Genomic DNA, 57,671 nt, shown 5'->3' with positions numbered 1-57,671 from the left:
GACATCCGCGCGCGTGCCGCTGGCCGCGCGGCCGACCCTTTGGCGGCCGACTATCCGCGCGTGGAGGATGGTGCCGAGGGGGTGCGCTTTATCGAAAAGGTGGTGGAGTCCGCTGCGAGCGAGCGCAAGTGGACCGCATTGGCCTACTCGGCTGGCCCGAATGGTTGAATCAGATTGGCCCGCAGCGCTTGTCAGGAAAGCGCAGACAGCTATTTATCTGTGAGCGGTTGACGGGCCGTCTGCAGCCGTTGGTCAGTTGCCTGCCAGCTGAAACCGCTGGTCAAAGTTCATCTTGCCCAGCACACGCAGTGCCGCCGTGCGGGTGGCGTTGTCTACCTTGCTGATGTCCAGGCTGTAGCGCTTGGCGGTGGACACCACGTCCACGCTTTTGGGGCCCCACTGCACCGCGACCAGCAGGGCGGGGCGCTGGCCCGCTTCGGCACCCACCGACACACCGCGCTGCTCGGGCCGCAGCATGAATTCCAGCCGGGGGGTGCGTACCAGGGTGAGGCGGTGGGCGCCCTGTGGGCCCAGCGCGAATGAGACGACCCAGTCGTCTTCGTCTTCCACCGTCAGAAATGGGACATGCTGCGGAGCGGCCATGGTGAGGGTGCTGTGGGTTGACGGGCGGGCGGATGGGCCGCCGTGGTGCGCAGCCCGGGTGCGGGCGGCCGCCAGTATGCCGTTGCAAAAGCTGTGCCGAGGTCGGGAGAACCCGAGGTTGGGCGCATCCAACGCGCTGGTGGCGTTGTCAGGCTGGTGCAAGCTGGTGTGGGACGGGCTGGCGTTGCGCTGGCTCAGGCTGTCTTGAACGGGCTGCGTTCGTGCAGTTCGCTCAGGTACTCAGCCACCCCGGCGCCTTCGCGCTGCAGGAACCGCTCCACCGCGTCGGCAAAAGCCGGGTGCGCCAGCCAGTGGGCGCTGGTGGCCTGCACGGGCAGCAGGGCGCGGGCCATCTTGTGCTCGCCCTGGGCGCCGCCCTCAAAGCGGATCACGCCGTGCTCGATGCACCACTGCAGTGGCTGGTAGTAGCAGGCTTCGAAGTGCAGGCAGTCCACGCGCTCCAGCGCGCCCCAATACCGGCCGTATGCAACTAATTCTTGGTTTTTTTGGCTGCCAGCGCTGGATGGTAAAGCGCTGACAGCTATCAAACTGCTAGCAATTGGCTGGCCGTCGCGCTCGGCCACAAACAGCAGCCAGGCCTCGGGCATGTGGGCCGCCATGCGGGCGAAGAAGTCCCGCGTGAGGTAGGGCGGGTTGCCGTGTTCAAGGTAGGTGCGTTCGTAGCAACGGTAGAAAAAATCCCAGTCGGCTGAGCTGATGTCCGCGCCGCGCGACCAACGGAAGCTGACCCCGGCATCCGCCACGCGGCGGCGCTCCTGGCGGATCTTCTTGCGTTTGTCCTGGGCGAGGCTGGCGAGGAAGTGATCGAAGTCTTTGAAGGGTTGGCCCGAGCCGCCGCCGGGCAAGGTGCTGTCGGGGGAGGGGGCATCAGACGCAGCGGGGAGCGTGGGGGCAACGTTCTCGCCGCCGCCGGGCCGCCCCAAGGCGGTGAGGGCCCCCTCGGGGGGCAGCGAACCACGCGCAGCGGGGAGCGTGGGGGCCACATTCTTCCAATGAAATTGCACGGTGTGCCGCAGCATCAGGTCTTGCTGCGCACTGGTGAGCACGTCGTCGTCGCTGGCAAACAGGATGTGCACGGACGACACGTTTTCGTCCTCGCACCACTGGCACACGGCCTGCACCAGCAGAGCGCGTGCAGCATCGTCACGGGCCAAAAGGCGGCTGCCCGGCACGGGGGTGAAGGGCACGGCGATCACGGCCTTGGGGTAGTAGGGCACGCCGTGCTGTTCGTAGGCGCTGGCCCAGGCCCAGTCGAACACGTACTCGCCGTAGGAGTGGTTCTTGAGGTACAGCGGGCAGGCGGCAATCAGGGTGTCGCCCTCCCACAGGGTCATGAAGCGCGGCGCCCAGCCGGTGCGTGGGGTGGCGCTGTCGCTTGTCTCCAGGGCGGCCAGGTATTCGTGGCGCATGAAGGGCGTGGGGTGGCTTTGCTGGGCCAGCAGGGTGTTCCAGGCCGCAGCATCCACGTCCAGCGCAGTGGCAAGTACGCGGGCGATAATGGCAGATTCAGCCATGCACGCCCCGGTTTTGTTTTGCAAGCTGCGGGCCCGTGTGGGCGGTGTTCAACCTGGCCGCAGGGGCCGATTCCAGTTCCATGACGCTCTCCATTTGCACTGCGCAGCTCAACTTTGTCGTGGGCGACATGCCCGGCAACGCCCAAAAGATCATTGCGGCGGCCCGCGAGGCGTATGCCCAGGGCGCCCGCTTGTTGCTGACGCCTGAGCTGGCGATTTGCGGCTATGCGGCCGAAGACCTGTTTCTGCGCCCCGCCTTCATTGCGGCCTGTGATGATGCCGTGAAAACCGTGGCCCGCGAGACTGCGGGGTTGAAAGGCCTGGCCATTGTGCTGGGCCACCCGCAGGCCGTGGCGCCCGACGCTCCGGCGTTCAGCGCTTGCTTCAATGCCGCCAGCGTGCTGCGCGATGGGCAGATCGAGCAGACCTATGCCAAGCGCGAGCTGCCCAACTACCAGGTGTTTGACGAGCGCCGCTACTTTGTGGCGGGCGACAAGCCTTGCATCTTCGAGGTGGAAGGCGTGCGCGTGGGGGTGCTGGTGTGCGAAGACGCGTGGTTTGCCACCCCTGCACGCGATGCTGCCGCAGCGGGGGCACAAATGCTGGCGGTGATCAATGCATCGCCTTTCCACCTGGGCAAGAGCGCCGAGCGCGAAGCCACCATGCGCGAGCGTGTGGCCGAGACGGGTTTGCCGCTGGTGTACGCGCACCTGGTCGGCGGGCAGGATGAGGTGGTGTTTGAAGGCCGCTCGTTCGCGCTCAATGCCGATGGCTTGGTGGCCTGCCGGGGGCCGGGTTTTGAAGAAAAACTGGTGTTTGCGCAGGTCCATCAAGTGCAATCAGCTATCAAAATTGAAGCAGAGGTGACCCCGGAGAAAAGCCTGGAGGCCGACCTGTGGGATGCCCTGGTGCTGGGCGTGCGCGACTATGTGGGCAAGAACGGCTTTCCGGGCGCGCTGCTCGGGCTGTCGGGGGGCATCGATTCGGCCCTGGTGCTGGCGGTGGCCGTGGATGCGCTGGGGGCCGACAAGGTGCGCACGGTGATGATGCCTTCGCCCTACACGGCCGACATCAGCTGGATCGACGCACGCGACATGGCCGCGCGCCTGGGCGTGCGCTACGACGAGATCTCCATCAAGCCGCAGTTCGAGGCCTTCAAGGCCGCACTGGCCAGCGATTTTGCAGGGCTGCCCGAAGACACGACCGAAGAAAACCTGCAGGCGCGCATCCGGGGCACGCTGCTCATGGCGCTGTCCAACAAGTTCGGCTCCATCGTGCTCACCACGGGTAACAAGAGCGAGATGTCCACGGGCTACTGCACGCTGTACGGTGACATGGCAGGGGGCTTCGCAGTGATCAAGGACGTGGCCAAGACCCGCGTGTTCGACCTGGCCCGCTGGCGCAACGCCAACGACCCGTATGGCACGGGCGCCAGTCCGATCCCAGAGCGCATCATCACGCGCCCGCCCAGCGCCGAGCTGCGGCCCGACCAGAAAGACCAGGACAGCCTGCCGCCCTACGAGGTGCTGGACGCCATCGTGGCGCGCTACATGGAGAACGACGAGCCCATCGAGTCCATCATCGCCAGCGGCTTTGAACGTGCCGATGTGGAGCGTGTCACGCGCCTCATCAAGCTCAACGAGTACAAGCGCCGCCAGGCGCCGGTAGGGATTCGCGTCACGCGCCGCAGCTTTGGCAAGGACTGGCGTTACCCTATCACCAGCAAATTCAGGGCGTGACGCTTCGGCGCTGCGCTTTCAGACCCCTTTTTTTACATCCTCCAGGAGACCCGCCATGAAAATGATCACCGCCGTCATCAAGCCCTTCAAGCTCGAAGAAGTCCGCGAAGCCCTGGCCGAGTGTGGCGTGACCGGTCTCACCGTGACCGAGGTGAAGGGTTTTGGCCGTCAGAAGGGCCACACCGAGCTGTACCGTGGCGCCGAGTACGTGGTGGACTTCCTGCCCAAGGTCAAGGTCGAGGTTGTCGTGAAAACCGAGGACGTGGACCGCTGCGTGGACGCCATCGTGAATGTGGCCCGCACCGGCAAGATTGGCGACGGCAAGATTTTTGTGACGGCCGTGGAGCGTGTGGTGCGTATCCGTACTGGGGATCTGGACGACGCGGCTGTGTAAGGCTCCCCCCGGAGTCGCTTCGCGCCTTCCCCCTGAGGGTGACGCCACCAGTGGCCTGGCAAAGCCATTTCCACGGTGGCACTGGCCTTGTTGCGCCAGTCTTTGAAGGCCGTTAGATCACCGAGCGCAGCGGGACGTGCGCTTGGTCGGGGCCGGCGTCTTGCACCAGCGTGCGCAGCAGTGCCTCGGCATCGGTAGAGGCGTGCAGCAGGCCCATCTGCCATTCGCCCATGAAGCCGCTGGCCACGCTGGTCTGCAGAAAGCCCAGCAGGCCGTCGTAGTAGCCGGCCACATTGAGCAGGCCCAGGGGCTTGTCGTGGTAGCCCAACTGGCGCCAAGTCCACACTTCAAACAGTTCTTCAAAAGTGCCGATGCCGCCGGGCAGGGCCAAAAAGGCATCGCTGCGCTCGGCCATCATGGCCTTGCGTTCGTGCATGGTCTGCACGATGTGCAGCTCGTCGCATTGGCGGTTGGCCAGCTCTTTATCGACCAGCGCCTGGGGAATCACGCCCACCACGCGCCCGCCCGCAAGCCGCGTGGCTTCGGCCACCGTACCCATGAGGCCGCTGCGGCCGCCGCCATACACCAGCCGGCCGCCGTGCTGGCCAATCCATTGGCCCACCGCTTTGGCAGCGTCGGCAAAGGCCGCGTTCTCGCCAGGTCGCGAGCCGCAATACACACACACGGAAAAAGTCGGTTCAGCCATGGAAAATCCTCTGAAAAACCGCTGCACCCCAGATGCCCGCGCACAGCAGCAAGGCCAGCAGCACGGCAGCGCTGCCCATGTCCTTGGCGCGTTTGGAAAGGTCGTGCCACTCGGGGCCGATGCGGTCGATGGCGGTTTCGATGCCGGTGTTGAGCAGCTCCACGATCATCACGATCACCACCGAGCCTGCCAGCAGCGCGGTTTCTACCCAGCTTTGCCCCAGCCAGAGAGACGCGGGCAGCAGCACCATGGCGGCAATGGCTTCCTGGCGGAATGCCTTTTCGTTCCAGCCTGCGCGAAGGCCTTCGATGGAGTAACCCGCAGCGTGCCAGATGCGGTTCAAGCCCGTGCGGGCCTTCTGAGGGTTGGCGGGCGCGGAGGACTCGGGTGGGGACAGGGGCATAGGGATATTGTGTCGCAGCCGCATGACAGCGGGCGTTGCAGCCCGCGCGCGGGTGCTACTTTTTCGGAAGCTCGAAGTGCACCAGGCGCGTGCCTGCCAGGGCGTCGTGCCAGAACTGCCGCTCGGGATGAAAGCGGCTCAGGATGGCCCAGATGGCAACCCAGCCGAACAGCAGCACCAGCACTTCAATGGCCGAGACCCCCAACAGATAGGCTGCCAAGGGCGGCAGGAACCACACCCAGCTCAGCAGGTAGCGCAGCAGCGCACGCGCCTGGGTGATGGGTTGCCCGGCGGTGTCCACCACACGGATGAGCCAGGTCTTTTGAGCCAGGGTCTGGCCTTTGGCCCAGAACCAGGTGAAGTAAATGCCAAACACCACAAACAGAAAGGCCTGCAGGGCGTGCCGGTTGTCCAGGGCGTGGCGGGTTTGGCTCAGGGTGCCGAACAGGTAGCCTGCAATGAAGACCACCCCGAACATGAGCATGCCCTCATACAGCCAGCAGGCCATGCGGCGCCACAAATTGGGCGTGGGGCCGAGGGCGGCGGAAGAGGTCTTTGCAGAGAGGGATGCCTGCGGTGCTGGGGCGGGAGGGGTGGCGGTCATTCCAGAAGGCGAAAGCAAGGCGGAGAGTGTCGACCAGCGACGGGACTACTGAGGATACAGGCCAGAGTTGTCGGGAGTGACCATGGGCGCTGTTGTCGCAGGTGTTTCTGCAGAACCTGCGCCCAGAGGGGGGAGTGCTGCTGGTACTGCCACCGGAATCGAGACGGGGGCCGTCTCGACCACGTTGGAGGCCGGATTTTGCGTGGGCACGCCGGTCGCCGGGGGCGCCGTGGGGGTGACCGGTGCCGCCACACGGGGGGCGCTGTGGTCGAGCACGGGCGGAATCTTCGGTGCGTTGGGGCGGCTGGGGTTGGCCTGCGTGGCCGCCGGAACCTGGGCCAGCTTTTTGGGCGACACGGGGCGCAAGGCCGTGGCGGCGCCCTTGGGCTTGGGGGCGGCACGCGCAGCCAGCGCACGTTTTTCCTCGTCGGACAGCGCCTGGTAGGCCTCCCACTGGGCGCGTTTGTCGTCGCGGGCAAGCCGGTTGGTGACTGCATAGTTCAGCCGGGCCTGGTTGCGCTGCTGTGCGCTCAGGCTGGCCCAGTCCGTCATGCGGTCATGAAATTTGGCCTGTTCTTCTTCAGGAAGCGCCGAAAAATTGGCGGCCAGCGCAAGCCAGCGGCGCTTTTGCGTTTCGCTGATGAGCGCCCAGCGCTCTGCCAGTGGGTACAGCGCCAGTTTCTGGGGCGTGGTCAGGGTTTCCCAGCCCGGGCCGGTCTCGACCTGTGGCACTGCCATGGCGCCAGGCCGGGTGGACGTGCGGGCATTGTTGGGGCTGGCAACCGCAGCTTCAGCCCCCGCAGGCAGCAGGGTGCCGGGTGCCATGCGCATCTGTACCAGCACCTGGCCACCCACCGCTGCGAGCACGCCCAAGAGCGCCAAAGCCAGCACGAAGGCTGGCAGGGCAGGGGAAGCGTCGGGTGAACTTGGGTGCATGCAGTACGCGGTCGGGGGCGGGGCTCAGTTCGACGGGGCAGAGGTTTTGAGGAATTGTACGAAGCCAGGGTCAGCGTAGGCTGCTGGCGGCAAATCGTCGGTCAAAAGGGCTGCATCGACTTCGGCCAGGTCATTGGCGCTGCTTTCGTCCTGGGCAATGTTGATGACCACCAGCCCCACCACCAGTGCCATCAGCGGAACGGCAGACACCAGTGCATTCCACCAGCCGCCACCCTCGTTGCCGCCACGGCCCAGCGTGGCACTGCCACCCGCATGCACCACAACGGGTGCCGCCAGACGCACCGGCACGGTGTCTTTCTTGCGCTTGGCAAGGGCTTGCATGCGCGAGGCGCGCAGCCGTTCGGAAATGTCGTAAGGCAATTCGTCGGTGCCGCTGGACAAGCGCGCCGTGACGCGCAGTGCAAAGCGCTCTGCCGCAGCTTCTGCCTGTGTCGATGGGGTCTGTACAGTGTTCATGGCTCGATTCCTTTGGCCTTCAGTGCCTTGCTGAGGGTTTGTATCGCACGAAAACAGTGCGTTTTGACGCTGCCTTCGGAGCAGCCCATGGCGGCTGCCGTTTCTGCTACATCCATTTCTTCCCAGTAACGCATCAGGAACGCTTCCCGTTGACGTGGGGGCAGCTCGGCAATCTCGGCTTCGATCCCGTGAAAGATCTGCGCCCGCCGGGTCAGATCCTCAGCGCTCTCTGCCCGTTCCCCATTTTCTGGTCCTGAATACGCTTCAAGCAGATCAAAATCCATGCCATCTTCGCCGGGACCTTCAAAGTCGCTCATGCTCGAAAACAGTGCATTGCGGGTTTTCTGGCGGCGAAACCAGTCCAGCGTGCAGTTGGAAAGTATGCGCTGGTAGAGCATGGGCAGCTCAGCCGCTGGCTTGTCACCATAGTGCTCTGCCAGCTTGAGCATGCTGTCCTGCACGATGTCGAGCGCCGCTTCCTCATTGCGAACGTGGTAGACCGAGCGCTTGAATGCGCGCTTTTCTACACTTTTGAGGAAGTCGGAGAGTTCTCGTTCGGTTGCCAAGACGGGTCAGCCCGGGAGGGGATCGGTGCCGGTGAGTTCACAAAAATGTGGCTATCCGGCACGTGAAGCCTTTGATTATCGCATCCGCCGGGGTTTTTTTCGGGGGATGGCAGTTTTACATGTGTTGCAGTGCGATAATCGCCACTGCAATTCAAAGGCAAACGGGTCACGGTCCGGCGCGGCAATCATCCCGCCCATGTCCTTGGCCTCAAGTTCCAAGCTGGCTTCACAAGAGCGCATGTTAGGAGCACCCAAGGTTTTTCGTCAGAGAAATTCACAAAGGTTGATCGATCATGGAAATCTCCAAGGCTGAAATCTCTTCAGCGGCCGCTGCTTCGCAGGGCAACACCTCCCCCGCTTCCGCTGCTCAGGACCTCATGGGTTCCGAGATCCTCATCAAGTCGCTTCAGGCTGAGAACGTCCAGTACATCTGGGGCTATCCCGGCGGTGCAGTTCTCTACATCTACGACGCGCTCTACAAACAAGACACCATCCAGCACGTGCTGGTGCGCCATGAGCAGGCTGCCGTACACGCTGCCGACGGCTACGCCCGCGCCACGGGTGAAGTGGGTGTTGCGCTGGTCACATCCGGTCCAGGTCTCACCAACGCAGTGACCGGTATCGCTACGGCGTACATGGACAGCATCCCGATGGTGATCATTTCCGGACAGGTGCCCACGCCCGCCATCGGGCTGGATGCCTTCCAGGAGTGCGACACGGTTGGTATTACCCGCCCCATCGTCAAACACAATTTCCTCGTCAAAGACCCGCGCGATCTGGCCATGACGATGAAGAAGGCCTTCCACATTGCCCGCACCGGCCGCCCCGGCCCCGTGGTGGTGGATGTGCCCAAGGACGTTTCCTTCAAGAAGGTGCCGTACAGCGGCTATCCACAAAGCGTGGAAATGCGCTCGTACAACCCTGTGCGCAAGGGCCATGGTGGTCAGATTCGCAAGGCGCTGCAACTCCTGCTGGCGGCCAAGCGTCCCTACATCTACACCGGCGGTGGCGTGCTGCTGGGCAATGCCACCAATGAGCTGCGCACGCTGGTGGACATGCTGGGCTACCCGGTCACCAACACGCTGATGGGCCTGGGTGCCTACCCCGCGTCGGACCGCAAGTTCCTGGGCATGCTGGGCATGCACGGCACCATCGAGGCCAACAACGCCATGCAGAACTGCGACGTGCTGCTGGCTGTGGGCGCGCGTTTTGATGACCGCGTGATCGGCAACCCCAAGCACTTTGCGCAGAACGACCGCAAGATCATCCACGTTGATATTGACCCGTCGAGCATTTCCAAGCGCGTGAAGGTCGATATCCCGATCGTCGGCGACGTCAAGGACGTGCTCACCGAGCTGATCTCCATGATCCGCGAGAGCAGCACGCGCCCTGACTCGGGTGCTCTGGCCGCTTGGTGGGACACCATTGAAGGCTGGCGCAAGCGCGACTGCCTCAAGTACAGCATGGGCAGCCCAGACGTCATCAAGCCCCAGTACGTGGTCGAAACGCTGTGGAACATGACCAAGGACGCGGACACCTACATCACGTCCGACGTGGGCCAGCACCAGATGTGGGCCGCGCAGTACTACCGCTTTGACGAGCCACGCCGCTGGATCAACTCTGGCGGCCTGGGCACCATGGGCGTGGGCATCCCGTACGCCATGGGCATCAAGCTGGCAAAGCCGCAGTCCGAGGTGTTCTGTATCACTGGCGAAGGCTCGGTGCAGATGAACATCCAGGAGCTGTCCACCTGCCTGCAGTACAACACGCCGATCAAGATCTGCTCGCTCAACAACCGCTACCTGGGCATGGTGCGGCAGTGGCAAGAGATCGAATACTCCGGCCGCTACAGCCACAGCTACATGGACGCGCTGCCCAACTTCGTGAAGCTGGCAGAGGCGTACGGCCATGTGGGCATGTTGATCGAGAGTCCCAAGGACGTAGAGCCCGCTCTGCGCGAAGCCCGCAAGCTCAAGGACCGCACCGTGTTCATGGACTTCCGCACCGACCCCACCGAGAACGTGTTCCCGATGGTCCAGGCCGGCAAGGGCATTACCGAGATGCTGCTGGGGTCGGAGGACCTTTAAGCCAAATCGGCCTCCAGCGCTTGTTCATCAAGCGCTACCTGCTATCGAATAGATAGCATTCACTTTTTTGACGAATCTATTGCCTGCCAAGCCCGTGCATTACCGTGCACGGGGGAGGGCAGCGAAAAGAGGAATCTGCACCTATGAAACACATCATTGCCGTTCTGCTGGAAAACGAACCCGGTGCGCTGTCGCGCGTTGTCGGCCTGTTTTCTGCCCGTGGTTACAACATCGAATCGCTCACCGTGGCGCCCACTGAGGATCCATCGCTCTCGCGCATGACGATCCAGACCACGGGCTCCGACGATGTGATCGAACAGATCACCAAGCATCTGAACCGCCTCATTGAGGTCGTGAAGGTGGTGGATCTCACCGAAGGTGCCTACACCGAGCGCGAGCTCATGATGGTGAAGGTGCGCGCGGTGGGCAAGGAGCGCGAGGAGATGAAGCGCATGGCCGACATCTTCCGTGGCCGCATCATCGACGTGACCGAGAAGAGCTACACGATTGAGCTGACCGGCGACCAGTCGAAGAACGACGCTTTTCTGCAGGCCATTGACCGCACCGCCATCTTGGAAACCGTACGTACGGGTGCCAGCGGCATCGGCCGCGGCGAGCGCATCTTGCGCGTGTAAGACAATTCACCCCGTTTTTCCCATTTCAACCCCCAACAACGCATTTCAACCGGAGCGACCCATGAAAGTTTTCTACGACAAAGACACCGACCTGAGCCTGATCAAAGGCAAGACCGTGGCCATCATCGGCTACGGCTCGCAGGGCCATGCCCACGCACAAAACCTGAACGACAGTGGCGTGAAGGTCGTGGTCGGCCTGCGCAAGGGCGGTGCATCGTGGGACAAGGTCGGCAAGGCTGGCCTGACGGTTCTGGAAGTCAACGACGCCGTCAAATCCGCTGACGTGGTCATGATCCTGCTGCCCGACGAAGACATCGCAGCCGTCTACAAGAACAACGTCGAACCCAACATCAAGCAAGGCGCCTCGCTGGCCTTTGCCCACGGCTTCAACGTGCACTACAACCAAGTCGTGCCCCGTGCTGACCTGGACGTGTGGATGGTGGCGCCCAAGGCCCCTGGCCACACCGTGCGCAACACCTACACCCAAGGCGGCGGCGTGCCCCACCTGGTGGCCGTGCACCAAGACAAGTCCGGCAAGGCCCGTGACTTGGCCCTGAGCTACGCAGCTGCCAACGGCGGCGGCAAAGCCGGCATCATCGAGACCAACTTCAAGGAAGAAACCGAGACCGACCTGTTCGGCGAACAAGCCGTGTTGTGCGGCGGTGCCGTCGAGCTGATCAAGATGGGTTACGAAACCCTGGTTGAAGCCGGCTACGCCCCTGAAATGGCCTACTTCGAATGCCTGCACGAGCTCAAGCTCATCGTGGACCTGATCTACGAAGGCGGCATTGCCAACATGAACTACTCGATCTCGAACAATGCCGAGTACGGTGAGTACGTGACCGGCCCTGAAGTGATCAACGAGCAGTCGCGCGCCGCCATGCGCAATGCCTTGAAGCGCATCCAGAACGGCGACTACGCCAAGATGTTCATCCAGGAAGGCCGTCTGAACTATCCATCGATGACAGCCCGTCGCCGCAACACGGCCGACCACAGCATCGAAAAGGTGGGCGGCCAACTGCGCGCCATGATGCCCTGGATCGCCAAGAACAAGCTGGTCGATCAGACCCGCAACTGATTCTCCATCGCTGGAGCATCACGAGGCCACTTCGGTGGCCTTTTTCGTTGGCGGTCGGTCCTGTTGGCAGGCGCTACACTGCGACCTTCGCCTTGATGGCGCGCGGCGATCTGTCTGTGAAGCGGGAGTTGCCGGATACTATAAATTTAATAGCTGCTCACGCAATATGGGCAAGCGCTGGAGGTCAATTTAATGCATGACGGCAATGAATCCACCGACAACCCCGGTGTGATGGTGCGCAAACGGCGCAAGGGCATCTACATCCTGCCCAACCTGTTCACGCTGGCGGCATTGTTTGGGGGCTTCTATTCGATCGTGATGGCTATGAATGGCCGTTTCGACATGGCGGCCGTGGGCGTTTTTTGTGCGATGGTGCTCGATAGCCTCGATGGTCGGGTAGCGCGCATGACCAATACCCAGAGTGCGTTTGGCGAGCAGATGGATTCGCTTTCCGACATGGTGTCCTTTGGGGCGGCGCCTGCCCTGATCGCCTATGAGTGGTCCCTCCAGGGGCTGGGCCGCTGGGGCTGGATTGCCGCATTTGTGTACTGTGCCTGTGCCGCGCTTCGCTTGGCGCGCTTCAATGTGAATACCGGCGTGGTGGACAAGCGCTATTTTCAGGGGCTGCCTTCGCCAGCCGCTGCAGCTTTGGTGGCGGGGTTCATCTGGCTGATGACCGAGCTGGGCGTGCATCCTGGTGAAGACCACTGGCTGACCTGGAGTCAGACGACCTGGATCATGTTCGCATTCACGCTGTACGCGGGGCTCACCATGGTGACCAATGTGCCGTTCTACAGCTTCAAGGATGTGCAGATGAAAAAGAGCGTGCCTTTTGCAGCCATCGTGCTGATCGCGCTGGGCATTGCCATCATCAACATCCACCCGCCCATCGTGCTGTTTGGCGTGTTCGTGTTCTACGGCCTGAGCGGTTACGGCGTGTACGCCTGGCGCAAGGCCAAAGGGCAGCACAGCAGCGTGATCAGCACCTCGACGGACGAACCGGACGAACGTGGACTGCACAAGTGACTGGAATGATGTCTGGCCAGTTGTGCTACATTGCACCGCATGAATTCGTTTGCACTGGCTCTACTGCTACCTCCCTACGGGCGGAGACAGTAGGCGCACGCGCACACTTTTTCCACAAAGGCCCGTATGCACCCGCAACGGGCCTTTTGTTTTGGGCACCAGATTTTTAGTGTTGCGGGCCAATCCCACCCCACCAGTACCAGGAGAAACAACATGGCTGACAAACTCATCATTTTCGACACCACCTTGCGCGATGGCGAGCAGTCCCCCGGCGCCTCGATGACCAAGGATGAGAAGCTGCGAATTGCCCGCCAGCTGGAGCGCCTGAAGGTGGACGTGATCGAGGCCGGTTTTGCGGCCAGCTCGAACGGCGATTTCGAGGCGGTGCAGGCGATAGCCAATGCCATCAGGGAGTCCACCATCTGCTCGCTGTCGCGCGCCAATGACCGCGACATTTCCCGCGCAGCAGAAGCGCTTGCAGGGGCGAACAGCGCGCGCATCCATACGTTCATTGCCACCAGCCCGCTGCACATGGAAAAGAAGCTGCGCATGACGCCAGAGCAAGTGCTTGAGCAGGCCAAGCAGTCGGTGCGTTTTGCGCGCAACCTGGTGGGAGATATTGAGTTCAGCCCCGAAGATGGCTACCGCAGCGACCCAGACTTCCTGTGCCGTGTGCTCGAAGCTGTGATCGCCGAGGGTGCCACGACCATCAATGTGCCCGACACCGTGGGCTATGCCATCCCCGAGCTGTACGGCAACTTCATCAAGACCCTGCGCGAGCGCATTCCCAATAGCGACAAGGCCATCTGGTCCGTGCACTGCCACAACGACCTCGGCATGGCCGTGGCCAATTCGCTGGCTGGTGTGAAGATTGGCGGCGCGCGCCAAGTGGAATGCACGATCAATGGTCTGGGTGAGCGCGCTGGCAACTGTTCGCTCGAAGAGGTGGTGATGGCGGTCAAGACCCGTCGCGACTATTTCAACCTCGATCTCAACATTGATACCCAGCACATCGTTGCGGCCAGCCGGATGGTCAGCCAGACCACGGGGTTCGTGGTGCAGCCGAACAAGGCCGTGGTGGGGGCCAATGCCTTTGCGCACGCCAGTGGCATCCATCAGGATGGCGTGCTCAAGGCGCGCGATACCTACGAAATCATGCGTGCCGAGGATGTGGGCTGGAGCGCCAACAAGATCGTGTTGGGCAAGCTCAGCGGCCGCAACGCCTTCAAGCAGCGCCTGCAGGAACTGGGTGTGAGCCTGGACAGTGAAACCGAAGTCAACACCGCTTTCACGCGCTTCAAGGAACTGGCCGATCGCAAGAGCGAGATTTTTGACGAGGACATCCTGGCGCTGGTGAGTGATGAGAGCGTGACCAGCGAAAGGGAACAATATGGCTTTGTCTCTCTGTTCCAGCAGAGCGAAACGGGTGAGCACCCCCGAGCACGCATCGTTTTTACGGTAGACGGCCAGGAGGTGCGGGGCGAGTCCGAAGGAAACGGCCCTGTGGATGCCTCGCTCAAGGCCATCGAATCGCATGTGAAGAGTGGTGCGGAGATGGTGCTGTACTCGGTGAACGCCATCAGCGGCTCGACAGAGAGCCAAGGCGAGGTCACCGTGCGCCTGCAGAACAGTGGCCGCGTGGTCAACGGCGTGGGAGCAGACCCCGATATCGTGGTCGCTTCGGCCAAGGCCTATCTGAGTGCGCTGAACAAGTTACAAAGTAAAGCTGACCGGGTGGCTGCACAGGGTTGAACGATCAATTTATAATTTCATTCACTTTCTTGGAAAGTCGCGCAAGGTATTGATCTTGCGCGACTTTTTTTGATTCTGTACACTGCTCAACACTTATTACCGTTTGGAGCACTTTGATGCACCATCGCCACCGCGCCGCAGTGACCCGTTTTTTCCAGCTTTTGGGCTTTGTCGTCGTCAGTACGGCGCTGGTTGTGCCGATTGCGCACTCAGGGGAGCGCTCCAAGGCGCCAGCCAAAAAGCAGCAAGTCAGTTCGGCCAATGCCAAGCGCGCTGCTCCGGCCCGCAAAGTCGCTACCAATACCCGGGCCGTGCGTGTCACTGCCAAGACCGCCAAGGCGCCGACCCGTGTGGCCTTTGTGCCTGCCAAGCAGTCGTTCGGGCAAATGGCGGGGCTGCATGAGGTGAGTGATCCGCTGGACCTGAAGTCCAGCGTCGCACTCGTCATCGACCAGGACACGCATGAAGTCCTGCTCAGCAAGAATGATCAGGCCGTGCTTCCCATTGCGTCCCTGACCAAGCTCATGACGGGCTTGCTGATTTCCCAGGCCAAGCTGCCGATGGATGAGCCCATTACCATCACCCAGGATGACGTTGATACCGAAAAAGGCAGCCGCTCGCGCCTGACGGTGGGCTCTACGTTGACCCGGGGCGAGATGCTGCACCTGGCGCTCATGTCCAGCGAGAACCGCGCAGCGCATGCGCTGGGTCGTACGTACCCTGGTGGCCTCGAAGCGTTTGTTGTGCAGATGAATGTCAAGGCCCGCCTGCTCGGCATGACCGATACCCGTTATGTTGAGCCAACCGGCCTTTCCAGCCGCAACCAGTCCAGCGCACGTGACTTGGCTACCCTGGTGAATGTGGCGCATGGTGATCCCCTGCTGCGCGAACTGTCCACGTCACCGGGATATGAGGTGGCAGTGGGCCCCAAAACATTGCAGTACAACAACACCAACGGGCTGGTAAAAAACCCCACCTGGGACATTGGCCTCCAGAAAACCGGCTACATCTCGGAAGCAGGGCGCTGCCTGGTGATGCAAACCCAGATCGCCGGGCGCAAGCTCATCATGGTGTTTCTGGATTCGGCGGGCAAATTCAGCCGCCTGGGTGATGCTGAGCGTGTGCGCCATTGGGTGGAGTCGATGCCGTCATTGACGGCGCCTTTGCAGGCCCGTGCAGGGTCCAATGGGTGAGGTAGTTAATCCTGTAGCTTGTACATCCTTCCCTCGCGCGCCAAGCATTTGGTGCTGGTAGCGTCGGCGGGATTTCGTGCCGACTGCCTTGTGCGCTGATTTGATGGATCCACCGGCCGACCGGGCATCACTGCCCGCGTCGGTTTTTTTTCAAGGATCAGGCCCGGCTGCGGCTGCGGCTGCGGCTGCGGTAGCTGTCGTGTCCCGAGGCTCAGCGAAGTCCCGGACGCAAACCCGCATCACCGGATGCCGACGCTTCCATGCTGGGTGTGTGACCCAGAGCCAGAGAAATCTCGTTGGCCGTGGCTTGGAGCTTGGGAAGCCATCCTTCGTCCAGTCGATCAGCGGGTGCTGATATGGACAGTCCGGCTACCAACTTGCCTTGGTCATCGTAGACGCCAGCGGCCATGCAGCGCACGCCCAGTTCCAGCTCTTCGTTGTCGCGGGCAATACCGTACTGGCGTGCTTTGGCGAGTTCGCGCTCCAGGATGGGCAATTGGGTGATGCTGTTGCGGGTGTGTCCGGCCAGACCGGTTCGGGTGGCATAGGCCCGCACGCGCTGGGGGTCGTCCAGGGCCAGAAAGAGCTTGCCTGTGGAGGTAAGGTGCAGAGGGGCCCGTCCGCCAATGGCGCGCACCACCTGCATGCCGGAGCGTTCACTGTAGGCACGTTCGACATACACAATCTCGTCGCCCTGGCGCATGCTCAGATTGACGGGCTGCTGGATCAGCTTGTGAAGATTGCGCATCGGGGTCAGGGCTGCATCGCGCACGCTCAGGCGCGCTTTTACGAGGTTGCCCAGTTCCAGCAGGCGCATGCCCAGTCGGTAGCTCCCCGACTCTGGGCGATCCACGAAACGGCCAATCGTGAGGTCGTTCAGGATGCGGTGCGTGGTGGACGGGTGCAGCCCTGTTTTCTCGCTGATTTCCTTGAGAGATATTGCCTCTTCGCGTGACGCCAGAACATCGATTAGCGTAAACATGCGCTCAAGCACCTGAACGCTGGGTTTGACGGGGATGCTGGGATCGTTTTTTTTCATGGACGGCGATGCAGTGACGGCCGCAGCATTTTATCTTGTGAAATGCGAGCCTGCATTCATGCGCTCTGATTCGCGCCCGGGCTGGCGCGATGCCACTGGCCATCGGTCCGGATCTCGTGGGGGTGAAAGCGCGCCTTGTAGTTCATCTTGGGGCTGGCCTCGATCCAGTAGCCCAGGTACACATGGGGCAACTCCAGGGAGCGTGCCTGGGCAATCTGCCACATCACGTTGTAGGTGCCGTAGCTGCAATGTGGCTCGGGTTCGTAGAAGGTATAGACCGCCGAAAGCCCGTCGTCGAGCACGTCCAGGATGGACACCATCTTGAGCGCGCCGGGCTCTCCTGTTGTGCCATCTGTTTCGCGGAACTCCACCAGGCGTGAATTCACCCGGCTTTGCAGCAGAAACTGCGTGTACTGGTCGATGCTGTCATGGTCCATGCCGCCGCCCGCATGGCGGCCGTTCTGGTAGCGCAGATACAGCTGATAGTGCTCGGGTACAAAACACAGGCGCAATACCCGTGCCTGCAGGTTGCCGTGTCGCACGGTAGCGCGCCGCTGGCTCCGATCCGGCTGAAACTCGTTCACCAGCACGCGCAAGGGAGTGCAGGCCTGGCAGCCATCGCAATAGGGGCGGTAAGTGAACATGCCACTGCGGCGAAACCCCTTGGCCACGAGATCGGAATACACATCGCTCTGGATCAGGTGGCTGGGCGTGGCGACCTGCGACCGTGCCTGCCTGTCCGGCAGATAACTGCAGGGGTAAGGGGCTGTCGCGTAGAACTGCAGGGTCTGCAGTGGAAGGTCATTGAGTTGCGTCATGCCGTGGGCGCCGTGGAGGGCAGCAGCTCGTTCCAGTATACGGGTTCAAACGACCACGAGAGGGCGGGCCGATCCAGTGCGTTTTGGATGTGAGACAGGAACTGGGCTCGCGAGATTTCGTGGGCTCCCAATGAGGCCAGGTGCCGGGTGTTCTGTTGGCAATCAATCATTGCCACACCCTGGCGGCGGCACAAGGCCACCAGGGCTGCAAGCGCGATTTTCGATGCATCGGTAGCGTGGGCGAACATCGATTCACCGAACACCGCCTGTCCCAGTGCGACGCAATACAGGCCGCCTGCCAGTTTTCCATCGATCCAGGTTTCAACGCTATGAGCATTGCCCGCTGCATGGAGGCGGGTGTAGGCTTCAACCATCTCGGGCACGATCCAGGTGCCAGCCTGCCCGTCGCGCTCCTTGGTAGCGCAGGCCGTGATCACTTCCAGGAAGTTGTGGTCTATGCGGATCTCGCAGGCTGTATTTGCTCGGAATGCCTGCAGGGTCCTGCGAAGCGAGCGATGGAGTCGGAAGTTCGCCACGGGCAAGACCATGCGTGGATCGGGAGCCCACCACAGGATGGGTTGCCCCGGGCCGTACCAGGGGAACGTGCCCTGGGTATACGCCGCTCGCAGATGCGCTACATCCAGCGTGCCACCGGCAGCCAGGAGTCCGGGGGCGGGGTCGTCGGGTCCCCATGCTTTCGCAGGGTCGGGTAGCGGATCTTCAAGCTCCAGCCAAGGCAGTTGCGGGGGCATGGGGTTGCAATACAAATAGGACTTGCGCAAATCGGGGTGCAACGGCCGCCTCACCTTGGGATGAGCCGCTTGGCTGGGCCAGTTTTGCGCAAGTCATGACAAAGAGCTGTATTGTCAGGCAGGCAGAGTGAGGGTGGATTTTCTTGAAGCGTGTGAATGAAAAAGCCCACCATGTATGAACATGGTGGGCTTTTTGGCTGGCTCCTCGACCTGGGCTCGAACCAGGGACCTACGGATTAACAGTCCGGCGCTCTACCGACTGAGCTATCGAGGAATGATCGGTATGTAAAAGGCCCCGCGTACACATGCAGGGCCTGCAAAATTCTTGGCTCCTCGACCTGGGCTCGAACCAGGGACCTACGGATTAACAGTCCGGCGCTCTACCGACTGAGCTATCGAGGAACAAGACTTAGATTATATACATAAAAATTGGGGCTCCGAAGATTTGACGGCGGGTTCTTGCGTGGTGTTGCGGTCGCGTGCCGAGGTGTGCGAATGACGGCCAACTTTCACTACTCCGGTGAGGGGAAGGGTGAGCTTCAGGGCTCGGGGCGGTGCCACAGCCAAGCTGCCACGCAAACCATGGAGGTGATGGCGATACCCACCACCCACGGCCGGGTGCCCGTGGCGAACAGCACGATGCCGCTCAGCGCCATCAGCAGTGTGGCACTCCACTTGGCCCGCCGGCTGACCTTGCCGCCCTGGGCCCAGTTGCGAAGCAGGGGGCCGAACAAGCGGTGGTTCCACAGCCAGCGGTAGAGCCGTGGCGAGCTGCGGGCTGCGGCCCAGGCCGCCATGAGGATGAACACCGTGGTCGGCAGTCCGGGAACGATCACACCGATGATGCCCATGACGAGGCACAGCACGGCAAATGCGAGCAGCAGCCAGCGCACGGGCCAGGGCAGGGTGCGCAGTGGCGGCGCGGCGTCTTCGTGGGACTCGGTGGGGGGCTGGGGCATGTCCGTTATTGTGAATGCCCCGGCGGCGGCGCCTGGGCGTGCGCACGCGCTATGCTGCCGCAGCAGCGCATGTGACGCTTTCTTCTCTTGACCTGAATGCACCTTCGATGACCATCCACACCATCCTGAAGATGGGCGATCCGCGCCTGCTGCGTGTTGCCCAGCCTGTCACTGAATTCGATACCGATGCGCTTCACCTTCTGGTGCGCGACATGTTCGAGACCATGCAGTCTGTCAATGGCGCGGGGCTTGCCGCGCCGCAGATCGGCGTGGATCTGCAGCTCGTGATTTTTGGATCTGGCGAGCGCAATCCACGCTACCCGGACCGGCCCGTGGTCCCTCCCACCGTCTTGCTCAACCCGGTCATCATGCCCCTTGGTGATGAGGAGGATGAGGACTGGGAAGGTTGCCTTTCGGTGCCAGGGTTGCGCGGCAAGGTGCCCCGCTGGTCGCGCATTCGCTATACCGGGTTTGATCCGTATGGCGACCCGATCGACCGCACGGTGGAAGGGTTTCATGCCCGGGTGGTGCAGCACGAATGCGACCACCTCATCGGCAAGCTCTACCCCATGCGGGTGCGCGATTTCACGCAGTTCGGCTGTACCGAAGTGCTGTTCCCGGACATCAGTGCCAACGAGGACGACTGATGCCTCCGCCTGACAGGCACACATCCGTCACCGGTGTACCCGCACCGGGATAGATCTTGCTGTGGGTGATGGCTTCGTACGCCTAGTTGCTGAAGCTGCTCAGGGTGAAAGATGTCAAAAAAAGGCCGCTAGCGCTTTCTGGTAAAGCGCTGGTAGCTATTAAAAAGAGAGCATTTTTTCGAGCATGGCTCACGCGGACAGTTCGCGCAGCAGCTCGGTCTCGATCTCGATCTGGCGGGCGTTGTTCTGCAGCTCGGGGCCCTGGATCAGGAAGGTGTCTTCCACCCGCTCCCCCAAGGTGCTGACCTTGGCCAGTTGCACGCTCAGGTGGTGCTGCGCCAGGATACGGGCCACCAGGTAGAGCAGGCCCGCCCGGTCGCTGGCCGAGATGGCAAGCAGCCAGCGCTGGGCCTTTTCGTCGGGGCGCAGCGTGACGCGCGGCGCCACCGGAAAACTCTTGACCCGGCGCGAGACCCGCTTGCGGGCGGGCTCGGGCAGCGGGCCACCGGCCTCGATCACACGCACCAGATCGCTTTCGACCATGTGCGTCAGCTCCCGGTAGTGCCCCGGCTGCGATGAGGCCACCACCTGGAAGGTGTCGAGGGCATAGCCGTTGTTCGCGGTGTGCACGCGGGCATCCAGGATGGAAAACCCCGCGCGGTCGAAATATCCGCAGATGCGCGCAAACAGATCGGCCTGGTCGGCCGCATACACCATCACCTGCAGCCCGTCGCCCGCTAGCGACTGGCGCGCGCGCACCACAGGCTTTGCCGTGCCGACATGGCGCGACAGATGGCGCGTGTGCCAGGCGATGTCGGCGGCCTCGTGCCGCATGAAATAGCTCACGTCCAGTGTGGCCCAGAGAGCCTTGTGTGCCTCGAAGGGCAGGGCGCTCAGGGCCAGCAGCACCAGCGCCTCGCGCTTGCGGGCCTCGATTTCGGCGGCAGCGTCGGGCGCCCGGCCGCCCAGGGTGCGCAGCGTGGCGCGGTACAGGTCTTCCAGCAGTTTGCCCTTCCACGCATTCCACACCTTGGGACTGGTGCCACGGATGTCGGCCACGGTGAGCAGATACAGCGCGGTGAGATAGCGTTCGTTGCCCACGCGCTGTGCGAACGCGGCGATCACGTCGGGATCGCTCAGGTCTTCCTTTTGGGCGATGCGGCTCATCGACAGGTGTTCGCTGACCAGGAATTCGACGAGTTTTGCGTCCTCGCGGGCGACGCCGTGCTGGCGGCAAAAGCGGCGCACTTCTACGGCACCGATCTGCGAGTGGTCGCCCCCACGGCCTTTGCCAATGTCATGGAAGAGTGCGGCGATGTACAGGATCCACGGCTTGTCCCAGCCGCCAGCCAGCTGCGAGCAAAAGGGGTACTCGTGCGCATGCTCGGCCATGAAGAAGCGCCGCACATTGCGCAACACCATCAGGATGTGCTGGTCCACCGTGTACACGTGGAACAGGTCGTGCTGCATCTGCCCGACGATGCCGCGAAACGCCCACAGGTAGCGGCCCAGCACCGAGGTCTGGTTCATCAGCCGCATGGCATGCGTAATGCCCGACGGCTGCTGCAGGATGCGCATGAAGTTGTCGCGGTTGACCGGGTCGCGGCGGAAAGCGCCATCCATCACGCCGCGTGCGTTGTACAGCGCACGCAAGGTGCGGGCTGACAGGTCTTTCAGGCCCACCGTGGTCTGGTAGAGCAAAAAGGTTTCGAGAATGGCGTGTGGGTCGCGCGTGTAAAGGTCATCGCTGGCCACCTCGATGAGTCCGGCCTTTTCGAAGAATCGCTCGTTGATGGGGCGCGGCTCGTGCGTCGAGGGATTCAGGCGCTCTTCGATGTTGAGCAGCAGGATCTGGCTGAGCTGCGATACCGCCTTGGCCGCCCAGTAGTAGCGCCGCATGAGGCTCTCGCTGGCGCGCATCGGCAGCCGCGATCCGTCGGGCGCCTGTGAGCGGTAGCCAAACGACTCGGCCACGGCGGTCTGCAGGTCAAACACCAACCGGTCTTCATGCCGCCCAGCGGCGGCATGCAGGCGCGCACGGATGAGGCACAGCACCGCCTCGTTGCGCTCGATCTGGCGCACCTCGAACGCGGTGGCCATGCCGCTGGCGGCCAGCTCTTTCCAGTTGCGGCCCAGCCCCGCGGCCTGGGAGACCCACAAGATCATCTGCAGGTCGCGCAGCCCCCCAGGAGACTCCTTGCAGTTGGGCTCCAGCGAATAGGGCGTGTTCTCGTACTTGTTGTGGCGCTGGCGCATCTCCAGTGTCTTGGCCACCAGAAACGCCTGGGGATTCATCTGCGCGCGGTACTGCCGCTGGAAGTCCTCAAACAGCGCTGCGTTACCGCACACGAGGCGTGATTCAAGGAGGGAGGTCTGCACGGTGACATCGCCCGCACTTTCGGCCAGGCATTCGGCCACCGTGCGCACGCTGGAGCCAATCTCCAGCCCCGCATCCCAGCAGCTGCCGATGAAACCTTCGAGCTGGGTGCGCAGTGCGCTGCCCGCCTCGGGCGCCGCACCATCGGGCATCAGCAGCAGTACATCCACATCCGAATAAGGAAAGAGCTGGTCGCGCCCGAAACCGCCCACCGCCACCAGGGCCATGTCGGCAGGCAGTTCGGCGCGCTGCCACAGCGTTTGCAGCAGGTTGCCTGCCAGGGTGGACAGCTTGCGCAGCAGCACCCGGATGCCGCGTGTCGAGGCCCCCGTCGCTTTCATGGCGGCCAGCAGCGCCGCTTTGTCGCTGCGGTAGGCGTCCCGCAGGACGTGCACTTCAGGCAGGGCATGGATTTTGGTCATGGTCGTCGAAGGTCGCGCTGAAGAAGGGCCATGCAAAAAGCCATGCAAGAGTTGTGCGAGCCGGCTGGCAGGGGCCGGCGAGCGGGTCAGGTCTTGGTCGCGGTCACAAACGCCGGGAGCGGCGGCGAGCCTGCCGACAGCGTCATGACTTCATAGCCTGTTTCGGTAACCAGCACCGTGTGCTCCCACTGGGCTGACAGGCTGTGGTCCTTGGTCACGATGGTCCAACCGTCGTTACCAAAGTCTTTTACCTCGCGGCGGCCAGCGTTGATCATGGGCTCGATGGTGAACACCATGCCGGGCACCAGTTCTTCGAGCGTGCCGGGGCGGCCGTAGTGCAGCACCTGAGGCTCTTCGTGGAATTTTTTGCCAATGCCATGGCCGCAGAACTCGCGCACGATGGAAAAGCCCTGGCCTTCGGCAAACTTCTGGATGGCGTGGCCGATGTCGCCCAGATGCGCGCCGGGCTTGACCTGCACGATGCCGTGCCACATGGCATCAAACGTGATGGCCGACAGCCGCTTGGCGGCGATCGAGCATTCGCCGATCAGGTACATGCGGCTGTTGTCGCCATACCAGCCGTCCTTGGTGATCACAGTCACGTCCACATTGACGATGTCACCCTTCTTCAAAGGCTTGTCGTTGGGGATGCCGTGGCACACCACATGGTTGACCGAGGTGCACAGCGAGGCCGGGTAGGGTGGATAACCCGGTGGCTGGTAGCCCACGGTGGCCGAGATGGTGCCCTGCTGGGCCATGCATTCGGCGCCCAGGCGGTCGATCTCTTTGGTGGTGATGCCGGGCTTGATGTGGGGGGCGATGTAGTCCAGTACTTCGGAGGCCAGACGGCAGGCCAGGCGCATGCCCTCGATGTCCTCAGCGCTTTTGATGGTGATGCTCATCCCCGGATTATCCCATTGGCCCCCGCGCCACGCAGGCGGTGCGGCCATGCCCGGTAAAATAGCGGGCTCCGGTCCTGGCTGCACGCTGGCGCCCGGAGCCACCCTCTACCCCTGACACCCCCCAACAGGCCGCTACCGTGACCTTGCACATGACCACGCTGGCGGGCGGCAACGCCCTCAGCTCCTTCCGCGCCCAGCAACTTCAACCCGCCCTGGAGGCGATCCACCCCAAGATCAGCGGCATTGCAGCGCGTTTTGTGCACCTGGTCGCTACCGACGCGGCCCCTACACCCACTGAGCAAGAACGTTTGGCCGCGCTGTTGACCTACGGCGACCCTTATGCGGGCCCCGAAGACGGCGCCGTGCTCATCGTCACGCCCCGACTGGGCACGCTCTCGCCCTGGGCCTCCAAGGCCACCGACATTGCCCGCAACTGCGGCATCGCCATCCGCCGGGTCGAGCGCATCACCGAGTACCGCATCAGCATCAAATCCGGTCTGCTGGGCAAAACCCCTGAGCTGACGGCCGAGCAGCTGGCCCAGGTGGCCTCATTGCTGCACGACCGCATGACCGAATCGGTAGTGGCCGACCGCAGTGCCGCCGCCGCGCTGTTCACCGAGCTGCAGCCCGCGCCCATGGAGCATGTGGATGTGCTGGCCGGCGGCCGCGCTGCCCTGGAGGCCGCCAACACCCGCTTTGGCCTGGCGCTGGCGGACGATGAAATCGACTACCTTGTGACTGCCTTTACGGGCCTCGCGCGCAACCCCACCGACGTGGAGCTGATGATGTTCGCGCAGGCCAACAGCGAACACTGCCGCCACAAGATCTTCAACGCGCAGTTCACCATCGACGGCGTGGCGCAGGACAAGAGCCTGTTCGGCATGATCCGCAACACGCACCAGCTGGCGCCCCAGCACACGGTGATCGCGTATTCGGACAACGCTTCGGTGATGGAAGGCCACCAGGTCGAGCGGTTTGTGGCAAAAATGGGATCTGGCGCTGATCCATCAAGCGCCAATAGCTATCAAAAGAGTAGCGTTACCCAGCATGTGCTGATGAAGGTGGAAACCCACAACCACCCCACGGCCATCTCGCCCTTCCCCGGCGCATCGACCGGCGCAGGCGGCGAGATACGTGATGAAGGCGCCACCGGCCGCGGCTCCAAGCCCAAGGCGGGCCTCACGGGCTTCACGGTGTCCAAGCTCTGGGGCAGCACCGTGGGCAAGCCCGAGCACATTGCCAGCCCGCTGCAGATCATGGTCGAAGGGCCCCTGGGCGGCGCCGCGTTCAACAACGAGTTTGGTCGCCCCAACCTGAACGGCTACTTCCGGGAATACGAGCAAGAAGTCGGCGGCGTGCAGCGCGGCTACCACAAGCCCATCATGATCGCGGGCGGTGTGGGCGTGATCGATGCCGAGCTGACGAAGAAGATTGAGTTTCCCGCCGGTTCGCTGCTGATCCAGCTGGGCGGCCCCGGCATGCGCATCGGTATGGGCGGCAGCGCCGCCAGCTCCATGGCCACGGGCACCAACGCGGCCGAGCTGGACTTTGACTCGGTGCAGCGCGGCAACCCCGAGATCGAGCGCCGCGCGCAAGAGGTCATCAACCACTGCTGGGCGCAGGGCGCGGCCAACCCGATCCTCGCCATCCACGACGTGGGTGCGGGTGGCTTGTCCAACGCCTTCCCCGAACTGACCAATGACGCAGGCCGGGGCGCGCGCTTTGACCTGCGTGCCGTGCAGCTCGAAGAGTCGGGCATGGCGCCCAAGGAAATCTGGAGCAACGAATCGCAAGAGCGCTACGTGCTAGCCATCGCGCCCGAGTCGCTGGAACAGTTCAAGGCCTTCTGCGAGCGCGAGCGCTGCCCGTTTGCCGTGATCGGCACGGCCACCGAAGAGCGCCAGCTGGTGCTGCACGACCCTGCTGCTACGGCCGACGACCAGAAGCTGCCCGTGGACATGCCCATGAACGTGCTGCTGGGCAAGCCGCCCAAGATGCACCGTGACGTGAAGACCGTGGTGCGTGAATTCGCGCCCATGGACCTGACCGGCGTGCCGCTGCAAAAAGCCGTGATCGACGTGCTGGCCCACCCCACGGTAGCCTCCAAGCGCTTCCTCATCACCATCGGAGACCGCACCGTGGGTGGCCTCAGCCACCGCGACCAGATGGTCGGCCCCTGGCAGGTGCCCGTGGCCGATTGCGCTGTGACGCTTGCCGATTACAAGGGCTTTGCGGGCGAAGCGATGAGCATGGGCGAGCGCACGCCGCTGGCCGCCATCAACGCGCCGGCTTCAGGCCGCATGGCGGTGGCCGAAGCCATCACCAACCTGCTGGCCGCCCCCATCGAGCTGCCGCGCGTGAAGCTGTCGGCCAACTGGATGGCCGCGTGTGGCGAGCCCGGCGAAGACGCCGCGCTGTACGAAACCGTGAAGGCCGTGGGCATGGAGCTGTGCCCTGCGCTGGGCATCAGCATCCCCGTGGGCAAGGACAGCCTGTCCATGCGCACGCAGTGGAGCGAAGGTTCTGAGAAGAAGAAAGTTACCTCGCCCGTCAGCCTGATCGTGAGCGCATTTGCCTCGCTTGCCGACGTGCGCGGCACGCTCACGCCCCAGCTCAACGCCACCGAGACCGACACCACGCTGGTGCTGATCGACCTGGGCAAGGGCCAGAACCGCATGGGCGGCAGCATCCTGGGCCAGACGCTAGAGCAGAGCGGCGATGTGGTGCCCGATGTGGATGATCCGAAAGACTTGGTGAACCTCGTCAACGCCGTGAACGCACTGCGCGCCAAGGACCAGATCCTGGCGTACCACGACCGCAGCGACGGCGGCCTGCTGGCGGCCGCCGCCGAAATGGCGTTTGCGGGCCATGTGGGCGTGGCGCTGAACGTGGATTTGCTGGTCACTGAAGGCGACGGCATCAGCGACAGCCGCATGGACACGGGCGATGCCAAGAACTGGGCAGGCCAGGTGGGGGCTCGCCGTGAAGAGCTCACGCTGAAAGCCCTGTTCAACGAGGAACTGGGTGTGTTGCTGCAGGTGCGCACGGCCGAGCGCAACGACGTGGTGCAGACCCTGCGCGAGCATGGCCTGTCCAAGTTCAGCCACTTCGTCGGCAAAACGCGTCCTGCATCGTCCGAGATCGACGCAGGCAAGGGCGAGCTGCAGGTCTGGCGCGATGCCAAGGCCGTATTCAGTGCGCCGCTGGCCGACCTGCACCAGGTGTGGGACGCTGTGAGCTGGAAGATTTGCCAGCAGCGCGACAACCCCGCCAATGCCGATGCCGAACACGCCGCAGCGGGCGAGCCCACCGACCCCGGCATGCACGTGCACCTCACGTTCGACGCCACTGACAACGTGGCTGCGCCATACCTGAACCTCGCCAAACCCAAGGTCGCCATCCTGCGCGAGCAGGGTGTGAACTCGCACATCGAGATGGCCTACACGTTCACGGAAGCAGGCTTTGAGGCCTACGACGTGCACATGACCGACCTGCAGACTGGCCGCGTCAAGCTCGAAGACTTCAAGGGTGTGGTTGCCTGCGGCGGCTTCAGCTATGGCGACACGCTGGGTGCGGGCATTGGCTGGGCTCGGTCCATCACCTTCAACCCTGTGCTGGCGGCGCAGTTCCAGGGCTTCTTCGGTCGCACCGACACGTTCGGCCTGGGCGTGTGCAACGGCTGCCAGATGTTTGCCGAGCTGGCCGACATCATCCCCGGCGCACAAGACTGGCCGCGCTTCACCACCAACCAGAGCGAGCGTTTCGAAGCCCGCCTGTCGCTGGTGGAAGTGCTCGAATCACCCAGCCTGTTCCTGCAGGGCATGGCCGGCAGCCGACTGCCGATTGCTGTGGCGCATGGCGAGGGTTATGCCAACTTCAAGTACCGGGGCAACGCCGACAAGGCCATTGCCGCCATGCGCTACGTGGACAACCACGGGCGCGGGACGGAGCAGTACCCCTTCAACCCCAATGGCAGCGCAGGCGGCCTGACGGCGGTGACCACGGCCGACGGCCGCTTCACGGCCATGATGCCGCACCCCGAGCGCGTGTTCCGCAACGTGCAGATGAGCTGGACGAGTGAAGACAAGGCGCAGTACAGCGGCTGGATGCGCATTTGGCGCAACGCGCGCAAGTGGGTAGGCTGACCCAGCGCTGATCATCTGCACCGCTGCGGCGGTTGTTGCCAAAAGGCTGGCCCTTCATGGGGTCGGCCTTTTTTCGTGGAGCCAACCATTGAGAAATGTGTGCGGCGCGGGTGAAAGGCGGCAAGCCAAGGGCTGCTCCGCAACGAGGGCCTGGCCCCCTCGGGTGAGGGTGCTCCCGGCGGCTCAGGGGCTTATCCCATCTTGCGCTGGTAGATCAGCAGGCGGCCCTTGTAGGCCGGGCGGTCTTCCAGGGCCGGGTGGTCCAGGTGCTCTTCCACCACTTCAAACCGGTGCACTGCCATCTGCTTGTGGAAGGCAGAGCGGTTGCCCCGGTTCGGGTCCACGATCCAGATCTGCGCGCCCTGGCCAGCGTGGCGGTCCAGAAAACTGGCCAGCGAGGCGCGGGCGTCGCGTTCATACAGCACATCGCTGCCCATGATGAGGTCGAACTGACCTTGTACCGCGCCGGTTCCCGCGGCGGCGTCCGCGCCCCACTGGCCCGTGCGGTATTTGAGGGGCGGCAGGCCGTTGAGCCGCAGGTTTTCCAGCAGAAACGTTGGTGCCAGCGGGTGGCAGTCGCTGGCGGTCACATCCATGCCGCGCCGGTGGCACACCAGGCTTGCCAGGCCCAGGCCACAGCCAATCTCCAGCACGCGCTCGCCGGTCAGCAAAGGGCGGCTGGCCATGCGTTGTGCCAACTGTGCCCCCGATGGCCAAAGCAGGCCGAACAGGGGCCACGCGGCCGACGATATGCCAAGCGCCTCGGCGGCTCCCAGTGGATCAGAGAACTGTTGCCTGTCGAGCAATGATCGAATGATCAGGTCGGCTGCGCCAGTGATGGCGATGTCTTCGTGTTTGGTGAGGTAGCCGGGCATGGCTTGGGCATGAAGCCCGAATGAGAGCACATGCTCCAGGACCCCAGAGGTGATAGGTGAGGGCGCGAGTATGCGCTTTGTGCGGGGGCGGCATTCGCGCCATCCATCGCTGTGCGGAGCAAGGGGCGGCCCACCAGTGGGAAACAGGTCGTGCAAGGGCCGCCCAGATCGAGGGGTCTGTGCCGCGCGGCGCCGTTGGCCTTGGCGTTGCTATAGTCCGGCGCACGCATGGCGGCATGCCCGCCGATTTTGTACAGACTTATTTCAAGGATTCCCCATGGCCACTGGCAGCCTGCTTGCCCTGTTGGACGATATCGCCACCATCCTCGACGACGTGGCCCTCATGACCAAGGTGGCGGCCAAGAAGAGCGCTGCCATGGCCGATGACGTGTCGGTCATGACCAAGGTGGCCGCCCAGAAGACGGCGGGTGTGCTGGGGGATGACCTGGCACTCAATGCCCAGCAGGTCACCGGGGTGCGGGCCGAGCGCGAAATCCCTGTGGTCTGGGCCGTGGCCAAGGGCTCGATGATCAACAAGGTCATCCTGGTGCCTGCCGCGCTGCTGATCAGCGCGTTTGCGCCCTGGGCGGTCACGCCTTTGTTGATGGTGGGGGGCGCATTTTTGTGTTTTGAGGGCTTTGAAAAAGTGGCGCACAAGCTGCTGCATAGCCCCTCAAAGCCAGTATCTCTCGAAGTCAAAGACGAGAGAACTGGTAGTTGGGTGACAGTCTCATCGAAAACCGCAGAAGAACGGGCGCATCTTGCGCATATCGAAGCCTTGAATGACGAGTCGGTGGATATCGTTGAGTTTGAAAAGGACAAGATCAAGGGCGCTGTGCGCACCGACTTCATCCTGTCGGCTGAAATCATTGCGATCACGCTGGGCACCGTGGCCTCTGCGCCTTTTGTTCAGCAGTTGACCGTGCTGTCGGGCATCGCGGTCATCATGACCATCGGTGTGTATGGCCTGGTGGCGGGCATCGTCAAGCTCGATGACCTGGGCCTGTGGCTCAACAACAAGGCCAGCAGCTTGGCCCGTGCCGTGGGGGCAGGCATCCTGCGCGCTGCTCCCTGGCTCATGAAGGGCCTGTCCATTGCTGGCACGGCGGCGATGTTTCTGGTGGGCGGCGGCATCCTGGTGCATGGCGTTCCGGTGCTGCACCATGCTGTAGAGGGCGCAGCCGCCGCAGCAGGTCAATGGCCGACGGGGGGGTTGTGGAAGGTGGTGGTGGAGAATCTGCTCAACGCTGTGGTGGGCATTGTGGCCGGGGGGCTGGTGCTGGCCGGTGTCACGCTGGTGCAGCGCCTGCGCGGCAAATCCACAGCGTGAGAATGGGTATGCCTTGATCTAGGTCTAAGGGTTAGTACGGGGGTCTTGAGATAGGGCAAGGTCGGCGGGTGGATGCAGCGGTTCAATACATGCACGGGGGTCGTCCCCGTCCAACCGATGCGAAATCACCATGAAAAAAACTCTGCTGGCTGTAGCCGCTCTGTGTGTTCTGTCTTCTGGCGCTGCGCTGGCGCAACAAGCAGAAGGCCCCTGGATGGTCCGCGCGCGCGTTGTCAACCTTGACAGCGCCAACAAGGACAGCACGCCGCTGGGCCTGACGGTCAACGACAAGACCATCCCTGAAGTAGACATCACCTACTTCTTCAACAAGAACATCGCCGCCGAGCTGATCCTCACCGTCCCTCAGAAGCACACCCTGCGTGCGGGCGGCGCTGCCATCGGCACGCTCAAGCACCTGCCTCCCACGCTCACTGTGCAATACCACTTTGACGTAGCCGGCTTTAAGCCCTACGTGGGTGCGGGCCTGAACTACACGCGCTTCTCCGGCGTGCACCTGCCCGCTGGTGTGGACATTGACCGCAACAGCTTTGGCCCCGCCTTGCAAGCCGGTGTGGACATTCCGCTGTCCAAGAACCTGTACCTGAATTTCGACGTGAAGAAGGTCTACATCAAGACCGACGTGAGCGCAGGCGGTGCCAAGCTGGGCACCTTCAAGGTGGACCCCGTTCTGGTGGGCGTGGGTCTGGGCTGGCGCTTCTAGTGTGGTGTTGCAGGCTTGACGGCACATTAAAACCGATGGATTTTTGGTCAGGGCAAGGCGCAAACCACAGCGATACCAGTAAGTATCGCGAGGATTAGCAACGCAGCCCTGGCCGAAAAGACGCGGTTTTAAGGGCCGGATAGCGTGCAACACCACACGAGGGGGGCTGGGGTCAAGGTTGGCCCTGCATTCCTGGCAGCAAGAGTTCTCCAAGGTTAAAAGGGCTGGCGCCTGCGCCAGCCCTTTTTTTTAGGGGTGCGGAAATGGCCTACACACAGCTGCAGGCGAGGCGACGCACAATGGCGTGAAGGGAGCGTGTGGGGCGTGCCGCCGTGCGTGCGCCCCAGGTGCCTCTGCTTTTTGACCACCCGGCGGCGCTGCCGCACCCAACGTCTCACTGACCCATGCTCCTGCCTCGCTACTCCGACATCACGCACGGGCTGACCCAGCGGCCCGCACGCATCTCCCCCAAGTATTTTTACGACCAGCACGGCTCGCAGCTGTTTGAGGCCATCACGCGCCTGCCGGAGTACTACCCCACGCGCACCGAGATGGCCCTGATGCAGACGCATGCGGACAGCATTGCAGGCACGGTGGGCCCGGGGCGTACCCTCATCGAACTGGGCGCAGGCAACTGCCAGAAGGCCCGCACACTGTGCCGCCTGGTGCAGCCGGCGTGTTTTGTGGGTGTGGACATTTCAGCGGACTTTCTGGAACAGGCGGTGCAGGGGCTGCGCGACGACTTCCCCGCACTGGATGCCCGCGCGCTGGCGGGCGACATGACCCTGGGGGTGGCACTGCCGGACGACATTCCCCGCACCGGCCGGCTGGTGTTCTACCCGGGCTCTTCCATCGGCAACTTCGATCCCCCGCATGCCCTGGAACTGCTGGGCCACATGCGCGAGCTTGTGGATGACGATGGCGGCCTGCTCATCGGCATCGATCTGCCCAAGGACGTGGCCGTGCTGGAGGCGGCCTACGACGATGCGGCGGGCGTGACGGCCGAGTTCAACCGCAACGTGCTGCGCCACGTGAACCGCCTGATCGGCAGCGACTTTGATGTGGGGCAGTGGCAGCACCGTGCGTTCTTTAACCCCGAGGCGTCGCGCATTGAAATGCACCTGGAGGCGGCATCCGATACCGAGGTGTGCTGGCCCGGCGGTGGCCGCAGGTTTGAGCAGGGCGAGCGCATTCACACCGAGAACAGCTACAAGTACCCCTTGCCCGTGTTCACCGACATGCTGGCCCGCGCTGGTTTTGCACAGGCCCAGGCGTGGACGGACGAGCGCGGCTGGTTTGCGGTGGTGCACGCGCGTCCCTGATCAGTGGCTGCAATGACCATGGCATCCAACACACTGCAGTCCCGCTACACCGCCGTGCGCGGTCGCTCGGTGGCATTGGCGGCGCCCCTGTCGCCCGAGGACTGCAGCGCGCAGTCCATGCCGGACGCCAGCCCCACCAAATGGCACCTGGCCCACACCACCTGGTTTTTTGAAACCTTCGTGCTCGAAGCGCACGAGCCCGGGTTTGCGCCGTTTGCGCCCGCGTTCCGGGTGCTTTTCAACTCTTACTACAACGGTGTGGGGGCCAAGCACCCGCGCCCGCAGAGGGGGCTGCTTACGCGCCCCGCGCTCCATGAAGTGCTGGCCTACCGGGCCGATGTGGATGCCCGCATGGCGCGCCTGTTGTCGAACGTGGCGCACGATGCCTCGCTGTGTGCCCTGATCGAGTTGGGCTTGCAGCACGAGCAGCAGCACCAGGAGTTGATGCTCACCGACATACAGCACCTGCTGTCGTGCAACCCGCTGTTCCCTGTCTATGCGGCGGCTTGCGATGTGGTGCCACCGCCCGTGGCTGCAACTTTGACGTGGCATTCTTTCGACGGAGGGCTCATCGAAATCGGCCATAAAGGCGAAGGCTTTGCGTTTGACAACGAAGGCCCACGCCATCGCACGTACCTGCACCCTTACGCACTGGCCTCGCGCCTTGTTACCCAGGCTGAATTTGCGGCCTTTGTGGAGGGCGGGGGCTACCAGAACCCCATGCTCTGGCTGGCGGAAGGTTGGGATTGGCGGGCAGCACAGGGTCTGAATCACCCGCTGTATTGGCACCGCGTGGAAGGCGAGTGGTACGGCTTCACGTTGGCCGGCCTGCAGCCGCTGGAGGGCGACCAGCCGGTGGTGCATCTGTCGTACTACGAGGCTGATGCTTACGCGCGCTGGGCGGGAGCCCGCCTGCCCACCGAGGCCGAATGGGAGCACGCGGCCGCGCAGGATGCCGACCCCATGGCGCAGCTCTTTGGCGTCGCCTGGCAATGGACACAGTCGAGCTATGCCCCGTATCCCGGCTTTCGGGTTGCAGAGGGTGCCGTGGGCGAATACAACGGCAAGTTCATGGTGAATCAGTACGTGCTGCGGGGCTCGTCCTGCGCTACGCCACCGGGGCATGAGCGGCTGACCTACCGCAACTTCTTCCCCGCCACCGCGCGCTGGCAGTTCACGGGCATCCGGCTGGCACGCGACCTGGGTTGATACGGGGCTCTGCCGTCCCGAAGGCTGCTGTAGACAGCGGCGAACCGCACGTTTTTGGTGGGGTAGGGCTCTCCTACAATCGCGCTCGCTCGCCCTGCCGGCGCAGCCACGGCGCGCCGTGCCTACCAACCCCTTTTGACCCGTGAGACTCTCATGACCGCTTTGCGAACCTTGTCCCTGTTGTGCCTGAGCGTTGCGCTGGGCGCGTGCAGCCAGATCGATACCGGCAATGTGGGTGTGGAGCGCACGCTGGGCAAGGTGGGGCAGGAGGCCCTGCCGCCAGGGCTGTACTTCACGCTGTTCAAAACGGTGGACGAATTCACCGCCAAGGAGGTGAGCTTTTCGCTGGAGAACCTCACCCCCAAGAGCCGTGACAACCTGACCATGCAGGACGTGGACATCGACATCTATTTCAAGACCACGCCGGCCTCCATCCCTACGCTGTTCGTCAAATACCAGGGCGATGTGGTGCAGCACAGACAAGTGGTCAAAGACGGCACGGCGGACCTGCTGGTGGCCTACAGCCGCGTGCAGCGCGAAGCCCGTGAAGCCATCTACAAGGCCATTGCCCAGATGGATGCGACCACCATGCACACCAAGCGCGCCGAGCTGGCAGAAAGCGTGCGCACCACCTTGCAGGCCGAGCTGGACGCCACGGACAAAGGCGCCTTCACGGTCACCGCCGTGAAGGTTCGCAACATGCTGACGGACAAGGCCATCGAATCCGCCATCCGCCAGCGTGCCGAGACGGACCAGGCGATCGAGAAAAAGCGCAAGGAGATCGACCTGGCCAAGGCCGAGGCAGAGCGCCTGATCGTGCAGGCCGAAGGCGAGGCAAGGGCCAACCAGATCATCAGCGCATCGCTCACGCCCGCGCTCAAGGAAATCCGGCTGGCCGAGATCCAGCGCGACACCGCCCTGGCCATTGCCAGCAAGCAGGGCAACACGGTGCTGATGGGCGGCGGCGCTGCACCACTGGTCAGTGTGGGCCGGTAAATCAGGGCGCCAAGCGGTGCCACTGTGGGTTGATTTGCTATTGAAATAATAGCTAATAGCGCTTGCCAGTCAAGCGCTGGAGGCTCAAAACACTTGAAATTTTGAGTGGCCACGCGCCTTCAGCGCATGGCCACTCGCAGTTCACACCTTGTCGAGCGCCTGGGCCAGGTCGGCCTGCAGGTCGTTGATGTGCTCGATGCCCACCGACAAGCGCACCATGCCCTCGCTCACGCCGGCCTTGGCCAGCTCCTCGGGGTTGAGCTGGCGGTGGGTGGTTGATGCGGGGTGCGTGGCGAGGGACTTCGCATCGCCGATGTTGACCAGGCGCGTGAAGAGTTGCAGCGCATCCAGAAAACGTGCACCGGCCGCACGTGGGTCGGCGTCGCTGTTCTTCACGCCAAAGCTCAGGATGCCCGAGGCCTTGCCGCCTGACTGGCGCTGCACCAGCGCGTGGTCCGGATGGTCGGGCAGACCGGCGTAGCGCACCCATTCCACCTTGGGATGGCTCTGCAGATACTTGGCAATGGCCAGCGTGTTGTCGCAGATGCGGTCCATGCGCAGCGCCAGGGTTTCGATGCCTTGCAGGATCAGGAAGGCATTGAGCGGCGCCAGCGCCGCGCCGGTATTGCGCAGCGGCACCACGCGCGCCCGGCCGATAAAGGCAGCCGGGCCCAGGGCCTCGGTGTAGACCACGCCGTGGTAGCTCACATCGGGCTCATTCAGGCGCGGGAAGCGGGCCTTGTGCTCGGCCCACGGGAACTTGCCGCTGTCCACAATCGCGCCGCCCACGCTGTTGCCGTGGCCGCCCAGGTACTTGGTGAGCGAGTGCACCACGATGTCGGCGCCATGCTCGATGGGGCGCAGCAGGTAGGGGCTGGGCACCGTGTTGTCTACGATCAGCGGCACGCCGTGGTCGTGCGCCACCTTGGCCAGCGCGGCGATGTCGGTCACATTGCCCAGCGGGTTGCCGATGGACTCGATGAAGATCGCCTTGGTGCGCGCATCGATGTGCTGCGCAAAGCTGGCCGGGTCACGCGGATCGGCAAAGCGCGTGGTGATGCCCTGCTGCGGCAGCGTGTGGGCAAACAGGTTGTAGGTGCCGCCGTAGAGCGTGCTGGCCGACACGATGTTGTCGCCCGCCTCGGCAATGGTCTGGATGGCATAGGTGATGGCTGCCATGCCCGAGGCCACGGCCAGCGCGGCAATGCCGCCTTCGAGCGCTGCGACGCGCTTTTCGAGCACGTCGGTCGTGGGGTTCATGATGCGGGTGTAGATGTTGCCCGGCACCTTCAGGTCGAACAGGTCCGCGCCGTGCTGGGCGCTGTCAAACGCGTAGGCCACCGTCTGGTAGATGGGCACGGCCACGGCCTTGGTGGTGGGGTCGGGGCTGTAGCCTGCGTGAACGGCCAGGGTTTCGATTTTCATGAAGGCTGTCTCTTTCGTTGGTTGGAAGGGATGGGTACATCGGGGCAGTGCTCGCTCAATGAGCTTGCTGGTCCGACAGCGCGGGCCATTCTGGCACCTGCGGCGCGCCAAGTCATCGAATCGTTGGCTATGTGCTTATGGCTTTCGGTCTCTCTGCGTGAGAAGGTTTAGGGCCGCTGAATCTGGCCGGCGGGTGGCGGAGCAAGCGCTCCCAGACGGTTGGTGAAGCACGTCGGTATGCAGACTGGTCGTGCTTTTGTGCTCTGCAACAAACATCACATTTCCACACATTTATAAAACAAATCAGTAACTATGATCCGCCTGCCTTTGCCTATCGAGTAGAGGCATAACTCATCGTTCGCGCAAGAAAACTGCGGTGGCAACAGACCAACCCAATTTCACCCCACTGCGCACGGTGCACAGATAAAACGAGAGAGGGTCTCCATGCGTGTCGCGGCTGCCAGCCGTGCAACCACTGTGTTTTCGCAGTGGTTGTGCTGTGCTTTTGTCTTTTTGTTTTCAGGTTCCGTGTGGGCCAGCGATGCGGCTGGTGTGTCGTGGTTGCAAGCTCAGGTCCAGGCCAATGGCAGCCTTGCGCAGGAAGGGACTTCCATCGCATGGCCGGTGCAAAGCCGATCTGAAGCCGCCACAACGCTCAAAGCGCTGGCGGGATCGGTTCCGCCGCAGTTGCTGGATGCCATTGAATTGGCCAGCGACAGCACGGTAGAGGTACTGTCGCGGAAGGCCCTGGCCAAGCAGTTGTCGTCCGCTGTCTCGACAGCCCATCTGGATGCGCTGGTGCTCCACCAGAACTCCGACGGCGGGTTTGGTGCTGCGAAAGGCTACGCCAGCAATGCGCAAGACACTGCATGGGCGCTGTCGGCTCTGACTGCTTCGGCGGGCGTCTATGGAGGCCCATCGGGTCAAGCCGTGAGCTGGCTCCTTGGCGCGCAGCAATCGGGTGGGCAGTGGAGCCTGGCTCCTGATGGTGATGCCCTTATCCCCACAGCACTGGCGATTCAGGCGCTTCAGCCCTACCGGCAGACTTCTGCTGTCGCCTCGGCACTCAGCAAAGCGCGCTCGTGGATGCTGGCCGAGCGCAACGGTGCGCCCGCCTGGGGCAGTTCTGTGCGCAGTGCACATGCGCTGATGGCGGTGCTGCCCGGCATGACCAACGCTGCCACGGTGCAGGTTGCTGTGGACGCCTTGCGCGCCTCTCAGCGTCCGGATGGGAGCTGGGATGCAGACCCCTACACCACGGCCTTGGCGCTGCGCGCTTCCTTGGCTGCAAGCCAGCCTGTTACGGATCCTGACTTGGCCAGCCTCCGAGGAGTTTTGGTCAGTGACGCTACGGGCCAGCCATTGGCGGGGGTGCAGGTGCGTCTGGCCAGCAGCGCCCAATCCACCATCACCGATGCGCAGGGGCGTTTCGAGTTTCAGCAGTTGGTGGCTGGCACCAACAGGTTGGCTGTTGATGCTGCCGGGTTCCTTTCGCTCTCTGCAGACATTGGGCTGCTCAAAGGCCAGCAGCTGGATATGGGCACCATCCGCCTCAAAGCTCTTACCGTGGGCAACGCGAGCACGGTCACCATTGCAGGTGTTGCCAAGTTCACCAATGACGGGCTGAGCTATCAGAACGCTGCCAACGCCACCATTTCGGTCGGCAACCGGACCACGCAGACCAACGCCAATGGCGAGTACCTGCTGGAAGGTGTGACACCCGGCGCGATGGACCTCAAGGCAAGCTATTCGTCCTATCAAGCTGTGGAAGTCAGTTTCAGTGCATTGGCGGGGCAGCAAGTCCGATTCGATCCTGTTTTCCGTCGCAGTACTGCGCAAAGCACGCTCAAAGTCGTTGTCACCAACCAGGGAACAGGCGCAGCGATTGCCATGGCCAGCGTGTCACTCAACGGTTTGGTTCGAAATACCAATGCCAAAGGCGAAGCTGCCTTTGATGTGGGCGTGGTAGCTGGCGACAACACCGTCACGGTGTCTGCCAGCGGTTTTGATACACGCATCCTCACTATGAACGTGCAAGGCCATCACACCATCACGCTGCCTGTGACGTTGACAGCGCAAAGCACGCCCCCCGGCCAAACGGTGCTGCTAGGCATCGTGTCGGATGCCGCCACACGGCTGCCCCTGCAAGGTGTGACTGTGGCCGTGGATGGAACAGGCCGCACAGCCACCACAGATGCTACCGGGCGCTACTCCATTGGCGGTGTGCCGGATATTGCTGGCTCACGCACCGTGTCCATGCAGAAGACGGGCTATCAGCGGTTTGAGCAAGCCATCACGCTGGTGCAAAACGGTACGCACCAGTTTGACGTGCCATTGCATCCCAGCGTCGATCCTCAGCAACCCATTTCTATCCAGGCCACCGTTACGGATAAAGCCACCCTCCAGCCCATTGTGGGTGCAACGCTCACCCTTTCGGGCAGCAACCCGCATGTAGTCCAGACCAATGCGCAAGGTGTGGCGGAAATTTCCGGCCTGAATGCGGGAGCCACGCAGGTGCAGGTGTCTGCGCAAGGCTATGACAACGTGGCTTTTGCCGTGGATCTGGCTGCGGGCACACGCTATGTGCTGCCAGTGGAACTCACACCGAAGGTGCTAGGACAGGACCGTATCCACGGAGTGGTGCTGGATGCCCAGAGCCAACGCCCGCTGGCCGGGGCCAAGGTGGTTCTGGCTGGCGTCAGCTTGCTGGAGACCACATCAGGCGCCGATGGTCGATATGAGTTTGCCAACATCACCCCAGGCCGCTGGAACCTGGCCGCAAACGCTCCAGGCTATCAAGGCAGCAGCAGTGGATTTGACATAGCCACGAGCACCGTCATCAACCTGCCGCTGAGGCCAGATTTGGGCCTGGATGCCAACAACACGCTGCGCGCTGTGGCAGTGGGGCATCCAAACTATCCGACGACTTCGGCGGGACCTGTGGGTTATCTCTTCATCTTTGGTGAACAGGGCACCACAGGCCAGGTTCTGAGTAACGACGGCGCCATCAACTACAGCTTTGTCATCGGCGCCAGTGGCGTGGCAGAACTCATGGTGCCCAACGGCCAGTTTCTGCACGAAGCGGGCAAGGTGGTGGACAAAGCCTTGCAGGTGTATGCCAGCAAAGGTGTCAGCGCGTATTTCTTGAACCGCGAGATGTACACCACGGACATGTCGTATCTGCTTGATGCCACGGCTTTGGGGCAGGAATACCGCATCGTCGATTGGAACTACGCTTACAGCGTGATCCAGTTTTCGCTGACGGCTGTGGAAGACGGCACAGTAGCCACCATCACACCAGCCAGCAGCCTGACGACGGGGCAGCCCGCCAAGGTGCCTTTTGATGTGACCCTGCAAAAAGGCCAGTCGGTGATTTACACCGCCTACTCCGGCAATGAAATCACCGGCACCCACATACAAACCAACAAACCCGTGGCCGTATTTGCCGGGGGGCAGTGCGCCAACGTCCCTGTTAACGCAGGTTACTGTGACCATTTGTTCACCCAATTGCCACCGGTGAAACACTGGTCTGCGGAGTACGTGGCGCCCAAAACTGCCAACACGGGCGCTGCAGGCAACCTTGTCCGCATTGTGGCCAACACCGCTGCTACCCAAGTGCGGGTGAATGGAGCCCTGGTGGCCACTCTCAACGCTGGGGAGTTTCATCAGGTGACTGATGCAGAGAGCCTCCACATCGTTGCCTCTGCGCCCGTGCTGGTGGGGCAGTTCCTGAAGGGGTCCACGATCACCACCGGAGGGGTGCTGGGTGACCCCGCATTCACTTATGTGGGTGGCATCGACCAGACCCTCTCTGACTACGTTTTCACGGCGCCGACCAATCTGTCGCCTTACAAAGAAAACTACCTGAACGTAGCGATTCCGACCTCTGCGCTGAACACCCTCCAGCTCAACGGTGTTGCGGTGAACGTTTCGGGCTTCACGCCCTTGGGTACCAGTGGCTACAGCGTGGGCCATGTCGCGATCCCCACCGGCCCAGGGCGCATCAAGGCAGCCAAGCCGTTTCTGGCCACCATCGCAGGTTTCAGCCAGGACGACAGCTATCTGACCATCATCGGTGCCAAGTACTCGGCGGGTGCATCACCCGACGATATCGTGGCGCGTGTCAGTGCCAGCACCGACAAGCCTTCGTATCCTGCAGACGCAGCAGTAGAGTTGGGAGCCTCAGTGCTCAACCTTGGCACGACACCAGCAGTGTTGTCGCTGGTGCTGCGCATCAACGACGCCACTGGGGTGGAGGTTGCCCGATTTGCGGCGCACGACCTGGGTGCAGTGGCTGCTGGCGCAACGGTGCCCCATACGCAGCCCTGGAATACCGCGCGCTACCCCGCTGGTACCTACACGCTGGTTGCCACGCTCCTGAACGCCCTGGGTGACGTGGTGGATGTGGGCAGCACCCTGTTCACCATCATTGCCGACGCCGCGCAAGGCGCTGGCAAGGCCGCACTGACCGTGGCTGTGGACAAGGCCGAATACGCACCCAACGACCGCGTGCGCATTAGCAACCTGGCCCGCAACCTCACGGTGAATGCGCCGGTGGACAACGCCCGTGTACGCATCACCGTGCGCAACCCGCAGAACGCTGTGGTCTACACCCACGTCCACGTGCTGGGCCAGTTGCAGGCCAACGGCCTTCGGTCCACAGACACCCAGCAGACGCTCAAGACGGCGATGGAGGGCACCTACACGGTAGAGGCCGTGCTCATTGGCAGCGGCAACAACCTCAAGTCGGCAACTGCGCTGCCCACCGGCCAGGCCAAGGCCTACGACGTGGATGTAGACCTGGCGACAGCCACCACTACTTTTGCAGTGCGGGCCAACGCACCAGGCGGGCCCGGCACTCCTGGTGGCCCGGGTGGCCCCGGCACGCCCGGCGTGGCCAACCCCATCCCTGTCAACCAGCCGTGGTTCCTGTGGCTCGTTGCCGTGCTGTTGGCAGCCGCAGCATTGCAGCCGCTGCGGGCGGGTGCCCGCCCATCCAGCCCGGCACGCCAGCGCGGAGGGTTGCAATGAAGTCCTCGCAACACCCCGCTGTCACCGCGATCACCCCCCATTTGAGAGAGAAAGCCACCATGCGCCCATCGCAGGCCCCCGAACACGAGCACGCCCGTAGCCACCCCCCCCAGCCAACCCTGCAGCACCGCCCGGCGGGCTGGTTCAAGCGCACGGTCGTGTGGTTGCTCACCGCGTCGGTGCTCAACACCGTGGGGCTGCCGCTGGTGCACGCGCAAATGGCGCAGCGCAACCAGCTGGCGGCGCAGCAGCGCATGAAAAGCGGAGCGCCCTCCGAGCAATATGCCGACACCCTGGAGCAGTTGTTCAACGCGCTCAACCCGGAATCCGGCCGCCCCGGCATTGCGCCCAATTTCAGCGACGTAGCGTCCAGCCTGCCCGCCGTGCAAACCCTGGACCGTCAGGCCCAGGCGCTGCAGCAAGAATGGCAAACCCTGCGCAACACCTGGCAAACCGCAGGTGTGGAAGGCAGCGTGCTAGACCGCCAACTCGCCCAGGAAGCCGTCTTTCTGGACAAACACGAGCAGCTGGTCAAGCGCATCGAGGCCGTGCAGGCAGGCGGTAGCGGCCAGACTGCCGCCCTGCAAGTGCTCAAAGAGTTTGTGGACGCAGAAGCCCCCCGCAAAACCCACCTGCCCGTCAACCTGAACAAGCTGCCCTGGCAGGCAGAGCGCGTGCGCCCCCAGGCGCCCATCCAGGTGGATGCCTCCGAGGCAGAACAGCCCGCAGCCGCCGCCAAAGCCGCTACCCTGCAAAGCGCCACCAAAGCCGCCAGCGCCCCCAGCGCCGCCGATCTGGCGCCCACTGTGGATGCCCCCCATACCGACGCCATCAAATCCCTGGCCCAAACCCTGGGCCACAACCCCCACAAGATCTACCAGTGGGTGCACGACAACATCTACTACGTGCCCACCCAAGGCAGCGTACAAGGCGCGCAAGACACGCTGGACAAGAAATCCGGCAACGCCGTGGACACTGCCAGCCTGCTCATTGCTCTGCTGCGCGCCAGCAACATCCCCGCGCGGTACGTCACCGGTACCGTAGACATCCCCACCGCCCAGGCCCTCAACTGGGTGGGCGGCGCGCAGACCGTCGACGCAGCCCAACAAATCTGGGGCCAAGGCGGGGTCAACAACGTTGCCCTGGTCTCGGGCGCGCAAACCAAAGCCCTGCGCATCGAACATACCTGGGTTGAAGCCCTCATCCAATACCAACCGGGCCGAGGCACGCGCCACACCCCCGGCCAAAGCACCCCCGACACCTGGGTGCCCCTGGACGGCAGCTACAAGCAATACACCTTTAAAGAAGGCATGGACTTGGCGAACGCCGTACCCTTGGATGCTCAGGCCGTGCTGAACGCAGCTCAACAGGGCACAGAAATCAACCAGGCCGAAGGTTGGGTGAGAAACCTCAACACCACTGCCCTGCAAAGCCAGCTCACCAACTACCAGGCCCGCCTTAAAACCTACATCGACAGCCAAAACGCCGGGCAAAGCACCGTAGGCGACGTGCTGGGCCAAAGAACAGCCACCATCGACCCCTTGCCCTACCTGGCAGGCACCTTGCCCTACAGCATCAAAACCCGCAGCCAAACCCACAGCGACCTGCCTGCCAGCAGCAAAGCGCAGTTCAAATACGAAATCTATGCAGACGCCCGCAGCGCCGCCTGGGGCGACAGCCCCCTGCTGAGCTGGAAAACCTCCACCGCAGCCATCGCCGGCAAAAAGATCACCCTCGCTTGGGTAGCAGCCAGCGCAGCGGATGAGGCCGCCATAGCAGCCCTCATCCCCAAGCCCGCCCCCGGCCAACAGCTAGACCCCAGTCAACTGCCCAGGGGGCTATCGAGCAGCATCAACCTCAAGCCCCAGATATCGGTAGACGGCACTGTGGTAGCCACCGGCCCCGGCATGCGTGCAGGCAGCGAACCCGTGGGCCAAGGCGGCTTCACCCGCTACGGAAGCCAGGACTGGGACGAAACCCAAGACCAGCTCATTGCAGGCCAGCAAACGGCCCTGGGCGTAAGCATCCAAGGCATCAGCCAAGCCCAACTCACCACCCTCAAGACAAGAATGGAGGCGACAAAACAAAAGCTGGAGCAGGCCCAAGCCGCCCCAGAAAGCCAAAGAGCCAGCATCCTGCAAGGCATCACCGGCGACCACCTCACCGGAGACCTGCTCACCGCCACCCTGTGGGGATACTTCGCCAGCCTGCAAAGCCACGGTGCAATAGCCAGCGCGCAGGCCCAGATGTTTGACCGCCCAGCGCTCAGCTACGGGCTGTTCCACGTGCAAGTCAGGCCCAACAAGTTGTACGGCATCGTCACCACGGGCATCACTTTTCGAGGGCTGAACATGGATATTGGGCACCTGCGGCATGCTCGCTGGGTGAAAAACGACGACCCCCAGGCTGCGATCAACAACAAACCTGAACTCACAGCCAACGGCAAGACTGCAGCCCAGAACCGCTGGATTGAATACAACAAGATGCGGGGGCAATACAGCAGCGCGATGGAACACGCTGTGCCAGAACAATTCTGGGTGGACAAACGCCAATGCAGGTACACGGACGAAACTGGAACTATCAAGAATCCGACCCAGGCAGACTGTGCCCAAGGTGTATCGGCAGTGAAAGCTATTGCCATAGCCCAGGCGGAGGGGCAACGCATCTACACCATCAACCAAAGCAATGCCGCCACGGCCTTGCCAAGGCTACCAGTGGGCGGTACGGTGGGGCAGGAGATTCAATCAGCCATCCAAGCGGGTAAAGAGGTGACGGTGCATGAGAGAGCCATCAACGCGCATGGATGGACGGGGTATGGTTATGTGATTACCGATCCTGAAACTGGAGCGGGTGGGTACATCATTGAAGGGAGAGGAAATGGAGGGACCATTGAGCCTCCAGCTTGGTTCAATAATGTAGTTAGCGCACTTGTCAATTTCATGGGAGGCGTCGCAAACCAACTAATGGCACTGCTTGGAACGTTTTTGGGGCTTTTGTTTAATGCCTTGGATGCATTGGATATACTGAATAATAGTTGCTATGATGCTGGTGAAGCATTTATTCGAGCTGTGGCATTTATGTTTTTTGTGTCCGCTTTTGGCCTGTTGTTAGGGTTTGCTGTTGCGGGCATGGGGATTTTGTTGGGTATCGCAGCGGCGGTTTTTCTTGTTGTATTCTCGTCTGTGGTAAAAGACGCTTTCATGAACTGTCCTATTGCAAGGAGAGTGATTTATGTCTAAATACCTGATAATTTCTGTTGTGTTTTTGTGGATATCTATAATTTCATTGAGCAAGGGTTATTATTTTGCTTTAGGGGGGGCAATTGCAGGGTGGGTTGCTTGTGTGTCAGATATGCGTGCGCTGGGAAGTTGGGCTGTTGCGAATAGGGGGGTGGTGGTGAGTGGTTTGATTTTTATTAGTTTACTTCTGGTGATTTTTGGCATTTGATAGGTGATTTTGAGCGTAGCGCTGGATGTCGCATACGCAAGGCGCTGTTGTACGAACCCAGTTCGTGAACTGGCGCCTGCTGCACACCCGATGGGTGAAAGACGACGACCCGCAAGTAGCCATTACGCCATTCACGCAGCAGGCTCATCCATCGCGCTGCCATCCGACTCTGCCGCAGTGCGCCGCTCTTGCTGGCCTCGGCGCCAGGCCTTCTCGATTTCCACGACCACAAGCACCACCAGCGCGGCGCCAATGCACAGCGCCAGCTCACCAATACTCAGCGGCTCCGTGCGGAAGATGGGGTTGAGCCAGGGCACGTAGATGGTTGCCATCTGCAGCGCAAAGGTGAGCAGCACGGCGCCCAGCAGCGGGCGGTTGCTCAGCAGGCCCAGGCGCCAGATGGGTTCGGATTCGGAGCGGATGGCGATCACGTGTGCCATTTGCGCCAGCGTGAGCACGGTGAACACCATGGTCTGCCAGTGCGCGTGGCCGGTGTGCAGGGCCCAGGCCTGCACCGCCAGGCACAGCCCGCCAATGAGCAGGCCCACGCCCAATATGTGCTGCCACATGCCGTGTGCAAACAGGCTCTCGCGCGGTGCGCGGGGTGGGCGCTGCATGATGCCGCGCTCGGCTGGCTCGGCCGCCAGTGCCAGGCCGGGCAGGCCGTCGGTCACCAGGTTGACCCACAGGATGTGGATGGGCAGCAGCGGAATGGGCAGCAGCAACAGCGGCGCGAGGAAGATGGTCCAGATCTCGCCCGAGTTGCCCGTCATCGCGTAGCGCACAAACTTGCGGATGTTGTCGTAGATACGGCGGCCTTCGCGCACCGCCGCGACGATGGTGGCGAAGTTGTCGTCTAGCAGCACCAGGCTGGATGCCTCGCGCGCCACGTCGGTGCCGCCCTGGCCCATGGCTATACCGATGTCGGCGCGCTTGAGCGCAGGGGCGTCGTTCACGCCGTCGCCTGTCATGGCCACAAAGTGGCCCTGGGCCTGCAGCGCCTCGACGATGCGGATCTTCTGCGCCGGGTCCACGCGGGCGTAGACCTGCACCTGTTCCACCCGGGCGCGCAGGGCGGCATCGTCCAGTGTTGCGAGGTCTGCGCCGGTGAGCACAGGGGCATCCGAACTGCGCTCAATGCCCAGCCGGTGCGCGATGGCGCGCGCGGTGGCGGGGTGGTCGCCCGTGATCATCACCGGGGTGATGCCCGCGCTGATGCAGTCGCGCACTGCGGCCTGGGCCTCGGCGCGGGGTGGGTCGATGAGGGCGATCAGGCCCAGCAGCTCCAGCTGGTTTTCTACTGCGTCGATGTCGTTGGTGTCCGGCAGGCGGGCGTGGCTGCGGCGGGCGAGGGCCAGCACCCGCAGGCCCTGGGCGGCGAGTTGCTGGGCAGTCGCGAGGACCTTGGCGGTGTCGAGTGCGGCAGCGCCGTCGGGTGTCCAGTGGGCGGTGCAGCGAGGCAAGAGCGATTCCGGCGCGCCCTTGGTGTAGGCCACAAAACCCTGCACGTCGCGGTGGAACGTGGTCATGCGCTTGCGGTCCGAGTCAAAGGGCTGCTCTTGCACGCGGGGGCTGCTCACATCCAGCTGGGCCTTGTCCTGTCCGCCCGCATGGGCGGCCAGCACCAGCGCGGTTTCGGTGGGGTCGCCCTGCCAGCGGGTGCCGAACTGGCCCTCTTCGTTCTGCGCCTGGAGCGTGGCGTCGTTGCACAGCGCGGCGGCGCGCAGGGCCTCGGCATGGGCGGGGCCGGGCAGGGGGTCACCGGGCACCCAGCGCACGCCGTGGGCCAGCAGCAGCTCGGCATGCATGCGGTTTTGCGTGAGGGTGCCGGTCTTGTCCGAGCAGATGGTGGTGACCGAGCCCAGGGTTTCGACCGACGGCAGGCGCCGCACCAGCGCATGCACGGCCACCATGCGGCGTGCGCCCAGGGCCAGGAGCACGGTGACCACCGCAGGCAGTGCCTCGGGGATGGCGGCCACGGCCAGACTGATGGCGGTGAGGGCCATGAGCAGCGGCGCCTCGCCGCGCAGCACACCCACCACAAAGATCACCGCGCAGATGCCCAGCACCGCGATCGCCAAGCGCTTGCCAAAGGCCGCCAGGCGCAGTTGCAGCGGCGTGCTGCGGTCGCCGGTGTCGAGCAGCGTGGCCACCTTGCCCAGCTCGGTGTGCATGCCGGTGGCCACCACCAGGCCGCGTGCCCGGCCATGCGTGGCCGTGGTGCCCTTGAAGGCCATGTTGGTGCGGTCGCCCAGCGCGCCCACATCCTCGGCGGCCAGGGCCTCCGTCTGCTTGGCGACGGTGACGGACTCGCCCGTGAGGGCCGATTCATCCACCTGCAGCTGCGCAATCTCGATCAGCCGCAGGTCGGCCGGAATCTGGTTGCCCGCCTCCAGCAGCACGATGTCGCCCGGCACCAGCGCCGTGGCGGGCACCACCTGCACGGCTCCGCTGCGCAGCACCGTGGCGTGCGCCGCCGCCAGCTGGCGCAGCGCCGCCATGGCCTGGTCGGCGCGCCAGGCCTGAACAAAGCCGATGACGGCATTGAGCACCACGATCACCAGGATGACCAACGTGTCGGTGACCTCCCCCACCAGGCCCGAGATGACGGCCGCACCCAGCAACACCAGCACCATGAAGTCCTTGAACTGGTCGGCCAGCAGATGCCACCAGGGGCGATCTTGCCCCGCCGCCAGCTCATTGGCGCCGTGGGTGGCGCTGCGGCGCAGGGCTTCGTCGGGGTGCAGGCCTGCGTCAGGGTCAACGGCGTGCTCGCGTGCCACGTCTATGGCATCGCGCAGATGAGGATGGGGGTGTTTCACGGCATCAGTTTCCATGCAGAAAGACCACGTAGGTGTTGACCAGGTACACCGCCGCCATGCCGATGCTGACCATGCCCACTGCGCGCAGCACACGGCTGCGCGGGCGAAAGAACAGGCCCACCACCGCCAGCCCGGTCATGACTACGGCCGATGCGGCGGTGATGGCATGCACGGGCGACACATGGGCCAGCAGATCGCCGGGGCGGTAGAACAGATCATCTATGCCCACGATAGCCACGTTGAACAGGTTGCTGCCCAGCAGGTTGCCAATGGCCATGTCGAGCGCACCCAGCCGCAGGGCGGACAACGTGACCGCCAGCTCGGGCAGGGTTGTGACCAGGGCCACAAACAGGCTGCCCACAAAGCTGCGGTTCCAGCCCATGGTGGTGGCCAGGTTGACCGCCACAAAGGGCAGCCACATGCCGGCCCCCACCACGATGGCAGCCGCCATCGCAAAGCGGGTGGCCGCTTGTCGAAGGCTGGGCAGCGTAGGTGCTGCGTTGTTGGTGGGCGGCGCTGTGTCGGCCGGTGGCGCAGCGGGGTGGCTCCGTTCATACGCAAAGACGGTGCGCATCGCCACCAGATACAGCAGCAGGATCACGGGAGTGAGCAGGCCCACGCTGCGCTGGGAGGCAGTGCCAGCGCCGGTGGAAGCACTGGCAGTAGCCCCCAGTTGGCCCATCAGCAGCCCCAGCAGCAAAAAGCCCAGCAGCACCACGCCAAAAGCGCCTGCCAGCACGTGGCCGTGGGCGGCCCGGGTCCATACCGGTGCTGGCCGGTACAGCAGGTCGATCACCACCAGAAACACCAGGTTGAGCACGCAGCTGCCCAGTGCGTTGCCCACAGCCAGGTTGGGGGTGTTTGCGATGGTGACGCTGGTGATGCCGGTGGCCAGCTCTGGAAGCGAAGTCACGCTGGCCACCAGCGTGAGGCCGATCCAGCTGCCCGACAAGCCTGTGCGCTGGGCAATGGCATCACCGTAGCGCGACAGCTGGTAGCCCGCCGCGCCAATCAGCCCCGCGCAGACTGCGAACTGCAGCCACACCAGCAGCGTGGCCGTCATGGTGCTGGCCCGCAGGGCGGGCATGAAAACGGGGCAGTGTGCATGGGGCATTGCTGTTGAGCCGCCACATGCAGGTGCATCAATGTGCTTTGTGCGGCCGGGCTTTGTAGAAGGTCAGTGGGATCTCGTTGGCCTGGTTCAGCACCTGGCGCTTGATCTTGCCCACCACGTGCATTTCACAGGGCTTGCAGTCAAAGCGCAAGGTCAGCTTCTCCTTGCCGTTGATCAACATCAAGGGTTCGGCTTTGATGGTGCCCTGCACGCCCGTCACGCCCTTGGCCTGCTTGGGGCACAGGCTCATCGAAAAGCGCACGCAGTGCTTGGTGATCATGAGGCTGACTTCGCCTTCCTCTTCGTGCGCCTCGTAGGCCGCGGCGATCACCTTCACGCCGTGGCGCACGTAGAAGTCGTGGGCCTTGTGGTTGAACACGTTGCCCAGAAAGGAGAGCGTGTCTTCAGGGTAGAGCGCAGGGGGTTCCACGGGCGTGGCGCGTGGCAGGCGGGCGAAGTTGCGGGCGCGGCTGGCTTCCAGGTCGGCCACGGCATCGCGGCGCAGGGCATTGAGCACCGAGGCGGGCACAAACCACGGCTGCGAGAGCTGCAGCGCAATGTCATGCACCGCAAACACCGTGGCGCCAAAGCGGCCCAATTGCTCGCGCAGGCTGGCCTCGGCCTTGGTGGCGTCGGTAGCACTCTGGTGGGGTTGCAGCACGTCGGCGCAGCCCACATTGCCGTCCTCGTCGGTCAGCAGCAGGCTGAAACCCGTGGGCGTTTCGCTCAGTTGCGCCCACAGGCCGATGCGGCGGTCGCTGGATTTTTTCTCCAGCGTGCGCACCCAGTCCATGTCGCGGTTGCGGTTGACCTCGGTGCCCTTGCGCAGGTCCTTGAATCCTTCCATCGGGTCTTTGGGGTACACCCGCCACTGGCCGACGCTGCGGGCCGACACGGGCTCGGCCACGTTGATGGCCATGCCCACCAGCTCCTTGTGCAGGTCGTAGTAGCACAGGCCGTCGCCGTTGTGCAGCACGGTGGCGGGGTCGCTCAGTTCCAGCTCCACAAAGTCTGGGCCCAGCTTGGTTACCCAGCCGATGGCCTGGCCGGGGTTCTTGGGGGTGTCGAATGCGCCGATGTCTTCCTTGCGGCCCGTCACGAAGTAGTCGGTGAACTCGCGGTTGAAGTTCTGCAGCGGGTCGGGCGTGAAGGTGAAGGTGGTGCGCCCGCTGGACGAGCGTGAGAGCGGCCGGCCCTGGGCTTCGCGCTCTTCGATGATCTCGTCGAGCAGCGTGCGGTAGTGGGCGGTGATGTTCTTCACATAGCCCATGTCCTTGTAGCGGCCTTCGATCTTGAAGCTGCGCACGCCCGCGTCGATGAGCGCGCGCAGGTTGTCGCTCTGGTTGTTGTCCTTCATGCTTAGCACATGCTTGTCGTGCGCAATGAAGCGGCCCTGCGCATCGGTCACCTGGTAGGGCAGGCGGCAGGCCTGGCTGCAGTCGCCCCGGTTGGCGCTGCGGCCGGTTTGCGCATGGCTGATATTGCACTGGCCGCTGTAGGCCACGCACAGCGCGCCGTGGATGAAGAACTCGATATTGGCGCGGCCAGTCGCATCGACCGGGCCCAGCGCCTTGTGCACGGCGGCGATCTGCTGCACCGTGAGCTCGCGCGCCAGCACGATCTGCGACAGGCCGGCATCTTGCAGAAAGCGTGCTTTTTCGGGCGTGCGGATGTCGGTCTGGGTGCTGGCGTGCAGTTGGATGGGAGGCAGGTCGATTTCGAGCAGGCCCATGTCCTGGATGATGAGCGCGTCAGCCCCCGCCTCGTACACCTGCCAGGCCATCTGGCGCGCGGCTTCGAGCTCGTCGTCGCGCAGGATGGTGTTGAGCGTGATGAAGATGCGGCTGTTGAAGCGGTGCGCATGCTTCACCAGGCGTTCGATGTCGCGGATGTCGTTGCCCGCACCGGCCCGCGCGCCAAAGGCTGGGCCGCCGATGTAGACGGCATCGGCGCCGTGGTTGATGGCTTCGATGCCGATGTCTGCGTCGCGCGCGGGCGAAAGCAGTTCGAGCTGGTGGGGCAGGAGAGACATGGGGCGTGATTATTTCAGTTTCGCGGTGCCGTGGAGCTTCCGTCGGGTATCGGGCACTGCACTTTTGGTAACCATGTGACGATGCATTGTGCGGTGGGGGTCTGGTACAACGGGCGCAGCGTGCAAGCCTCGGCGGCCACCCCATGGTCTCTGTGAACCGCGTTCTTGCAAGGCCGTCGGCATCGTCGGCCACCCCGTAAAACCCAGTGAAAGGACTCTGATGAGCACCTCCCGCGTGAAGAAGCCCACCCAGCTGACACTGGCGATCAATGACCTCGACTTTTGCTACCTGCCGCCTCGGCTCAGTTTGTCTCCCATGCGGCACAACGACCTGGTCTGCACGGTGGACTGTTCGTGGTTCTTTTCCGAAGGTGCCAACCACATGGTGTTTGCACTGGACTGCACCGGCGGGCAGGGCAGCTACAACCCCCACTGCGGGCCGATCTACCGCCACGGCCAGAACCTTTGGTCCGAGGCCCGGGGCTTCATCATCTTTGCGGACGGCATGGTGATGGCCGAGCGATGGAACGGCACGGCCATGCCGGGGCTGGTGACGGTTACCAACACCTCGGGGGCGATCTTCAACCCGGCGGTGCACCCCGTCTTCACGCTTCACGTCCGGGCCGGCTACAGGATGGGTGGGTTTGCCGACCGGATGCGCATCACCATCCACCAGGGTATCGCGGCCGATGGCCCGGTTTTGTTCGAAGGCGAGGTGACCGGGGCCGGGTGGGGCTGGGACTGGACGGGGTCGCACAAAGTGGCCATTGCCGGTATTGGTCCGCACTTCGTGACCCCCAATGACACGGGCTGCGTGGAAGAGCGCGTACCCCGCGACGCACCGAACGCCATCCTTCCGTTTACCAACTTCAAGTTGCGGATGGTGAAAGGTTGAGCGCTTGCCAACGGGCGCGCTGCCGCTCAAAGGGCAGCTTCATAGGGTGACTTCGGCGAATCATCTTGCGCCATTAGCCGTTTTAATGGCCCAGCAAATTACTAAGCTTGCATAGCAATTGGCGACGGCAAGGGAGGATGGTGGCTAGGATGCGGTGCGTTTTGCCCCGAAATGGTGCGCAAAAGTTGCGACTATATTTTTTGGAGATTTCTACCGTGTTCCGAGCTTTCACCCGCCTGCGTCCGTCGTCTTTTCCCGTGTCCGTTGTGCAGCTGGCTGCCGTGGGTGTGTGTGTTGCCGCCGCCACTGCAGCCACCGCACAGGATGTGCAAACCGTCAAGATCGCCCACGCCGGCCCAGTGTCGGGCGGCATTGCCCACATCGGCAAGGACACTGAAAACGGCGTGCGCTTGGCGATTGACGACCTGAACGCCCAGAACCTCGTGATCGGTGGCAAGAAGATCAAGTTTGAAATTGCGGCCGAAGACGACGCGGGCGACCCGCGCCAGGCCACCGCCGTGGCGCAGAAGCTGTGCGACCAGAAGGTGGCCGGCGTGGTGGGTCACCTGCAGTCGGGCACGTCCATCCCCGCATCGGCCATCTATGCCAAGTGCGACCTGCCGCACATCACGGCATCGGCCTCCAATCCTGACCTGACCAAACCCGGCCACAAGACCACCTTCCGCCTGATCGCCAACGACAACGCGCTGGGCGCGGCGCTGGCCCTGTTTGGTGCCGACCATCTCAAGCTCAAGAGTGTGGCCATCATCGACGACCGCACGGCCTACGGCCAGGGCGTGGCCTCGGTCTTCAAGGCCACGGCGCAACAAAAGGGCCTGAAGGTGGCGGCTGAGGAGTTCACCAACGACAAGGCCACCGACTTCATGGCCATCCTCACCGCCATCAAGAACAAGAAGCCCGATGCGATCTTCTACGGCGGCCTGGACGCGCAGGCCGGCCCCATGCTGCGCCAGATGGAGCAGCTGGGCCTGGGCAAAGTGAAGTTCTTCGGCGGCGACGCGCTGTGCACCGAAAAGCTGCCCGAGCTGTCGGGCAAGACTCCCGCCCTGAAGAACGTGACCTGCGCCACCGGCGGCGCATCGGTGGACAAGATGCAGGGCGGCGCCGACTGGAAGAAGCGCTACGACGCCAAGTTCCCGGGCCAGTTCCAGATCTACAGCCCCTATGCCTATGACGCCGCCATGGTGCTGGCCGACGCCATGAAGCGCGCCAATTCGGTGGACCCGAAGGTGTTTACCCCCTTCCTGGCCAAGACCGAATACAAGGGCGTGACCGCCAACATCGCCTTCACCGCCAAGGGCGAGCTGACGACGCCCGCCGTGACGCTCTACACCTTCAAAGACGGCAGCCGCGTGGCGCTGAACTGAGGGGTCGCCCGCGCATGGATCGGTGCCGGTGGACTCGGGCACCCGATGGCCCTGCCTGCAGAGTGGAAGCGGAGCTTCAGTCAGTCCCTCGGACCGCCCGCGCGGGCCGCTCCGGGGCTGGTGCCGTAGTGCCGCCGGAACAGTCGCGCCAGGCTGCTGGCGTTGCCCAGACCCACCTCGTCAGCGATGGCGGAGAGGCTGTGGTGTGAATGGGTTACGCGCCAGTGGGCGTGTTCCATGCGCATCGCTGTCCAGTGGTTGTGAGCGCTGTGGCCGAAGCGCTCGGTGAACAACCGATCCAGCTGTCGGCGGCCAATGCCGATACGCTCGGCGATGCTGGCCACGGTAAGGCCGTCGGCCATGGAGGTGCGCATCAGCGCGACCGCACGCACCAGGTGGCGGCCCAGGTCCGGCCCGCCGCCTTCCATCGATTGCAGGTGGTGCCCCTGGTGGCGTGGTTCGTCCACCAGCATGTCGGCCAAGCCCTTGAAGGCGCGCTCCCGGCCGCAGTGGCGTGACAGCAACTCCACCGCCATGTCGATGGCCGCGGTGCCACCCGCGCAGGTGATGCGGTCGCGGTCAAAGCAATAGATCTGCTCGCTGGCCACCGCTATGCGTGGGAAGGCATGGCGGAACTCGGTCACATGGCGCCAATGCAGCGCCACGCGGCGGCCTTTGAGCAGACCCGCCTCGGCGAGCAAAAAGCTGGCGTTGTCGATCGCCACGAGGGGCAGGCCCCGCGCTGCAGCCTGTCGCAGCACGGGCCCATGGGTGTGCACATGTCCCAGCGACGCTTGCACCGTGCGGCTGCCAAACACCACCAGATAGTCGAATGCCGCCAGGTCCACGGAATCAGGCGTGGCCTCCATGGTCACCTGCACCCCGTTGCTGGACACCACGGGCGCGCTGTCGACGCCCATCAGCGTCCAGGCGCAGTAGCGCTGGCGGCTGCGGTCCGCTTCGTCGGCCGAAAAGCGCAGCTTGTCCAGAAACGCGCCAAACGGCAGCAGCGCGAAGTCGGGTAGCGGCATCAAGAGTAGGCGTACGTCGGGGCGCTGGAGAGGGCGGTCGTTGGCGGTACTCATAAGGTATCCATTTTGGTATCAAAAATAGCCAGATTGGATTGCATACCACGGACAGGAGGTGCCTAGACTCCAGACCATGCTTTTCCAAGAAGGGTGCTGCGATGGAACTGAAAATATGGCTCGTCTACCTGTTGGCGGTCATCGGGCTGTCCTTGACCCCGGGGCCCAACAGCCTGCTGGTGCTGGCCCATGGCGCGCTGCATGGGCGCGTGCGCACGCTGTGGACCATTGCGGGCGGGGCGGTGGGCTTTGTGAGCCTGATCGGGCTGTCCATGCTGGGCATCGGCGCGCTGCTGCAGTCGTCGGCCCACGCGCTCACGGTGATGAAATGGGTGGGCGGGGCGTATCTGGTGTGGCTGGGCATCCAGCTGTGGCGGGCGCCAGCCATGCAGGTGCAGGCCTTGCCCCGTGCTGCGGGACCGGCATCGGTGACGGGCGGCAGGATGTTTCGCCAAGGGCTGCTGGCAGCCATTTCTAACCCCAAGGTGCTGCTGTTCTATGGTGCCTTCCTGCCGCAGTTCATCGCGCCGGGGCGCGACCTGTGGGTGCAGTTCGTGATCATGGCGGGCACCTTCGCGGCGGTCGAATGCCTGGTCGAATTCGGCCTGGCGAGCCTGGCGCACCGCATCCGGCCCTGGTTGCAGCGCACGGGCCGCAAGTTCAACCGTGCCTGCGGCGGGTTGTTCGGCCTGATGGGGGCGGCGCTGCCCATGACGCACTGACTGAAGGCAGGGAAGGCCTTGCCCGGTTTACAGTGCAGTCCTGCACAGCATAGGGAGCACAGGCATGCGGGGATTGTTTGGTTTGGTGGGGCTGGTTGTGGTGCTGGCCATCGTGGGCCTGTTGGCCAAGAAGCAGTTGTCGGCCACGCGCGCCCCGGTGCCCGCGCTGCAGACGGCGCCCGGGGCCGACCCTGCGTCGGCACCGCCTGTCACCGTGCGCGACCAGAGTCAGCAGATCCAGCAGCAAGTCAAGCAACAGGTGGAAGGCCTGATGCAGCAAGCCCGGCCCATGCCCGACGAAGAAAAATAAGCAAAATTGGCCCCTGGCGCTTGTATGTCAAGTGCTAGTAGCTTTCATTTGAATAGCAATGACCCTTGACCAAGATTTGTACTGGATGCGCCTGGCCCTGGCCGAGGCGCAGGCAGCCGCGCAAGCGGGTGAGGTGCCCGTGGGCGCGATCGTGGTCAAGGACGGCCAGGTCATCGCCACGGGCCGCAACGCCCCCGTGGAGGGCCACGACCCCACGGCCCATGCCGAGATCGTGGCCCTGCGCGCGGCCGCGCAGCGGCTCTCCAACTACCGGCTCGACGGCTGCAGCCTCTACGTCACGCTGGAGCCTTGTGCCATGTGCAGCGGCGCCATGCTGCATGCGCGGCTGGCGCGGGTGGTGTACGGCGCGGCAGATCCCAAAACGGGCGCGGCCGGTTCGGTGCTCAACCTGTTCGGGCATCCCGAGATCAACCACCAGACCCAGGTGCGAGGCGGGGTGCTGCCCGAAGAATGTGGCGGTCTGCTCAGCGGCTTTTTCCGCCAGCGCCGCCATCAGCAACGCGCCGAGGCACTGGCGCGCCATCCGTTGCGGGACGACGCTTTGCGCACGCCCGATGCGGCGTTTGCCAACGTGCCCGGCTACCCCTGGGCGCCTCACTACATCAGCGACCTGCCCAGCCTGGCGGGCCTGCGTTTGCACACCCTCGACGAGGGGCCCCGGGATGCGCCCCGCACCTGGCTGTGCCTGCACGGCAACCCGGCCTGGAGCTACCTGTACCGGCGCATGCTGCCCACCTTTCTGGCGGCGGGCGATCGCGTGGTGGCGCCCGACCTGATCGGCTTTGGCAAAAGCGACAAGCCCAAGAAAGAGAGCGTGCACCAGTTCGACTGGCACCGCCAGGTGCTGCTGGAACTGATCGAGCGGTTGGACCTGCGCAAGGTGGTGCTGGTGGTGCAAGACTGGGGAGGCATCCTGGGGCTGACGCTGCCCATGACCATGCCGGATCGTTTTGACGGCCTGCTGGTGATGAACACCCTGCTGGCCACGGGCGATTCGCCACTGCCTGCCGGATTTGTCGCCTGGCGTGCCATGTGCCGCGACAAGCCGCTGTATGGAGTAGGGCGCCTGCTGGCGCGTGGCAACCCGCATCTGACGGCGGCGGAGTGCGCTGCCTACGATGCGCCGTTCCCGGACAAAGGCTACCGCGCCGCGTTGCGGGCCTTTCCAGAACGCGTGCCCGCTGCTGCGGGTGACCCGGGCGCCGCCGTGTCGCGCGCGGCCCGCGATTTTTGGAAGCACCAGTGGCAGGGCCGCAGCCTGATGGTGGTGGGCGCGCAGGACCCGGTGCTGGGCTTGCCCACCATGCGGGCGCTGCAGCAGTGCATCCAAGGCTGCCCCGAGCCCATCGTGCTGCCCCAGGCCGGCCACTTTGTGCAGGAGCATGGCGAGGCCATTGCCGCACAGGCTGTGGAATACTTCGCGCACTGACTTGTCCGCTGGCGCCGCCTGACCGCATGTGGCGCCCGGCATTCCCCCTGTTTACGGAGCAGGCCCCTCGGCGGGTCTGAGCGCTTTGCACGACCACCATCACGACCCTTCCCATTGCGACCACGACCACGGTCCCAAGCACATCTACATCTACTCGCCCTCCAGCGCCGTGCGCGACAAGGCCGCCTTCAAGCGCGGCATTGCCCGGCTCAAGGCCCTGGGCCATGAGGTGGAGGTGGATGAGGACGCGCTGGCCACCCACACCCGCTTTGCGGGCGACGACGAAACCCGGTTGGCCGCCATCCACCGTGCAGCGGCCAGCGGCGCCGATGTGGCGCTGATCTCGCGCGGGGGCTACGGCCTGTCGCGCATCCTGCCGGGCATCCGCTACAAGGCGGTGGCCGAGGCGATTGAAAAGGGCATGCACTTTGTGGGCGTGAGCGATTTCACCGCCTTCCAGCTGGCCGTGTTGGCCAAGACGGGGGCCACCACCTGGGCGGGGCCATCGCTGGGGGCTGACTTTGGTGTGGCGGGCGAGCCCGACGACATCATGGAAGCCTGCTTTGACGACCTGCTGACCGGCCACGGCGAAGGCACAGGCTGGCGCATGAACAAAGAGCAGCCCAACGCCGCCACGGGCAAGCCTGCCGTGCCCAATGTCTATGTGAAGAGTGCCACGCTGTGGGGTGGCAACCTGGCGGTGCTGGCGTCGCTGGTGGGCACGCCGTATTTCCCGCAGGTCAAGGGCGGCGTGCTGTTCATCGAAGACGTGCACGAGCACCCCTACCGCATCGAACGCATGCTGACCCAGCTGCTGCACGCCGGTGTGCTGGCCCAGCAGAAGGCTGTGGTGCTGGGCCAGTTCACAAACTTCAAGCTGGCACCGCATGACAAGGGCTACAAGCTGCAGTCGGTGGTGGACTGGCTGCGCACCCAGATCAAGGCGCCGGTGCTGACCAACCTGCCGTTCGGGCATGTTGAAACGAAGGTGCTGCTGCCCGTGGGCGCGACGGTCTCGCTGTCGGTGGAAGAGCGCGATGCGCTGATCTACTGGGGGCACCAGCACTGACGCGGTGAGGCCTTTACCCGCATGACACCGCCACAACGGCGGTTCGCCACGCGCGCGTGGTGCGCGTCAGGAGGGGGTGTGAGGGGCGGCCTGTGCTGGGCGCAGGGCGCGTGGGAGCTGCCCCTGGAACAGCTGGGTGACCTGGTCGATCACGCCCCGGGCACCGTGCTCGCCCCGCAGCGGTACCAGCGTGCTGAAGAGGTCGGTGCGCAGGTACCAAAGCGCCTCGATGTCGCCAGCATAACGCAGCCGCATGTTCATGCGTGCCACCTCGCAACCGGTCATGCCGGCGAGGCTCTGCAGCATGGCCCGGCGCACCTCTTCCAGCCCCTGGTTGCGCACCCATGCCGTGGACGACGGCTTGTCACGGCCCAGCAGGTCGTGAAGGTTGTTGCGGAGAGTCGGCTTGTTCCAGCGCATGGCGGGGTAAGGGCGGGCTTTTTGTAACAGGGACGGCCAAAGTAAGCGGGACCGAGGTGCAGCGCAAGGGGCGTGCTCCTGTTTTTGCATAAAGACAACAACTTGCCCCGGCTTGTTGCGAATTTTTACGTGTTGGTGGATTTTCAGGCGACCGGGGTTGCGCCTCCCTTTCGCGACGCTGACGATGTGCGGAGTCGTTGTGGTGAACGTTGC

Annotated in this window: 46 protein-coding genes and 2 tRNA genes (1 of these 48 only partly in view); 25 read left to right on the top strand and 23 right to left on the bottom strand. The window is 63.5% G+C overall.

Features of this window, described 5'->3' with window-relative positions:
* Positions 1 to 168: the end of a Gfo/Idh/MocA family protein gene (locus C8C93_RS09650; RefSeq protein ID WP_121506723.1), read on the top strand. 1,017 nt of this gene lie to the left of the window's left edge; the window shows 168 of its 1,185 coding nt (coding positions 1,018-1,185); the start codon falls outside the window, past its left edge; the stop codon is at positions 166 to 168.
* A gap of 84 nt (positions 169 to 252) precedes the next feature.
* Here C8C93_RS09650 and C8C93_RS09645 read toward each other — a convergent pair whose 3' ends face one another.
* Positions 253 to 603: a hypothetical protein gene (locus C8C93_RS09645; RefSeq protein WP_010461104.1), complete on the bottom strand. Its 351-nt coding sequence runs from the start codon at positions 601 to 603 to the stop codon at positions 253 to 255.
* 194 nt (positions 604 to 797) lie between these two features.
* Positions 798 to 2,138, bottom strand: a complete 1,341-nt coding sequence (locus tag C8C93_RS09640) for a GNAT family N-acetyltransferase (RefSeq protein ID WP_121506722.1) — start codon at positions 2,136 to 2,138, stop codon at positions 798 to 800.
* A gap of 80 nt (positions 2,139 to 2,218) precedes the next feature.
* Between C8C93_RS09640 and C8C93_RS09635 the strand changes: the two genes are divergently transcribed.
* Both C8C93_RS09635 and C8C93_RS09630 read left to right on the top strand, forming a co-directional pair.
* Positions 2,219 to 3,877 (top strand): NAD+ synthase, encoded by a 1,659-nt coding sequence (locus C8C93_RS09635; protein WP_121508724.1) that lies wholly within the window; start codon positions 2,219 to 2,221, stop codon positions 3,875 to 3,877.
* Positions 3,878 to 3,932: 55 nt separating this feature from the next.
* Positions 3,933 to 4,271, top strand: coding sequence for a P-II family nitrogen regulator (locus tag C8C93_RS09630; RefSeq protein ID WP_007857855.1), 339 nt, complete (start codon positions 3,933 to 3,935; stop codon positions 4,269 to 4,271).
* A 112-nt stretch (positions 4,272 to 4,383) separates the two neighbouring features.
* Here C8C93_RS09630 and C8C93_RS09625 read toward each other — a convergent pair whose 3' ends face one another.
* The 6 genes from C8C93_RS09625 to C8C93_RS09600 are packed head-to-tail and all read right to left on the bottom strand — an operon-like array spanning position 4,384 to position 7,963.
* A complete protein-coding gene (locus tag C8C93_RS09625) occupies positions 4,384 to 4,977 on the bottom strand; it encodes a TIGR00730 family Rossman fold protein (protein WP_121506721.1) in 594 nt (197 codons plus the stop codon).
* Complete coding sequence (locus C8C93_RS09620; RefSeq protein ID WP_055393766.1) at positions 4,970 to 5,380, bottom strand: diacylglycerol kinase; 411 nt, start codon at positions 5,378 to 5,380, stop codon at positions 4,970 to 4,972. The genes C8C93_RS09625 and C8C93_RS09620 overlap by 8 nt, the downstream gene beginning before the upstream one ends.
* Before the next feature lie 55 nt (positions 5,381 to 5,435).
* A complete protein-coding gene (locus tag C8C93_RS09615; RefSeq protein WP_055393768.1) occupies positions 5,436 to 5,984 on the bottom strand; it encodes an RDD family protein in 549 nt (182 codons plus the stop codon).
* Positions 5,985 to 6,029: 45 nt separating this feature from the next.
* Positions 6,030 to 6,920 carry a DUF3106 domain-containing protein gene (locus C8C93_RS09610; protein ID WP_121506720.1) on the bottom strand — a complete coding sequence of 297 codons (891 nt, stop codon included), beginning with the start codon at positions 6,918 to 6,920 and terminating at the stop codon, positions 6,030 to 6,032.
* Between the two features lie 24 nt (positions 6,921 to 6,944).
* The gene (locus tag C8C93_RS09605) at positions 6,945 to 7,397 is read right to left on the bottom strand and encodes a DUF3619 family protein (protein ID WP_121506719.1); all 453 of its coding nucleotides are present in this window, start codon (positions 7,395 to 7,397) and stop codon (positions 6,945 to 6,947) included.
* Positions 7,394 to 7,963, bottom strand: a complete 570-nt coding sequence (locus tag C8C93_RS09600) for an RNA polymerase sigma factor (RefSeq protein WP_121419806.1) — start codon at positions 7,961 to 7,963, stop codon at positions 7,394 to 7,396. Before C8C93_RS09600 ends, C8C93_RS09605 begins: the two co-directional genes overlap by 4 nt.
* Positions 7,964 to 8,256: 293 nt before the next feature.
* On the opposite strand from C8C93_RS09600, the gene C8C93_RS09595 reads away from it, so the two are divergent.
* The 6 genes from C8C93_RS09595 to pbpG all read left to right on the top strand — a co-directional run bounded on the left by C8C93_RS09595 (position 8,257) and on the right by pbpG (position 15,734).
* The gene (locus C8C93_RS09595; protein WP_121506718.1) at positions 8,257 to 10,050 is read left to right on the top strand and encodes an acetolactate synthase 3 catalytic subunit; all 1,794 of its coding nucleotides are present in this window, start codon (positions 8,257 to 8,259) and stop codon (positions 10,048 to 10,050) included.
* Between the two features lie 143 nt (positions 10,051 to 10,193).
* Entirely contained in the window at positions 10,194 to 10,685 is a 492-nt protein-coding gene (gene ilvN / locus C8C93_RS09590) for an acetolactate synthase small subunit (protein ID WP_007857867.1), read from the top strand.
* 61 nt (positions 10,686 to 10,746) lie between these two features.
* Positions 10,747 to 11,763 (top strand): ketol-acid reductoisomerase, encoded by a 1,017-nt coding sequence (ilvC, locus tag C8C93_RS09585; RefSeq protein ID WP_055393779.1) that lies wholly within the window; start codon positions 10,747 to 10,749, stop codon positions 11,761 to 11,763.
* 192 nt (positions 11,764 to 11,955) lie between these two features.
* Positions 11,956 to 12,789, top strand: coding sequence for a CDP-diacylglycerol--serine O-phosphatidyltransferase (gene pssA / locus C8C93_RS09580; RefSeq protein ID WP_055393781.1), 834 nt, complete (start codon positions 11,956 to 11,958; stop codon positions 12,787 to 12,789).
* Positions 12,790 to 13,002: 213 nt separating this feature from the next.
* Positions 13,003 to 14,541 carry a 2-isopropylmalate synthase gene (locus C8C93_RS09575; protein ID WP_121419808.1) on the top strand — a complete coding sequence of 513 codons (1,539 nt, stop codon included), beginning with the start codon at positions 13,003 to 13,005 and terminating at the stop codon, positions 14,539 to 14,541.
* A 116-nt stretch (positions 14,542 to 14,657) separates the two neighbouring features.
* Positions 14,658 to 15,734: a D-alanyl-D-alanine endopeptidase gene (pbpG, locus tag C8C93_RS09570; protein ID WP_121506717.1), complete on the top strand. Its 1,077-nt coding sequence runs from the start codon at positions 14,658 to 14,660 to the stop codon at positions 15,732 to 15,734.
* Between the two features lie 211 nt (positions 15,735 to 15,945).
* On the opposite strand, the gene C8C93_RS09565 is transcribed toward pbpG, so the two are convergent.
* The 6 genes from C8C93_RS09565 to C8C93_RS09540 form a co-directional block, all read right to left on the bottom strand.
* Positions 15,946 to 16,773: an IclR family transcriptional regulator gene (locus C8C93_RS09565; RefSeq protein WP_055393786.1), complete on the bottom strand. Its 828-nt coding sequence runs from the start codon at positions 16,771 to 16,773 to the stop codon at positions 15,946 to 15,948.
* A 56-nt stretch (positions 16,774 to 16,829) separates the two neighbouring features.
* Positions 16,830 to 17,591 carry an arginyltransferase gene (locus C8C93_RS09560; protein ID WP_121506716.1) on the bottom strand — a complete coding sequence of 254 codons (762 nt, stop codon included), beginning with the start codon at positions 17,589 to 17,591 and terminating at the stop codon, positions 16,830 to 16,832.
* Positions 17,588 to 18,343 (bottom strand): leucyl/phenylalanyl-tRNA--protein transferase, encoded by a 756-nt coding sequence (gene aat / locus C8C93_RS09555; RefSeq protein ID WP_121506715.1) that lies wholly within the window; start codon positions 18,341 to 18,343, stop codon positions 17,588 to 17,590. Before aat ends, C8C93_RS09560 begins: the two co-directional genes overlap by 4 nt.
* 198 nt (positions 18,344 to 18,541) lie before the next feature.
* Positions 18,542 to 18,617, bottom strand: a tRNA-Asn gene (locus tag C8C93_RS09550).
* A 52-nt stretch (positions 18,618 to 18,669) separates the two neighbouring features.
* Positions 18,670 to 18,745: transfer RNA gene (locus C8C93_RS09545), tRNA-Asn, on the bottom strand.
* Between the two features lie 137 nt (positions 18,746 to 18,882).
* On the bottom strand, positions 18,883 to 19,302 hold the full coding sequence (locus C8C93_RS09540) for a YbaN family protein (RefSeq protein ID WP_055393793.1): 420 nt from the start codon (positions 19,300 to 19,302) through the stop codon (positions 18,883 to 18,885).
* A gap of 107 nt (positions 19,303 to 19,409) precedes the next feature.
* Between C8C93_RS09540 and def the strand changes: the two genes are divergently transcribed.
* Positions 19,410 to 19,949 carry a peptide deformylase gene (gene def / locus C8C93_RS09535; protein WP_121506714.1) on the top strand — a complete coding sequence of 180 codons (540 nt, stop codon included), beginning with the start codon at positions 19,410 to 19,412 and terminating at the stop codon, positions 19,947 to 19,949.
* Positions 19,950 to 20,138: 189 nt separating this feature from the next.
* On the opposite strand, the gene C8C93_RS09530 is transcribed toward def, so the two are convergent.
* Both C8C93_RS09530 and map read right to left on the bottom strand, forming a co-directional pair.
* Positions 20,139 to 22,748: a [protein-PII] uridylyltransferase gene (locus C8C93_RS09530; protein WP_121506713.1), complete on the bottom strand. Its 2,610-nt coding sequence runs from the start codon at positions 22,746 to 22,748 to the stop codon at positions 20,139 to 20,141.
* A gap of 86 nt (positions 22,749 to 22,834) precedes the next feature.
* Positions 22,835 to 23,650, bottom strand: coding sequence for a type I methionyl aminopeptidase (map, locus tag C8C93_RS09525; protein WP_055393799.1), 816 nt, complete (start codon positions 23,648 to 23,650; stop codon positions 22,835 to 22,837).
* Positions 23,651 to 23,787: 137 nt separating this feature from the next.
* On the opposite strand from map, the gene purL reads away from it, so the two are divergent.
* On the top strand, positions 23,788 to 27,795 hold the full coding sequence (gene purL / locus C8C93_RS09520) for a phosphoribosylformylglycinamidine synthase (RefSeq protein ID WP_121506712.1): 4,008 nt from the start codon (positions 23,788 to 23,790) through the stop codon (positions 27,793 to 27,795).
* A gap of 191 nt (positions 27,796 to 27,986) precedes the next feature.
* On the opposite strand, the gene C8C93_RS09515 is transcribed toward purL, so the two are convergent.
* Complete coding sequence (locus C8C93_RS09515) at positions 27,987 to 28,670, bottom strand: methyltransferase (protein WP_121506711.1); 684 nt, start codon at positions 28,668 to 28,670, stop codon at positions 27,987 to 27,989.
* Between the two features lie 277 nt (positions 28,671 to 28,947).
* Here C8C93_RS09515 and C8C93_RS09510 point away from each other — a divergent pair, with 277 nt between their 5' ends.
* The 5 genes from C8C93_RS09510 (at position 28,948) to C8C93_RS09490 (ending at position 34,248) form a co-directional block, all read left to right on the top strand.
* A complete protein-coding gene (locus C8C93_RS09510; protein WP_121506710.1) occupies positions 28,948 to 30,000 on the top strand; it encodes a DUF808 domain-containing protein in 1,053 nt (350 codons plus the stop codon).
* A gap of 130 nt (positions 30,001 to 30,130) precedes the next feature.
* Positions 30,131 to 30,721, top strand: a complete 591-nt coding sequence (locus C8C93_RS09505) for an OmpW family protein (RefSeq protein ID WP_055393808.1) — start codon at positions 30,131 to 30,133, stop codon at positions 30,719 to 30,721.
* A 404-nt stretch (positions 30,722 to 31,125) separates the two neighbouring features.
* Positions 31,126 to 32,043, top strand: coding sequence for an L-histidine N(alpha)-methyltransferase (gene egtD, locus C8C93_RS09500; RefSeq protein ID WP_121506709.1), 918 nt, complete (start codon positions 31,126 to 31,128; stop codon positions 32,041 to 32,043).
* A gap of 18 nt (positions 32,044 to 32,061) precedes the next feature.
* The gene (gene egtB, locus C8C93_RS09495) at positions 32,062 to 33,252 is read left to right on the top strand and encodes an ergothioneine biosynthesis protein EgtB (protein ID WP_370108638.1); all 1,191 of its coding nucleotides are present in this window, start codon (positions 32,062 to 32,064) and stop codon (positions 33,250 to 33,252) included.
* 153 nt (positions 33,253 to 33,405) lie between these two features.
* On the top strand, positions 33,406 to 34,248 hold the full coding sequence (locus C8C93_RS09490; RefSeq protein ID WP_121506707.1) for an SPFH domain-containing protein: 843 nt from the start codon (positions 33,406 to 33,408) through the stop codon (positions 34,246 to 34,248).
* A 141-nt stretch (positions 34,249 to 34,389) separates the two neighbouring features.
* Here C8C93_RS09490 and C8C93_RS09485 read toward each other — a convergent pair whose 3' ends face one another.
* Positions 34,390 to 35,673, bottom strand: a complete 1,284-nt coding sequence (locus C8C93_RS09485; protein ID WP_121419818.1) for an O-acetylhomoserine aminocarboxypropyltransferase/cysteine synthase family protein — start codon at positions 35,671 to 35,673, stop codon at positions 34,390 to 34,392.
* Between the two features lie 624 nt (positions 35,674 to 36,297).
* Here C8C93_RS09485 and C8C93_RS09480 point away from each other — a divergent pair.
* The 3 genes from C8C93_RS09480 to C8C93_RS24960 are packed head-to-tail and all read left to right on the top strand — an operon-like array spanning position 36,298 to position 44,151.
* Entirely contained in the window at positions 36,298 to 40,704 is a 4,407-nt protein-coding gene (locus C8C93_RS09480; protein ID WP_233559297.1) for a carboxypeptidase regulatory-like domain-containing protein, read from the top strand.
* Between the two features lie 59 nt (positions 40,705 to 40,763).
* Entirely contained in the window at positions 40,764 to 43,943 is a 3,180-nt protein-coding gene (locus C8C93_RS09475) for a transglutaminase family protein (protein WP_158603258.1), read from the top strand.
* Positions 43,936 to 44,151, top strand: a complete 216-nt coding sequence (locus tag C8C93_RS24960) for a hypothetical protein (RefSeq protein ID WP_147433747.1) — start codon at positions 43,936 to 43,938, stop codon at positions 44,149 to 44,151. The genes C8C93_RS09475 and C8C93_RS24960 overlap by 8 nt, the downstream gene beginning before the upstream one ends.
* 131 nt (positions 44,152 to 44,282) lie before the next feature.
* On the opposite strand, the gene C8C93_RS09470 is transcribed toward C8C93_RS24960, so the two are convergent.
* The 3 genes from C8C93_RS09470 to C8C93_RS09460 are packed head-to-tail and all read right to left on the bottom strand — an operon-like array spanning position 44,283 to position 50,119.
* Positions 44,283 to 46,988, bottom strand: coding sequence for a cation-translocating P-type ATPase (locus tag C8C93_RS09470; RefSeq protein ID WP_121506704.1), 2,706 nt, complete (start codon positions 46,986 to 46,988; stop codon positions 44,283 to 44,285).
* Complete coding sequence (locus C8C93_RS09465) at positions 46,978 to 48,060, bottom strand: sodium:calcium antiporter (RefSeq protein WP_233559294.1); 1,083 nt, start codon at positions 48,058 to 48,060, stop codon at positions 46,978 to 46,980. Before C8C93_RS09465 ends, C8C93_RS09470 begins: the two co-directional genes overlap by 11 nt.
* Before the next feature lie 55 nt (positions 48,061 to 48,115).
* Positions 48,116 to 50,119, bottom strand: coding sequence for a U32 family peptidase (locus C8C93_RS09460; RefSeq protein ID WP_121506703.1), 2,004 nt, complete (start codon positions 50,117 to 50,119; stop codon positions 48,116 to 48,118).
* Between the two features lie 220 nt (positions 50,120 to 50,339).
* Between C8C93_RS09460 and C8C93_RS09455 the strand changes: the two genes are divergently transcribed.
* Both C8C93_RS09455 and C8C93_RS09450 read left to right on the top strand, forming a co-directional pair.
* The gene (locus tag C8C93_RS09455; protein ID WP_121419822.1) at positions 50,340 to 51,014 is read left to right on the top strand and encodes a hypothetical protein; all 675 of its coding nucleotides are present in this window, start codon (positions 50,340 to 50,342) and stop codon (positions 51,012 to 51,014) included.
* Between the two features lie 257 nt (positions 51,015 to 51,271).
* The gene (locus C8C93_RS09450) at positions 51,272 to 52,402 is read left to right on the top strand and encodes a branched-chain amino acid ABC transporter substrate-binding protein (protein WP_121508722.1); all 1,131 of its coding nucleotides are present in this window, start codon (positions 51,272 to 51,274) and stop codon (positions 52,400 to 52,402) included.
* An 80-nt stretch (positions 52,403 to 52,482) separates the two neighbouring features.
* On the opposite strand, the gene C8C93_RS09445 is transcribed toward C8C93_RS09450, so the two are convergent.
* Entirely contained in the window at positions 52,483 to 53,487 is a 1,005-nt protein-coding gene (locus tag C8C93_RS09445; protein ID WP_121506702.1) for a GlxA family transcriptional regulator, read from the bottom strand.
* 101 nt (positions 53,488 to 53,588) lie between these two features.
* Between C8C93_RS09445 and C8C93_RS09440 the strand changes: the two genes are divergently transcribed.
* The 4 genes from C8C93_RS09440 (at position 53,589) to C8C93_RS09425 (ending at position 57,038) form a co-directional block, all read left to right on the top strand.
* Positions 53,589 to 54,209 carry a LysE family translocator gene (locus C8C93_RS09440; protein ID WP_121506701.1) on the top strand — a complete coding sequence of 207 codons (621 nt, stop codon included), beginning with the start codon at positions 53,589 to 53,591 and terminating at the stop codon, positions 54,207 to 54,209.
* A 64-nt stretch (positions 54,210 to 54,273) separates the two neighbouring features.
* A complete protein-coding gene (locus C8C93_RS09435; protein ID WP_121506700.1) occupies positions 54,274 to 54,519 on the top strand; it encodes a hypothetical protein in 246 nt (81 codons plus the stop codon).
* Between the two features lie 58 nt (positions 54,520 to 54,577).
* Positions 54,578 to 55,969, top strand: a complete 1,392-nt coding sequence (gene tadA, locus C8C93_RS09430) for a tRNA adenosine(34) deaminase TadA (RefSeq protein ID WP_121506699.1) — start codon at positions 54,578 to 54,580, stop codon at positions 55,967 to 55,969.
* A gap of 85 nt (positions 55,970 to 56,054) precedes the next feature.
* The gene (locus C8C93_RS09425; protein ID WP_121506698.1) at positions 56,055 to 57,038 is read left to right on the top strand and encodes an LD-carboxypeptidase; all 984 of its coding nucleotides are present in this window, start codon (positions 56,055 to 56,057) and stop codon (positions 57,036 to 57,038) included.
* 66 nt (positions 57,039 to 57,104) lie between these two features.
* Here the strand turns inward: C8C93_RS09425 and C8C93_RS09420 are convergent, their stop codons facing one another.
* Positions 57,105 to 57,458, bottom strand: a complete 354-nt coding sequence (locus C8C93_RS09420; RefSeq protein WP_121506697.1) for a hypothetical protein — start codon at positions 57,456 to 57,458, stop codon at positions 57,105 to 57,107.
* Positions 57,459 to 57,671 lie beyond the last annotated feature (213 nt).

It is taken from the genome of Acidovorax sp. 93, assembly GCF_003633835.1.
Taxonomy (GTDB): Bacteria; Pseudomonadota; Gammaproteobacteria; order Burkholderiales; family Burkholderiaceae_C; genus Acidovorax; species Acidovorax facilis.
Note: the sequence above shows the minus strand (reverse complement) of the source record. Positions and strands in the feature narration are given on the sequence as shown.

Coding starts and splice junctions, on each gene's coding strand:
- C8C93_RS09455 (WP_121419822.1), top strand. CDS start 50,340: ATGAGCACCTCCCGCGTGAAGAAGCCCACCCAGCTGACACTGGCGATC.
- aat (WP_121506715.1), bottom strand. CDS start 18,343: ATGCCCCCGCAACTGCCTTGGCTGGAGCTTGAAGATCCGCTACCCGAC.
- C8C93_RS09420 (WP_121506697.1), bottom strand. CDS start 57,458: ATGCGCTGGAACAAGCCGACTCTCCGCAACAACCTTCACGACCTGCTG.
- C8C93_RS24960 (WP_147433747.1), top strand. CDS start 43,936: ATGTCTAAATACCTGATAATTTCTGTTGTGTTTTTGTGGATATCTATA.
- C8C93_RS09445 (WP_121506702.1), bottom strand. CDS start 53,487: ATGAGTACCGCCAACGACCGCCCTCTCCAGCGCCCCGACGTACGCCTA.
- C8C93_RS09615 (WP_055393768.1), bottom strand. CDS start 5,984: ATGACCGCCACCCCTCCCGCCCCAGCACCGCAGGCATCCCTCTCTGCA.
- C8C93_RS09485 (WP_121419818.1), bottom strand. CDS start 35,673: ATGAAAATCGAAACCCTGGCCGTTCACGCAGGCTACAGCCCCGACCCC.
- C8C93_RS09530 (WP_121506713.1), bottom strand. CDS start 22,748: ATGACCAAAATCCATGCCCTGCCTGAAGTGCACGTCCTGCGGGACGCC.
- C8C93_RS09565 (WP_055393786.1), bottom strand. CDS start 16,773: ATGAAAAAAAACGATCCCAGCATCCCCGTCAAACCCAGCGTTCAGGTG.
- ilvC (WP_055393779.1), top strand. CDS start 10,747: ATGAAAGTTTTCTACGACAAAGACACCGACCTGAGCCTGATCAAAGGC.
- C8C93_RS09440 (WP_121506701.1), top strand. CDS start 53,589: ATGGAACTGAAAATATGGCTCGTCTACCTGTTGGCGGTCATCGGGCTG.
- C8C93_RS09460 (WP_121506703.1), bottom strand. CDS start 50,119: ATGTCTCTCCTGCCCCACCAGCTCGAACTGCTTTCGCCCGCGCGCGAC.
- map (WP_055393799.1), bottom strand. CDS start 23,650: ATGAGCATCACCATCAAAAGCGCTGAGGACATCGAGGGCATGCGCCTG.
- C8C93_RS09540 (WP_055393793.1), bottom strand. CDS start 19,302: ATGCCCCAGCCCCCCACCGAGTCCCACGAAGACGCCGCGCCGCCACTG.
- pssA (WP_055393781.1), top strand. CDS start 11,956: ATGCATGACGGCAATGAATCCACCGACAACCCCGGTGTGATGGTGCGC.
- egtB (WP_370108638.1), top strand. CDS start 32,062: ATGGCATCCAACACACTGCAGTCCCGCTACACCGCCGTGCGCGGTCGC.
- C8C93_RS09505 (WP_055393808.1), top strand. CDS start 30,131: ATGAAAAAAACTCTGCTGGCTGTAGCCGCTCTGTGTGTTCTGTCTTCT.
- C8C93_RS09625 (WP_121506721.1), bottom strand. CDS start 4,977: ATGGCTGAACCGACTTTTTCCGTGTGTGTGTATTGCGGCTCGCGACCT.
- C8C93_RS09515 (WP_121506711.1), bottom strand. CDS start 28,670: ATGCCCGGCTACCTCACCAAACACGAAGACATCGCCATCACTGGCGCA.
- C8C93_RS09470 (WP_121506704.1), bottom strand. CDS start 46,988: ATGGAAACTGATGCCGTGAAACACCCCCATCCTCATCTGCGCGATGCC.
- C8C93_RS09465 (WP_233559294.1), bottom strand. CDS start 48,060: ATGCCCGCCCTGCGGGCCAGCACCATGACGGCCACGCTGCTGGTGTGG.
- C8C93_RS09560 (WP_121506716.1), bottom strand. CDS start 17,591: ATGACGCAACTCAATGACCTTCCACTGCAGACCCTGCAGTTCTACGCG.
- C8C93_RS09635 (WP_121508724.1), top strand. CDS start 2,219: ATGACGCTCTCCATTTGCACTGCGCAGCTCAACTTTGTCGTGGGCGAC.
- ilvN (WP_007857867.1), top strand. CDS start 10,194: ATGAAACACATCATTGCCGTTCTGCTGGAAAACGAACCCGGTGCGCTG.
- C8C93_RS09510 (WP_121506710.1), top strand. CDS start 28,948: ATGGCCACTGGCAGCCTGCTTGCCCTGTTGGACGATATCGCCACCATC.
- def (WP_121506714.1), top strand. CDS start 19,410: ATGACCATCCACACCATCCTGAAGATGGGCGATCCGCGCCTGCTGCGT.
- egtD (WP_121506709.1), top strand. CDS start 31,126: ATGCTCCTGCCTCGCTACTCCGACATCACGCACGGGCTGACCCAGCGG.
- C8C93_RS09435 (WP_121506700.1), top strand. CDS start 54,274: ATGCGGGGATTGTTTGGTTTGGTGGGGCTGGTTGTGGTGCTGGCCATC.
- C8C93_RS09620 (WP_055393766.1), bottom strand. CDS start 5,380: ATGCCCCTGTCCCCACCCGAGTCCTCCGCGCCCGCCAACCCTCAGAAG.
- C8C93_RS09605 (WP_121506719.1), bottom strand. CDS start 7,397: ATGAACACTGTACAGACCCCATCGACACAGGCAGAAGCTGCGGCAGAG.
- C8C93_RS09595 (WP_121506718.1), top strand. CDS start 8,257: ATGGAAATCTCCAAGGCTGAAATCTCTTCAGCGGCCGCTGCTTCGCAG.
- pbpG (WP_121506717.1), top strand. CDS start 14,658: ATGCACCATCGCCACCGCGCCGCAGTGACCCGTTTTTTCCAGCTTTTG.
- C8C93_RS09475 (WP_158603258.1), top strand. CDS start 40,764: ATGCGCCCATCGCAGGCCCCCGAACACGAGCACGCCCGTAGCCACCCC.
- C8C93_RS09575 (WP_121419808.1), top strand. CDS start 13,003: ATGGCTGACAAACTCATCATTTTCGACACCACCTTGCGCGATGGCGAG.
- C8C93_RS09630 (WP_007857855.1), top strand. CDS start 3,933: ATGAAAATGATCACCGCCGTCATCAAGCCCTTCAAGCTCGAAGAAGTC.
- C8C93_RS09645 (WP_010461104.1), bottom strand. CDS start 603: ATGGCCGCTCCGCAGCATGTCCCATTTCTGACGGTGGAAGACGAAGAC.
- C8C93_RS09490 (WP_121506707.1), top strand. CDS start 33,406: ATGACCGCTTTGCGAACCTTGTCCCTGTTGTGCCTGAGCGTTGCGCTG.
- C8C93_RS09640 (WP_121506722.1), bottom strand. CDS start 2,138: ATGGCTGAATCTGCCATTATCGCCCGCGTACTTGCCACTGCGCTGGAC.
- tadA (WP_121506699.1), top strand. CDS start 54,578: ATGACCCTTGACCAAGATTTGTACTGGATGCGCCTGGCCCTGGCCGAG.
- C8C93_RS09610 (WP_121506720.1), bottom strand. CDS start 6,920: ATGCACCCAAGTTCACCCGACGCTTCCCCTGCCCTGCCAGCCTTCGTG.